Genomic DNA, 57,671 nt, shown 5'->3' with positions numbered 1-57,671 from the left:
CCACGAAATTAGCAATTGACCAATACTTCAGCCTTCAGGTAATGCATCAACATGTCCAATAACTGGGCTAATAGCGACACTACAGCTCATCGTCTTCATCATCGTCAGCAACTTCGAGTTTCTTGAGATCGACTCCCTCGCGACCAACAACCCGTGCGCGTTCGGCAAGTTCATCAAGCGTGGGGTCTCCAAACGCACGCGTCATAACGAGCTCCACCAACATAGGTAGATTTGTTCCGGTGACAACGGTCACGTTATCGAGCTTAGTTGTCATTGGGATAGCCTGATTGAACGGAGTACCGCCAAGCAAATCAACAAACACCAATACGCCATCGCAGGCCTGACGCATCTCGGCAATGCAGGTTCGCAAATCATCACCAAACGTAACCGCCTCCGAACCCGCAAAAGGAACTACCTCAAAGTTAGGCTGTTCGCCGGCAACCATATCCACGGCGCTTTTCAAACCAGTTGCAAACTGACCGTGACCAGTTAGTACAAATCCAATCATTTTATCTACCTTTCTATCGTTCGCTTTCTCTAGCCAAAGAACCCCAAAAGGCTCTTACGACCGCTGTATCATCAGAGTCTAGCGAGTTTTTTGTTTTATCGTGGGGGGTCTGTGAGCATCTCTCAGTTGCTTTTCAAGGTTGCGATATCTACGTGCTTCACCCTTGTTCCCGATGCTCTCGTATTGATATGAGAGCAGTAGGTAGAGCTTCCCGCGTAACCCAAGGTCGTTCGTATCCAGCATCTCCTCCATCTCATCGATCTTGTCATGCCGATGGCGAAAGACTATGTCATAGGTCAATTGACTGTCCGCCAAAATGCCCTTCGATACGACGGAGCGCATCTCTTCCAACATGAACGCCGCCCGCTTCCGGTTGCCCGTCTTGACATAGAAATTAAAGGCGCGAACCGCGAGCTGCCGACGCTGCTTATCACTGCACGACATCTCCAGCAAGTGGTCGAGCATTCGATCTGCATATGCGTCCATATCAGCAGCTTCATAGATCGTGAAACGCAGGTAATACTGCTTGTACGTAGACATTACTATACGCGCAAGTTTGCGATCGAGCAGGTCTATGCAATCTTGGTAGAGGCCCAAGTTAAACAATACCTGCACTTTCGTATCGAAGTATTTTTTCGCTCCTTCGGTCACAGCGAAGTAAGCCACGACGACACATATGAATAGGACGATCCAAATTGGCATTGCAGTATATTCCCTTCAAGGCAGCCATTATGAATGAATCGAACACGATGACTGCACAACCGCCTATGAACAGCGATGCCCGACAAAACAAAAGAGGCGCACACTCCAGGGGATATGGCGATAAAGTCGCCTTGGAGGTGTGCGCCACGTCTCAATTGAGGCTCAAGTGTCGTGACAATATGGAGTACTTAGCCCTTACAAATGATACCGAATGCACCCAAGGCAATGGACAGAACCAGGACGATAAAGATGGCCTTCGTCGAGGTCATGCCTTTCTTACCGAGGAGCCAGTACACGAAGCCGACGAGTGCGGCAGGAACCAGCTTGGGGCAGATCATATTGCAGATGTTCTGCAGATCAACGGTAACGCCACCGATAACAGGCTTCGCTGCAATAACGATGCCGACGTTGGTTGCGACCAGGGCACCGACCATAAAGACACCCATTACGGAGGCCGCGTCAGTCAGCGCGTTCAGACGGTCGCTCATGGTGGTGACGAGCTTCATGCCCTGCTCGTAGGCCATGTGGGTCTGCTTGCAGCGGAACCAGTCAACAAGGATGTTGACGGCGACCCAGATAAAGATACCCAAGGGGTTGCCGTTCATGGCCATATTGGCAGCCAGGGCACCAAAGATGGTCGGGAGCAGCGAGCCGAAGATGGAATCGCCGATGGAAGCCAACGGTCCCATGAGACCGGTCTTGAGACCGGCAACAGCCTCGAGGCCCTCAATGCCCTCCTCTTCCTCGATCGCCAAATCGATACCGGTGATGATCGTGTTGAGGAAGTTGGAGGTGTTGAAGAACGGTGCGCACTGGGCGCGGCAAGCTTCCTTTAGCTCCGGCGTGCCGTCACCGTACAGCTTGCGCAGCGTGGGCAGGATAATCCAGAGATAACCAGAGTGCTGCATGCGCTCGTAGTTCCAACCATCCTGGAAACCAAGTAGGTTACGACGGTTAATCTGCGCAAGGTCGTCCTTGGTAATCTTGTAGCCAGTGGTGCCATTGGCGAGTTTCTCATTAGAGCTCATCGTCGTCGTCTCCCTCCGCAGCGCCAGCAGCAGCGACGGGACGCTGGTTGTTCTTGTAGTACAGCAAAGACAGAGCGAAACCAATAATGGCAATCGCCAGCATCGACATGTTGTTGAACATACCGACCATATCAACGGCACCCTTACCAAGCGCGCCGTTCACAGCGACGATGTTGGTGTTGAGGTTCATGATGCTCGTGAAGGCCGTGCCAAACAGGGCGGCGACGACAAAGCCGAGCAGCAGGTAGGCGACGTGCTTCTTGACCGGCAGGTAGCGGAGCAGGATGGCGAAGCCAACGGCGGGCAGGGCACCGCCGGCAACGGACAGACCGTCGCCCAGCCACTTCCAATCGCCGTTAAGGGCGGTGGTGATGCCCTCGACCAAGCCCTGGCCAAATGCGAGAGCCAGGAAGACCGGAATCATGCGGGACAGCATCCAGGAAACGGCACCGAGCAAGTAGTGCACGTTGTAGGCGCCCCAGTTCATCTTCTCGATATCGGCATCGCACGCATGACCGAAGAACGTGTTGGCAAAACGGCCGGCGATATCGGTGTAGACGAGAATGGCAGCGACAGGCACGCCGATGGCGGCAAGAGCCGTCTCGGGATTCATGCCTGCGCCCACGGCAAAGGCGGTGGCGACCAGAGTGCCGGAGTTGGCATCGATACGAGAGGCGCCGCCAAAGGTACCAACGCCCAAGACGGTGAGCTGCATGCTACCGCCGATAAATAGACCGGTCTGCAGGTCACCCATAATCAAACCGGTAATCATACCGGAGAAGACGGCAGAGCCGGCACAGGTGTACCAGTTCAGCTCATCCATGATCTGATAACCCGCATACAGGGTTAACAGAAGAATCTGCCACCAAGCAATCATGGTAAACTCCTTATTTGAGGTGTAACAGTTTCTACAATACCAATACGCTTATATAAACCGCGCATCCCCCTTCGCGGCTTAGCGTTAATTCGACTAGAGCGCGAGAGCCTCTGGGTTATCCTGCGGCGTCAGCTGAATGACGATTGGAAGATTATCGGCCTTAAGTTTGGCAAACGCGTCAAGGTCCCCCTGGTCGCAACTAATGTTGCGAGACAGCTTCTTGACCGGCTCCATGGTCGTCATATTACCGACAATAAGCTGCTCGAGCTTAACGCCTTTCTCCAAAAGTCGAACGTAGACCTCGGGCTTTTTTGCAACAATAAAGAGACGTTGTGCATCATATTTGCCAGCAGTGATGTTGGCAGCGGCCTTGTCGACAGGAAGCACAGACAACTTCACCGTTGCCGGGCAAGCCATGCGAAGAACCTGCTTTTGGGTAGCGTCTTGCGACACCTCGTCGTCAACTACCATGAAGCGGCTTACCTGACGGGCGTTAGACCAGAGGTTTGCCACCTGTCCGTGAATCAAGCGAAAGTCGATTCGTGCGCCTACAATCATTTCTACTCAACTCCTTCTTGTTCAAGTGTACGAATAACGGGCTCAGAGCGAAGGGAGATTTTCGCATCATACACGCCCTCTGTTTCGAACATAACGAGCTCATTGGTACCGGGGTGCAATAAACCATGCGGAACATAGAGCGTCATGATGGGACCCTTATCCCAAAAACGTCCAACATTCGTTCCGTTAACGAATGCCACACCCTTTCCAAAACCCGTAGTGTCGATAAAGGTATCAGCCGGCTCAGATATATCAAATTTTGCGCGGTAAAAGGAAGGCTGCCCCTCTACCCAGCCGGCGGAATAATCAAGACTATCGATGTTATCGAGTGGCAGACAACGCATCTCCCAACCGGTAACAAAGTGAAGATCAACGCAAACGCCTGTCCTAATGCCCTTATGCTGGGTATCGGCGAGCAATTTGTGACCATAATTGACGCGACCCATATCCTCGGTCAGAACATCCAAGCGGTTTTGCTCACAGGGAAGAACGCAGTGAATATCTTCCCCGATGTGCTCCTGATACTGCGTCGCCACTTTGTCACCGTTCACAAACACCTGCGCACGGTCGCGGGCGTCAATAACCCGAATACGCTCTTCATCTGTACGGTCACGCTCGACGGTCGTGGTATATAACGTATATCCATACGACTGGCCCATCTCTTCCATAGGCATAGGATACTGGGCTTCGATCGGCTCCGAAAGCATATCGAGCACATTAAAGAGGCTTACGCGCTCACTCACCGAGATATCGGGCATAGCAAACGTCTTTTTTGTTAACGGCTTGCTTTGTGCGATATCGGGATACAGATCGTGAATTGTCCTTTGAATTGCGAAGTATTTCTCGGTCGGGTTGCCCTGTTCGTCCAATGGAGCATCGTAGTCATACGATGTTACCTGGTGCAGGTCATGCGTATGGCGTGCAGAGCATCCGTTCATGAATCCAAAGTTGGTGCCTCCATGAAACATGTAGAGGTTTAAAGATCCTCCAAGCTCGAGCACCTCGCGAACGCAAGAGGCAAGATCTTCGGGATCGCGTCTGATGACGTTCTCCCCATAGCGATTGAACCAGCCGTCCCACAACTCCATGCACATAAGAGGCCATTGTTTTCCATGCTCCTTATGAAAAGCAGATAGAGCCTCAAAGTTCTCCTTTGCATGAGAACCAAAGTTGCCGGTGCACAACACATCATCGTCAATGAGCGTACCGGCACGAAGGCACCCACGCCACGGACCATCGGAAGTACAAAGGGGCACGGAAACCCCGCGCTCGACCATAAGGCGACGAATCGCACGAAGATAGTCCTTATCCTCGCAATATGATCCATACTCGTTTTCAACCTGCATCATGATGATGTTTCCGCCCTTGTCAATCTGACGCGAAACGAGTATCGGCATGAGATGGTCGTAGTAACGTGCGACGTGAGCAAGAAACTTGGGGTCGCTGCTGCGCGGTCTCATATCATGTTGGCGCAGCAGCCATGCCGGCATGCCGCCAAATTCCCATTCTGCGCAAATAAACGGAGAGGGACGAACAATTGCATACAGACCGAGTGATGCCGCCTCATCGAGAAATGCCGCCAAATCGATTGAGCCAGAAAAATCGAAGACGCCAGGCTTTGGCTCATGAAGATTCCACGGTACATACGTTTCGACCGTATTAAACCCAAGAGCCTTAAGGTTATAGAGCGAGTGGTGCCAGTCACTCGGATGAACACGCATATAGTGGATCGCTCCCGACAAGATGGTGAACGGCTCATCATCGAGTAGGAATTGATTGGTGATCTTAAACGAATGCATGCTTCTCCCGATCTTCGTGCTCTGGGATGCGGTTGCCGGTTTTTCAACCCTCGGCTGACCCTTTGGCTATTATGGACGTTTTGACGCAATTATGTAGCCAGAATCTGAAGTGGTCCGTAAACGGTAACGAAATGACGATGAACGGTTTTAATTATAAAAATAAAAACAGCTGGTAAATTGCTTTTTAATTATATGTTTCTAACGATTCTATATTTGAAAGATGGTATGTACCAGCTATCCACTATTTCCTACTAGTTACATCATGTTTCAATTGTATTTCTTTAAATGCTTATCTACTTTGGATTCACGTACCTGAGCATTAGAGAGCCGTTGCCCGCCCATTTCCAGGACTGAAAATATCCAGAATCGAACCTGACTTTCTTATGGCTGACTCGCCGCGTTCGATGACTCGTTAATACAGCAGAGCATTAATGGAGTCGGGTTCGTCACTGGGTAGATTGCGAACTTCCATTTTCACGCCAAGCGCTTGCAGCTCTCTGAGAACAGCGACGTCTGCATCGTCTATGGCGACTGCGGGCGTCGCGGAACGCTTGCCCTCCCCTGCCTCCATATGGCCGATGCTGATCCTGGTAATGGGCACACCGCCCTTAACCAGCGCGAGCGCATCGGCGGGTGAGGCCATCATGATCAGAATCCGTTGGCGCGGCGTTGCGGTATGAATGATGTCGATGGTCCTTTGCACCGAGAAGAACCGCGTCCAAACGCCCTCTGGCGCTGCCACCCTCATGGGCGCCCACTTGCGCGAATCCGCCGCAATCTCATCGTTGACGATCAGAACGAGGTTGGAACCCACGGCTTCGTTCCACAGCTCAACGTCTTGCCCGTAAATGAAACGGTCGTCGATGCGTGTGAGAAGGATCTTGGGTTGAGCCATCGCCGCCCCATTCTGTTTGAGACCCGTAAGAGCAAGACATCGCGTCTCCAATATTAGTGCATTAAAGTGAGAAAAGCCGTCAGAACACTTGCGCCGATTTGCGATGTCCCGTATCATAGTCAGCTGTTGACGCCTCAGTTGCGTCACCACATGGCCGCCAGCGTAGCTCAGTTGGTAGAGCACCGCTCTCGTAAAGCGGGGGTCACCGGTTCGAGCCCGGTCGCTGGCTCCATTGCACAAGATAGCCGCCTTCGGGCGGCTTTTTTGTTGCCGATATTAAGTGCGAGCACGCCAATCCAAGTATCGCCACGTCGATCGCTTCCTGCTCAAAAACAGAAAGCCCCGCCAACCGTGATTCCCCTAGGGGAAACACGATTAGCGGGGTCCTGCCGTGATTTCCCTAGGGGAATCACGCCCTCAGACGAACAGCTCAGCCGGGCAGCGCGCTACTCCTCCCAGTAGGCGTCTGCAAGCAGCTTAAAGCAGATCTTCTTGACCGGCTGCGCGCCATCGCCCGGGAACTCGAGCGTGGGCATGTGGGGCTCGCCGGCAACGAACAGCGCGAACTTGTCGTCGGCAAGATCGCCGGCGATCGAGGCGTCGGAATCGACCAGATCGTAGTCGTCCTTCTCGTCAAACTCCCGAACCAGCGTCAGGCTGCCCGTGGCGACCTTAAAGGCCTCGCGACCCTCGACGTCAATCTGCAGGTCGTGATAGCGCTGATGCGTCTCATAGTGGGCCTCGGCCTCGGGACGCGTCGTGGGAGCCATGACGTTCGCAAAGACCTTGTCGCCCAGAATCGGATGGCTGCCGACCTCGAGCTTCGCCGGGTCGTGCTCCTCGAGCCAGTCGATCAGCACGTCGAGGCCCTTGAGCATTCCGCGGTACTCCTCGATATCGCCCAATGCACCGTAAATCATCTAAATCCCCTTTCGGATCGCTTCTTTGGCGGCTACTCGGCAAACGCGTTACCGACGCTGTTGCCACCCACATACGTCTCGACCAGGGTAAGGTCGGGATTGAACACGACAAAGTCGGCGTCGCGGCCAGGCATAATGCTGCCGCACCTGTCCTCGACGTGAGCAGAGCGCGCGGGCACCTCGGTCGCCATGCGAATGGCGATATCGGCGCTCGCAAGGCCCCAGTCGACGATGTTCTTGACGCCCTGTGCGAGCGTGAGCACCGAGCCGGCGATAGCAGAGCCATCGGCAAGCCAGCAAAGGTTGTCCTTCATGATGACGTCCATGCCGCCGCTGGTGTAGCTGCCCTCGGGCATGCCGCCGCAACCCAGGCAGTCGGTGATGAGCACCGTGTGCTGCCAGCCCTTGGCCTGCAGCAGCGCCTTGATGGCGGCAGGGTTCACATGCTTGCCGTCGCAGATGATCTCGGCGTAGGTCCCGGGCGTGGCCATGGCGGCCCCGACGACGCCGGGCTCGCGGTGATGCAGACCGCGCTGGCCGTTGTAGGTGTGCGTGAAGCAGCTGGCACCGGCGTTGATGGCGGCGATGCACTCATCGTAGGTGGCGTCGGAGTGACCGATGCTGGTCACCACACCCTTTGCGCTCAGAGCCGCGGCGTAGGCGGCGGCGCCGTCGCGCTCGGGCGCCATGGCGCTCTTGACGATGCGGCCGCCGGCGGCCTCCTGCCACTGATCGAAGACCTCCTCGGAGGGGTCGATCAGAAAAGCGGGGTTCTGGGCGCCCACATGCTTCATGGTGAAGAAGGGGCCCTCCAGGTAGATGCCCTGGATGCGGGCACCGCAGAACTCGGGGCCACGTTCCTCGTCCGCCTGGGCGATGGCGGCGCAGGCGTCCCTGATCTGCTCCACGCCGTCGGTGAAGGTCGTGGGCAGCCAGCTGGTGGTACCGCGGCGGGCGAGCTCGGTCGAGCTGATGTCGATGCCCTCGGGGTCGTTGTCGGTGGTCGAGTGGTTGTAGAAGCCGTGGATGTGGGTGTCCACCATGCCCGGCGCGATCCATGTGCCCGAGTAGTCCTTGATCTCGCAAGCGGGCTCGTCGGCCCGCCAGGCGCCGAAGACGCCGTCCTCGACCATGAGGTAGCCGCCCAGCTGCGGCCCCGCCGGCAGGAAGAACTTGTCGGCCTTGATAGCATACGTGCTCATCTATGCTCCCGTACCCGCAGTGTGTTTAAGGGCGGGTCAAAAACCACTGCATTGTTCATTTGAGCGATTGTTCATTGCCTTCTACCGCTCGGCACACTTTGCACCCGTCGCAAAACACGCCAAGCCGTTTATACCCAATAACTCTAGACGGCGCGGTTGTGGTAGACCTTGTACTTAAACTGGTCGGCGCGCGCAACCGAACGCGTATACTCGATAATCTCGTTGCTCATGTCATAGGTGGTACGAATCAAATCCAAGACCGGCGCACCTTCGGCAATCTCGAGCAGACGTGCATCGGAATGGCGGGCGATACTCGCATAGAACTCCTCCTCGGCCAGTCGAACTTTCTCGTGATAGTCCTGCTCGATCATGTCGTACAGCGATTTGTTCTCAATCATGGGACGCTTAAGCGCAAAGAATTTGCGGCTTGGCAGATACGTGCACTCAATCATCAGCGGCACGCCGTCGGCAATGCGCAGGCGCTTGATCTTGTACAGACGCTCGCCCAGACGCGCGTTCATCTCTACGGCAATATTCTTGTCAGCTTCGACCTCGGTGAACTCAAGAATCGTCGTCTTGGGCACACGGCCGATCGCCTTCATCTGCTCGGTAAAGCTATAGGTTTGCGTGAGGTTTGCCGTCTGCAGAGAGCGGTCGCACACCATGGTTCCGCGGCCGCGCTGACGGACCACCAAGCCCAAGCGCTCAAGCTCCTGCAGGGCAAGGCGAACCGTCGTACGCGAAAGCCCGTAGCGTTCCGACAGATCGCGCTCGGACGGCAAATAGTCGCCGGGTCGAAGCTCGTGATCGATCTTATCGGTCAGCAAATCGACGAGCTGATCGTACAGAGGTTGTTTGCGCGCTCCCATTGCCATAATGATACCTGCCGGATAAATGACTCGAAATTGGTTGTAACCAGACACCACGTACTATAGCAGTTTTAATAGAATAACAGCAGGTCAACCCATATATTTCAATTATTACGAGTAGATAAGCTTTACACTGTAATACCAATCTCTCCCGCAACGCAAAAAGCCCGTTAGAACGATGTCCGTTCTAACGGGCTTAATCAGATATACCGGCTTCGCACTCGAAAACTCAGGCGATCCTTACGCAAACAGGCCGTAGATGCTGATGTTGGCCTTGGCGTACAGGCCGTTGGCGTACCCGGTCCACTTGGAGCTGGCGCTGGAGGCCTGCGAAGAATACTGCTGATAGGCGGTGTAGTAGGCGGTCATGGCCTGCTTATAGGTTGCGCTATCGGCGGTAAAGGCGTCGTTGGCGAAGGCCTTAGCGTAGGTGCTGTTCTCGTCCTTCCAGGTGCCCTTCTCGCTATCCCACTCGTCACCGGCAAGGTTGATGATGTAGTCGGCATAATCCTTGCTCGCGGTGTCCTCGTTGCCGTCGGAAGGCTCGGTCGGGGCGGTCGGCATGCTCGCACTATCGCCCGCCTTCTTCTTGTAGAGCTTCTGCAGCGTCGCGGACTGGCGGACAATCTGCTTGGCCTGGTCCTTGGACACGCCATACTGCTTGGCCATGGTCTTGTAGTCGGAGGTGCCGATAGAATCCTCGGCGTACTTCTTCATTTCCTTAGAAGAGACAGTGATGCCCTCGTCCTCGGCAGCATCGAGTAGGATCTTGTTGCGCACATAGGACAGGATGACGTCGGCGGACGGAGCGGTGTAATTGCCATCGCTATTCTTGACTTTATCGAGGCTGTACTGGCTCTCGATGGCCTCGCGCGCGGTGATATCGCTCTTCTTGCCGTTGTAGCTATAGCTTGCCACGGTCGAATCGAGCTGGTCCTCGGTGAGGGTAGCCGAGCCGACACCCTTGCCGCCAAAGCCGCCATTGCCAATAAAGAAGCCGACCACCGCAGCAATCACGATGGCGACCACAAAGGCGGCAATCATCGTCTTCTTGTGCTTGGATGCATGGTCGTCCACGTCGCAGTCGTCATCGTCCTGCTCTTCGGGCATGAGGTTCTCGTCGGCGGCGTCCGCGGCGATCTTTGCCTCCAGGCGAGCGTCCTCCTCCTCGGCGGTCGTGCCGGCGGCAATATGTTCGGCAGACGTGCCGGCGACCAGATCGATCTTCTCGTCATCATCACCGTCGGGGCCTTCGCCGCGCTCGATGATCTGGATGCCGTCGATCTCGTCCTTCTCGTCCTTCTTTTGAATCAGACCCATAGTCAGCTACTCCTTATTGGGAACACAATCCCTAACAGAATACGCCCGACGAGGCGCCGGGCATATTGATTCTTAGGTTATACGCAAACACTTAAGTACTATTTAGGCGTTTGCAGCCTGCATGCTTTAGGCCAGGTGCTCAATAACGGCATCGGCGAAGGCCTGCGTACCCACCGCACCCTCGACGGAACCGGTCTGGGCACGACGTACGTCGCCGGTAACCTGCTTACCCTCGTTGAGCGTGGCGGACACGGCGGCGCGGATACGATTGGCAGCATCGTTCTCGCCCAGATGATCGAGCATCATAGCCGCAGACAGAATCTCGGCCGTGGGGTTGGCGATATCCTGACCAGCGATATCGGGCGCGGAACCGTGCGTTGCCTCGAAGATGGCGCAGTCGGCACCGATGTTGGAGCCGGGGGCCATACCCAGGCCACCCACCAGGCCAGCGCACAGATCGCTCACAATGTCACCGTACAGATTGGGCAGCACCAGGACATCGAAGTCGTCGGGGTTTTGGACCAGGCCCATGCAGGTGGCGTCGACGATCTTGTCGTTGAACTCGATATCGGGATAGTTGGCGGCCACCTCGCGCGCCACGCGCAGGAACAGGCCGTCGGTCGCCTTCATGATGTTGGCCTTGTGCACGGCCGTCACCTTTTTGCGACCGCAGCGGCGGGCGTACTCAAAGGCATACTCCACAATACGGCGGCTCTTGGCGACGGAGATCGGCTTGATCGAAATCGCGGAATCGGCGGCGAAGGTCTTTTGGCCCGAACGCTCGACGAGCTGCGAGAGCTCCTCGACCTCGGCAGCACCCTCATCAAACTCGATGCCGGCGTAGAGGTCCTCGGTGTTCTCGCGCACGATGACCAGGTCGACGTCGCGGAAACGCGAGCCGTCGCCCGGCTGCGACAGACAGGGGCGCACGCAGGCGTACAGGTCAAAGTGCTTGCGCAGGGCGACGTTAACGCTGCGGAAGCCCGTGCCGACCGGCGTGGTGATGGGGCCCTTGATGGCAACCTTGGTCACGGCGACCGCATCAAGCACATGCTGGGGCAGCGGCGTGCCAAACTCGTCCATGACGCCGGCGCCGGCCTCCTGGACGTTCCAGTTGATCTGGACACCGGTGGCCTCGACCACGCGGCGCATGGCCTGCGTAATCTCGGGACCGATACCGTCGCCGGGAATCAGGACTACATCGTGCGCCATAATCTGTTACTCCTCGTCTTCGGCGTCATCGGATTTTTTAACGCTAGCACGCTTCTTCTTTTTGGAGAGATCCAGGCCAAAACGTTTAACAAGCATTTCGCAGATCTCGCTCGAACGGGCCTTGAGATAGCTGCCCTTGCCGTTCTCGGCGTCGAACTTAAGGCGCAGCGCGAGCTTCTCGGCAACCTCGGCGTCGATCTCGCCCTGGCCGAACTCGTACAGGCAACCGAGCATGTCGCGATACTCGAGGTCGCCGTGGTAGCACTGGATGGCCTCGTCCAGGATCGGCCAAGCCTCGCGCGACCGCTCGACGCCCGTGGCTCCCCACACGCACAGCAGGCGGAAGGCGGCGTAGCGCAGCGTGGAGGAAATCTCGTCGAACAGCGCGGTCTCGGCGCCCTCGAAGGCATCGCCCAGCTGCTCGGGGCAGGTAGTGGCGAGCGCCGCCAGGGCATCGAGGGCCTCCCAGCGGGTCTGAGCCTCGGGGCGGTCGAGCGCCTCGATCAGCGCGGGCGCGCAGGGCACGACACGCTGGGGATCGCGCTCAGCAAGCAGGTGCAGCACGCGGGCGGCAAACTGGCGGATGCGGCGCGTGGGACAGCCAAGCTCTTGGACCAGGCGGTCGACGGCGTTCTCGTTCTCCTCTGCCAGCTGAAGCTGTGCCAGCTCCTCGTCGGTGAGCTGTTCGTCTTTATTTTCTGCCATAGTTACCTCTTCTATTTATTTCTTGGCGTGCTTGCCAGCACCCTTGCTGTCATCGGTGACTGAGATGAGCTGTCGGTCGGAAGCGCCATTGTGGCGTGCGCGACGGCGGTCCTCGGCGTCGCCCGCATCGGCGGCGGCGCGATGGGCCTTGTTGACATTAAAGACCTCGTCGTGCTTGCGCCACGGGCCGACGGATTCGCCAAAGCTCATCTTAAGGCCGGCGATAAAGCCGCCGAGCCAGCCGATCGGCGCAAACTGCACCAGCGGGAACAGTGAGAACACCCAGGTCAGCAGGACGACTGCCGCCGCTCCCGCAAAGTTGGCAATCCAGTAGTCGCGCTTGGTGATGACGCGCTTTTCGCACGCCCACTGGCCGCACAAAAAGCCAATGTAGATCGCAAAGAGAAAGAGCACCAGCGCAAGTACCACGAACGTCCAGCTCATGGGCGCTACTCCCCGTGATGGTGGCCGCAGCAGCACTCGTGGCCGTCGTCATGACCGTGGCCGCCGCAGCACTCGTGGTCCTCGCCGTGATGGTGGCCGCAACCGCACTCGTGCTCGTCGCCGTGCTCGCCGCAACCGCAGCCTTCCTCGTGAGCACCGTGCTCCTCGGGACGATACTGCGACCAGTCCAGACCGGCGGCGATGGCGTCGGCCTCCTCCTTGTAGAGGACCGTGATGGCCTGGGTGCCCAGCTTGGCACCACCGATGGCGTCGAGCATGTCGTAGAGCGTAAAGGCGACATCGGCGCCGGGCAGCGCGAGCTCGCGGTCATCGGCGTAGGCGAGCGCCAGACGCAGGTCCTTAATGAAATGCTCGACCATAAAGCCGGGCTTGTAGTCGCCGTCGAGCGCCTTGGGAGCCAGGCTCTCCATGGCGCCGGACTTGCCGGTACCGCCCAGGATCATCTGGCGGGTCTTCTCCAGGTCAAGGCCGCTCAGCTCGGCAAATGCCATGGCGTCTGCCATGCCGACCATGCAGGCGCCCAGCGACACCTGGTTGGCGAGTTTGGCAGCCTGGCCCTTGCCGGCGCCGTCGAAGCAGCAGATGTTGGCCGCAAAGGTGGCAAGGATGTCGCGGACCGGCGCGATGTCGTTCTCGGTAGCGCCCACGATAGCCGTGAGCGTACCGGCGATAGCGCCCGACTCGCCGCCGGTGACGGGGCAGTCAAACGCCATGCGACCAGAAACCTGGGCGGCCTCGGCAATGTCACGGGCGAGCTCGGGCGAGCTCGTGGTGAGGTCGATCAAGACCGCACCCGGCTTAGTGCACGCGAGCAGGCCGTCGCCCGCCAGGTAGAGTTCCTCGACCTCGGAGGGATAGCCCACCATGGTGAAGACGACATCGGCATGCGCCACGGCATCGGCCGGCGTATCGGCCCAGACGGCACCGCGCTCGATAAGCGCTGCGGCCTTGGACTTGGTGCGGTTGTTGACCGTGACGGGATAGCCGGCGTCCAGGATGTGGCCGGCGATGGGGGCACCCATGATTCCGGTGCCGATGAATGCGACGGAGAGCTTGTTTACCATGAAACCTTTCCTTTTGGGTTGGGTGATGCTACCAGGTTAAATACTCGGTGCCAGTGCTTGAGCTGCGGGGTGCCTGTGGTTGTAGCGCCTGTCTACTCACCGCGCACACGACGCGCGATACGGTCGGAAAGCGAAGCCTTCTCGGCGCGGTTCTTGCCCCAAAATGCAAGCGCCACCATGCCGGGCCCCACGTGCGAGCCGATGGTAGGGCCGACGGAGCTACGGATAATCGTGGCGTCGGCGCAGCCTTCCTCCTTGCGGATGGCGGCCTCGAGCCAGTCACCGTCCTTCTCGGCATCGGCAGTCATAATAGCGATGGGCATGGTGCGATCGGGCACGTAGTTCTCGCGGAACGACTTGAGGATGGACTTGAGCGCCTTCTTGCGGCCGCGGTTGACGCCGATCAGCGACAGCGAGCCGGCAAGGTCGTAGGAGAGCTCGGGCTTGACATCGAGCTTTGCCGTAAGCTGCGCCGCCGCGGGCGGAATGCGGCCGCCGGCGGCCAGTGCGTCAAAGCTCTCGAGCGTAAAGTAGCCGTGCACGTAGGTCTTGGCCTCGTTTGCCCAATCGACCAGCTGCTTGGCGGTGAGTCCCGCCGAGCGCTGGCGCACGGCCTCGAGCGCCAGGAGCTCGCCGGTCGCGCAGGGTAGGGCGTTGTCGACCACGTAGAGCTCAAAGTTGGGATACTCGGCGCGCACGGCATCTGCCGCCTGGCACGCGGAGTTGTAGCTCGACGACAGCGCCGAGGTAAAGCACAGGTAGACCGTGGGCGTGCCCTCTTTGGCGCACTCGGTAAAAAACTCGATATAGCGACCGAGCGACACAGCCGAGGTGGACACGCGGGCACCGGCGCGCATGCGGTCGTAGAACTCCTTAGGGCTCATGCTCGACCAGATGTCGTCCGTGCGCTCCTCGCCATCGATAATGAAGGGGAAACCCAGGATATCGACATCGAGGTTCACGGCGACCTCGGGGCTAAAGTCGCAGCAGGTATCGACAACGATGCGGCAACGGTCCGAATGACCGGCGGATGCGGCCTTGTCCATCAAAGCGACTCCTTACGTAAAAAAGGCGGCCATCCGCATGGGATGGCCGCCAGCCGTTAACTCATGCAAGTTAACGTATTTTACTCGTCAAGTGTTTCGATACGGGGCTTAATGATGCCATATCCACCATTCTTACGGTGATACACCACATTGATGAGACCGGTCGTCGCGTTCTCGAACACGTAGAAGTCGTGACCGAGCAGATCGGTCTGCACCAGCGCCTGCTCCTCAGTCATCGGGGTGACATCGATAACCTTCTCGCGGACGAGCAGGTCGTCCTCCTCCTCGGGCAGCAGCAGGTCGGCCAGATCCTCGACGCGCTCGACCGGTGCGACATCCGCGGCGCTGGCACCACCCTGGCGGTTGTCCACGACTTTGGTCTTGAACTTGCGCAGCTGGCGGGTAACCTTATCGGCAGAGAGATCGATGGCGGCATACATATCTGCGCCGTGCTCGGCAACGCGAATCACAGAACCGCGGGCACGAACCGTGACCTCGACAATTGCCGGGTTGGGATTCGAGGGATTCTTCTCATAACGAAGCACAACGTCGACCGTCATGGGCTCGATATCGAAAACCTTGAGCGCCTCGCCGATCTTCTCATCCACATGCGCACGCAGAGCATCGGTTACCGTCGTCTTGCGTCCAGAAACCTTGATATCCATACGTGGCTCCAATCTGCCTCGGGAACTTACTGTATTGGCTATGTACCCATTGCCGTGCATTTAATCACGCGGATTCCCAAAGACCCGAATAACGATTGCTTGATACCGCATACCGAAGTCTCGCACTTTTCCGTGGCAAAGTGCGCTATGGGAGCGCGACGGCCGCTTTGGTTTTGCACCTGAAAAATGTCTTTGACCTGCTGGTTTTATGGAAATGAAAAAGCCGGGCTCCCCTGTTGGGAAAGCCCGGCCATGCGTGTTGAAACCGTGAAGAGGTGTCCCTCCCAGCGTATAGGAGACACCGCCCCTAGCAATAACTAGCTATTGAGCTTGTTAATGTCGTCGTCGGTGATAGCGCCCTCCTGGCTGGACGATTTATTCTCGGAGGTTGCACCCTCGCTGTTCGAATCGGAGGATGCGGACTCGCTGGATCCGGTGTCGGTCGACTGCACGTCAGCGCCCGAAACCGTCTTAGTGGTAAGGTCATAGGGCATCGTGCCATACCAGACAGAGTGGACAGCATCGAGCGTGCCGTCGGCCGTAATACCGTCGAGGGCATCGCTCACGGCACGGCACAGCTCGTCGTTGGCGGCAGGACCTGCAACGCCGAGCGTCGAGGGCGTCTCGAGAGCGCCAACGTAGGAGATCTGGCTCATCAGACGTGCGAGGTAACCGCCGGCCGTGGAATCGCAGATCACATAGTCAACCTCGCCGGACTCGAGCGCTTCAAAGCACTCATTAATGTTGGAGAAGGTCTTTTGGTTGGCCGTGACGCTCTGTTTGGCGAGCGCTTCCCGCGATGCCGAGGAAGCCTGAACGCCCAGGGTAGCGGTGTTAAGCTTTTCGGTGGAAACGCTCAGTGACTCGCCGTCGCTCGTCTTTCCGAACACCGCCGCAGCGTCGTACAGGCAGGTACCAAGCGTGCTGATATCACCATCCGTGGAATTGATGTCACCAATGAAGATGTCAGCCTTTTTGTCGCCAAGCGCGGAATTGGCAGATGACGCATCGACGAAGGCAACCTTAAGGCCCATACGGCTTGCAAGGGCGCGGGCAGCGTCGACCGCGTAGCCCGTGAGGTTACCATCGGAACCCTGCATGGCCTGCGGAGCATCGGAGGTATCGAGGGCAACCGTCAGGGTACCGGGAGTGACCAGGGCATCGTCCGACACCGCCGGCGTGACGGTCTCGCGCTCGATCTGGTTAATCGTGGGTGTCGTGAACGTGGACAGTGGATTGAACGCGCATCCGCTCAAGCCCAATACGGCAATGACCGCCGCGGTCCCAGCACCCAACCGAGCCGCGTGCATCAAGCTGCCCCTCACCATGTCCACTACCCTGCCTTCTGTGTCGTATACAATCCGTGCGTTGCGCGGAATAACGGGTTGTTCCCACCAGCTGACCTGGTATTTGACCCCACACTTGCGCACCGGGGTGTTTGCTCGGGAGGCCGTAGCCACCTTCACGACTGGCCCGCTCGCCCGCGAGGCGGTATTGCCCCAAAGAAAGTAGAACGGACGGTGCGGCTTACATCTAGGACGCGCCATGATCGCGCCGCGCGCACGCGGTCGCTTACGTGGATCCCTTTGACCGCGTCTGTCTTGGACTAGGATGGACATTACGTCCGTCCGCAACCACAGCCTGGCAGGAACGTAGCGCATTATAGCTAAGTTCAAGCTAAAGTTTAAGGTTAGGGACGCCATTCGCACCGTGAGCACAGATTTTGCAGGTCGGAGCGGACCATTCGTGCCCTCATGAAGCCCGGAGCTCCCCTACGGGGAGCTCCGGGGCACCCTTCTTAGGGTGCAGTGGCCAAAAAGTTGTAAATATGAGTACTGTTACCAAATTAGTGGCAGGAATTTTTGGCTCTGCAAGCAGTTTTCACGCTCTATAACGTCAGATTGATGCCAGGATATTCCACATTTGTTTAATATTTTTCTAATCTACGCCATCTTCCAGTCCCAAAATCCCTGATTTTGCTGTTACTAAATTTATAGCAGTACTCATATTTGCTATATTTTGGCCAGAACATATATCAAACCCCCTGTTTCAGAGCATTGTTAGGCGGCTTTAAGCCCAAAACACGCCCGCAGCGTGTTAAATAGCGCCTCTTGTTTTCTTCTGCGAGCGTCAACACGGTTGCGATATCGCTTACCCATGCGCTGGTGGATGCGCCATGCGAGCGCTTCCATCGCTTCCATGTCGCAGAGCATTTCCTTGTTGACCGTCGCGACCTCGATTCCCATAGTAATCAAGCCCGTGTTGCGTTTTTCATCATGGATACGTCCCCTCCGGGAGGAATGGCCCAGCTCACCGTTGTATTCCAGGTCAAACCGGGCTGCTTCCTGATACGCATCGCAAACTGCATGCGGCATCCCCGAGATTGCCTGCGCGCGGTCATCGAACTCGATCTTGTAGTCGGTCTTAAAGGGACCGCAGGCAAATCCGCCATAGGAAAACGGAAGCGAAAACAGAGCGAGCATGATGCACTCCATGGGCGAGAGCAGGTTTTCTGACAGGTAGGGACACAGGCGCAGCAGCTGTTTGGCCACATTCCCCTTGCATGCCGCAAGGTAGCCTGCCAGGCGATCGGGCGTCAGCACCGGCTCGACTTCAAAGTAGCCCACATCTGGCGGTTGGTCCTTGTCCTTTGCAAGTCTATTCGCAACAGGCGAGGTGTAGGGAGGCAGATACTTCCCGCGATCGCTCAGTGAAATCTTGGAACACAGTTCCTGGGCCAGGGCAAACGCCCGGATGCAGCCAACCTCGCGGGCGACGGCAACACAAAGGGCCTCGGGAGATAGGCCGTACACCCCCGGTTCCACCTCTAGAATCGAGCCGGCGGGCAACCCGGAGCATACGGACCAGCTCACGCCAAGTATGCGGCGGCGCTGCACCGCAGATCCCACCAGCAAGCACAGATCTTCTTGCACCTCGCCGCTTTTGGCTCCAATCCGCACCAGGTCGGGAAGATAGATGTCCTCGGTCGAGGGCGACGACGCACACAGCACGCGGCGCTCCTCCTCAGGCTCAAGGTCCTTCCAGCTTATGTAGCCCATCTGCCGGCGCTCGGCTCGAATCATGCGCAGCGCCGAGGCGCCTGTTAGGATTACGGAAGCCGCTAGCTGCTCTTTTGTCGGTTTGTTGCACCACCTGATTGTTACCGCCACATGAATCACCCCTACCAAACGCGTGCGATAGCGAGGCCATCAACGGCCGCGGCACCGGCGCGCTTGAGTTCCGCCGAAGCCGCTGCCATCGTCGCGCCCGTGGTGATAACGTCGTCGATAAGCAGCAGGCGGCGGCCCCGCACGTCCTCAACGGTCTCGTACATGCCTCGGGCGCGTTCACGGCGTTCTTCACGACCGAGTTCACGCTGGTCGCCATGGCCGTACTTAACGAGGGCGTCGAGCAGCGGAACACCCGACAGCTCGCAAAATGGGCGCGCGATGGCTTCCATATGATCGAAGCCGCGTCGCCGAAACGCCGCCGCCGTCGCGGGCACAAACACCACTGCATCGGCGCCGGACAACACACCGCCCAAGCGTTCGGGTGCCGCGACCTGGGCATGTAAGGCGGTGTCGTATAGCAGCTCTGCCAGATACGGCGCCAGGCGTCGCTCGCCCGCGTCTTTGTACGCTTTAATAATCCGCGGCAGCGGATGCGTGTAAACGGTACATGCCAGGCACCGGTCGAGCGCTTCGGCCATCGCCGAGGACGTACCCTCGACCGAGCACTCGGTGCACAGCAAGTCTCCAAACGGGGCGCCGCATCGAGTGCAGCTATGCCGCGGGTCGATGAGCGCGAGCGCGGCCAGGCAGTCTTGGCAAATAAGCGCACCGGCGCGCTCGCAGCCGGCGCATCGCGTGGGCGACAACGCCTCAAGCGCCTCGTGCGCCGCCCGCTCGGCAAACGGTAGCAATTCATCCGCAAACGGTAGGATGCCGGTACCTTGCAGGCATCCCAACACATTCAAATGTCTCTTCACGACACAACCCTCCCTACGTTCGGTCGCAGGGAGGGTTGTTGATTCAGCGCTATAGTACCCCGACGCGTTTGGGGTCAGGCAGGTTAAATCCGTTTGCGGGCGCTATTCGCCGGTGGGCGGTTGCGGTGCGGACGAGTTTTGGTTCGAGCCCTCGCCACCATCTTGACGCGGCTTGCGGGAACGGCGACGGCGACGGCGCTTCTGGCCCTGGTCGGCCGAACCCTCGCCACCACGATCTTCGCGCGACTCGCGTTCGTCGCGAGCAGCGCCGCGCGCGGCCTTGGCCGCCGCCCCTCCGCCATCTCCGGGGCGACGGCGTGTGACCTTGACCTCGCCATCCGAGACCTGATCGGCTACGGAGGGCACCGAGGGCTTTTGCTGCGTGCCCGAGGAATGGCGACGACGCGGACGCGGGGCGCGCTCGTCATCGTTGCGCTGCTTGCCACCCTTGTCGGCAGGCGTATCGGAACCCAAACCACCCTTGGGGGCGGCACCGGCTTCGCGAGCGGCTGCGGCGCGGAAGGCGTCCTCACGCTCCTCGCTCGACAAATGGCGGCGGCGACGGCGCGTGGGATTCATGCCACCGCCACGATTCTGCTGCTGAGGCTGCTGAGCCTCGCGCTCGCGAGGGGAATTCTTGCCTGCGGAAGCGGCCTCGCCGGCATTGCCCGAACCCGAGCGATTGCGGCGGCGACGTCCACCGGAAGCCTCCTCAGCCTCGGGTGCCTCGGCCTTTCCGCGACCCTTGCCGCGGCCGCGACTCTCGCCCTGGCTCTGACCGGCACGGGTATCGGCGTCTGCATCGCGACGGCGACGCTTGGGCATCGTCGTCCCCGCCAGACGGTCGGCGCTCGACAGGCCATCGCCCACGTCGACGCCGTTCTCGCGGTCGAGCTCCATAAGCGCCAGGCGCATCTCGGGCGACTCGATACGCTCGAGCACATCGCGCGTCACGCAATCGGGGCGGCAGTTGCAGCCCTGCTCGGCGGCCTTCTTTTTGCAGCCCTCGGAGCAGGTCATGTCGGCCAGGTTGACCTTAAAGACTTTGCCATTCTCCAGGCGCAACACCAGCTGCTCACGCGGCGTGTCATATTCCTGGATGCGCGCCTTGCCAAGCGGCGTATCGATAAGCGTCTTCTTTTTGGGCGCGCGGCTCTTAAAGTCCTTGTACGCCTCAAACTCGTAGCGCAGGCAGCACATCAGGCGGCCACAGACGCCGCTAATCTTGGACGAGTTGAGTGGCAGGTCCTGCTCTTTTGCCATGCGGATCGAAACCGGCTCAAACTGTCCGCCAAAGCGCGTGCAGCAGAGCTCCTGGCCGCACTGGGCGTAGCCGCCCACCAGGCGGGTCTCGTCACGCACGCCGATCTGGCGCATGTCGACGCGGATGTGCAGCGTCGAGGACAGGTCCTTGACGAGCTGACGGAAATCGACGCGCTCCTCGGCAGCAAAGTAGAACACAGCCTTCTCGCCGCCAAACAGGTACTCGACGCCGACCGGCTTCATCTCGAGGTCGAGCTCCTTGACCAGGCGGCGGAAGTCGACCATGGCCTCGTCACCCTGGATAGCCAGGTCGTCGGCAAGCTGCAGGTCGATGTCGCTCGCTACGCGCAACACGGGCTTGAGCGGCTGACCGATCTCGTCGAGCGGCACCTCGAAGGGATCGGCCGTGACCAGGCCGATCTCGGTTCCGCGCTCGGTAGAACAAATGGCATAATCGGCCTCGAGGATATCCAGATCCTGTGGGTCGAACCACAGGTCGCGCGAGGCGTAGGTAAACTTAACGGGTACGACTAACGGCATTTCAGTGCCTTCCTGATATCGAACAGCATGACCTCGATGGCCAGCTGGGGAGTAACGTTTATGGCGATGTTGCGCTCAGCGGTGGCAACCGCCTCGAGCGCCTGGGTGGCACCCGCAACATTCGTCGCCGCGGCAAGCCGCCCGATCGTGTCGCGCACGTCCTCGTTCACCACGTCTGCCGCCTCGTCCTGAAGTGTCAGCAGCACGTCGCGCATGAGCGTCCGCGCGCTCGCCAGCGCTTCCATGATACCCGAACGCTCGCGTGCGTTGAGTTCGCGCTTGTTGCGGTCCTCAAGCTGCTTCAATGCTCCACGCGACAGGTAGTCGGCATTTTGCTCGAGCACCTTCTCCTGCGTTGATTTGACCTCGGCGAGCGGCGCCTTGACGGCGACGATGAGCGACTTGGCGCGACTGAGCACATCGGCCTCGTCAGCGGCGATGAGCGAGTCGATGGCACGGACCATCTGGCGACGGGCGTCCTGGCGCTCGGCGCTCTTGAGGAACTCGATACCACGCGTGGGGCTTCCCGCCACAGCGACGGCCATGCGGCAGCGCGCGGGATCCTGACCGGTGGCGCGACTCACGGCCTGAGCGGCCACAGTGGGCGACACCAGCCGAAACGGTACGCACTGGCAGCGGCTCACGATGGTGGGCAGCATCACGTCGGCCGAGGTGCCCAACAGGATGAACATGACGCCCTCGGGCGGTTCCTCGAGCGTTTTGAGCAGCGCGTTGGCGGTGTTGGCGCGCAGCTGCTCGGCACGGTCGATGATGTAGACCTTTGCCTTGGCGCGGATGGGCGCCAGGGGCACGTCGTCGAGCAGCTCGCGGGTCTGCGCGATGAGGTAGCCCGTAGCGCTTTCGGGGGTGTAATAGTGCACGTCGGGGTGCGTATGGCGCGCGACGCGCACGCAGCTGTCGCACGAGCCACAGCCGTCCTGCTCGCACAGAAATGCCTGGGCAAGCGCCCATGCGGCGTCGAGCTTACCGGCGCCGGGCGCGCCCAAAAACAGGTAGGCGTGCGATGCGCGGCCGCTGGAGACGGCGTTGGTCAAAAAATCGCGCACGCGCTGTTGGGTGCCGAGCTTGGCCAGCAGGCTTGCCTGAGCGGGGGCCATGTTACTCGGCCTCCTTGGCAAGCGCGGCGACGACAGCGTCTTGCGGAATGCCGAGACCGTACGCGCGAACCTGCTCGACCGTCTTCCCGAAGACCTCCTCGATGGGCACGGTGGCGTCGATGAGCTTTACACGGTCTGGCTCCTCGGCAGCAATGGCACAAAATCCCTGGTAGACGCGCTCCTGGAAGGCCATGCCCTTAGCCTCCATGCGATCGGCCGCACCGCGGGCCGCCATGCGCAGCGCCGCCTGCTCGGGCGTGATGTGGTAGACGAGCGTGAGCGCCGGATGCGTACCGGCGACAGCCAGGTTATTGGCATCGCGCACCATCTGACGGTCAAGGCCATCGGCAAACGCCTGATAGCAGGTCGTGGAATCGTAGAAACGGTCGCACAGGACCACCTTGCCGGCAGCGAGGGCGGGAGCTATGACCTCGTGCACCAGCTGGGCACGCGCGGCCTCGTAGAGCAGCAGCTCGCAGGTGTCGCCCATCGCCGTGTTGGTGGGGTCGAGCAGCAGGGCGCGGATCTTTTCGCCGACGGCGGTGCCGCCCGGCTCGCGCAGAGTTACGACCTGATAGCCAGCGAGGTCGAGCGCGCGGGCCAGCAGGCGCGCCTGCGTGGACTTACCGGCGCCGTCGACGCCCTCGAGCGTGATAAAGCTATGTTGAGCGGGCTCAAAAGCCATGGGCGCAGCCCCTTCCTGCAAGGCGCGAAAATGCAAGTTATAGCAACCAATCCATGATACCCCAGCGTCCGGCGCACCCCAAATCGGGCCTAGTCATTGGGGACGTTCTTAAATGACTAGGTGGCAGTTAGGGACGTTCCTAAAGTGCCGGCAGAAAAGGAACGTCCCCAACTGCCGACCCTCTAAGTTGCGGTGAAATAGGGACTGAATACGCCATCTAACAGCAAATACAATCCCTATTTCACCGCAAGTTAGGAGTGGGCGCGAGCATTGATGGCGAAGGAAATATCGCGCTCGAGGGCTAGGGCCTGTTCGCGTTCGAGGTCTTGGGTGAGGATTGCCAGCACGTAAGGGCGCTCGGCGTAGACGATTGCGACATCGTGCTGAGCATCCGCCAGGCTGCCCGTTTTGTGCGCGACCAAAACGCCGCCGGGAACGCCCTCGACAATACCGCACGCGTCTTCCTGAGCCAGCAGATATCCGCGCGCTCGCTCGCACAGCGCGGGCGTCGCGATTGTCCCCGCCGCCAGCCGCTGCAACACGGCCGCAGCATCACGGGCGCTCGTATAGTTCTCGCGACCCTGCGCCTGGGCATCGGTGTCCATCATCAAACGAGCGAGCACGGTCTTTGTGACGCATGCGACAGGGCTTGCGCGGCATGACTATCCTCATATAACCAGTTGGGTCGGCGCGGCCCAACCGTACCTGAACCACCTTATAATCTAGCCAACACATCGAATGGAAGGAACCATCATGCCCCGGTTTTGCACCCACTGCGGCAAGCTTCTGACAGACGACGAGCGCTTCTGTACCAACTGCGGAACGCCGGCAACCGATGATGGCCAGGCCTCTCAGTCGCAAGAGGATGCGCAGGCAGCCGAGCATGCCGCCGCGTCCGATGCAGCCTTCGACACCGCCGCTACCACGGTTCAGCCTGCGCAGCAGCCCACGGCGACTCAGCCCCAGCAGGCGGACGTGACCGTGCAGTCCGCCCATCAGCCCGCGCCCGCCCCCCAGCCGGAAGCTGGCGCGACGCAGCAATGGGCGACGCCAGCCGGCTCCGCGCCGCAGCAGCCCATACCGACCGCCACTCCGCAGGCCGGCACCCCCGCTGCTCCCAAGAACAACAACGCGCTGCTCATCGGCATTATCGCCGTACTCGTTGTCGTGATTATCGCGCTGGTCGCATTCTTTATGATCAAGCCTTTCGACAAGGGCGCCGATGATACCAAGGGCACGACGATCGAAAAGGTCAAAATCGACCATGATGACGATGATGCCTCCGTTAAGGGTGACCCCAACAAGCTTGACGATGATGACGAGGACGCCGACGATGACGACGCCATCGGCGAGCAGAACATCTACGACCTGCTGAGCTCCTACTACAACAGGCTCTCCGATCTTGACCAACAGGTCCGCGACTGCGCCACCACATTCAACACGTATTACCTTAAGGATGACCGCAGCTCGCGTCAGTCGGCCAGCGACACCGCCGAGGCGCTCGAGGATCAGGTCGGCGCCCTCAAGGACGAGGTCGAGGACCTGGATGTTCCCGTCGACTCGCAGAACTACAGCTCGTGGAAAGACATCATCGCGCTCTACGACGACCTGGAGAATCGCATCGACATCATTTGCGACGCTTGGGAGATCAGCCTTGAGTACTCCAGCCCCGCCAACCACAAGGACGAGATCGTGGCGCCGCTGGCGCGCGACAACGTTGCAGGCACCAACGACAACAAATACCGCCTGGACTTTGAGGACCGCTACCCCGGCGCAAAGCCCGTCGAAGTGAACTAGTCGCATGCGAAACTAGTCATTGGGGACGTTCTTAAACGACTAGTCATTAAAGAACGTCCCCAATGACTACCAAAAAAACGAGCGAGGATCTTGAGGTCCTCGCTCGTTTTTGTTTTAGGTGACGTTTCGACCGTGCGGCTACTTGTCGGCAGCGGTCTTTTTGGTAGTCGACTTCTTGGCGGTCGTCTTCTTGGCGACAGTGGCTTTCTTAGTCGTCGTCTTCTTGGCCGCAGTCGTCTTCTTCGCCGTGCTCGCCTTGGTCGTCGTCTTGCGGCCGCGGGCGGGCTTCTTCTCCTTGGTCGGGCAATCCATGTTGACGCAGATACGCCACGGGCCGCGCGCCGTATTGACCTCCACGATGGGGGCGCCGCACTCGGGACAGGTCTCGCCCGTCGCCTCGAGCTTGCCACGCGCCGGCAGCGGATAGCTCACGCCGCAATCGTCATAGTTGGTGCAGCGGATAAAGCGCTTGCCGCTCTTCTCGCTCTTGTGCGCAATCAGATCGCCATGGCGTCCGGCCTCGGCGCACACCTTGCACTCGCCCACCTTAAGGTCGGGCTCGTAGTTGGTGGGGCACGTCGGGTTCACGCAGATCTCGAAAGCCTTCTGGCGGAACGGCTGGCACTTAATGCGCGGCGCACCGCACTCGGGACACACAGCGGCCTCGCCCTCAAGCGGGCTCACCTTGACGCCGCTCGGCACCGGATAGGTCACATCGCAGTCGGGCCAGCCCATGCAGCCGATAAAGCTGCCGCGGGTCTTGGCGCTCGTCTTCATGACCAGGTCCTTGCCGCACTTGGGGCAGGCGCCCACGCGCGCATCGGCCGTGACGGCGTCGCTGATGGCGTCGCCGAGCTCCTGCGTGTGCTTGAGCAGCTCGTCGAGCACGCCGGCCAGCAGCGCGCGCGAGTGCGTCACGACATGCTCTTCGGTGTCCTCGCCGCGCTCCACGCGGGTCATGTCGCCGTCGAGCTCGCTGGTCATATCGGGGCTCGTAATGCGCGGGGCAAACTGCGTCAGCGCGTCGATGATAGCGATGCCCAGCTGGCTCGGCTCAACGGGATCGTTTTTGAGATAGCGCACGGCGTACAGGCGCTCGATGATGCTCGCGCGTGTGGACTTGGTACCCAGGCCGCGCTTCTCCATCTCCTGCACGAGCTTGCCCTGGCTGTAGCGCGCGGGCGGCTCGGTCTGCTTGGCCTCGAGCTTAATGTCGAACACGTCGACCGTATCGCCCTGCTCCAGCGGCGGCATCTGCTCGTCGCGTTTAAGGCCGTACGGATAGGCCTCGCGGAAGCCCGGGGTCACGAGCACATCGCCCGAGGCCGCAAACGGCTCACCGTTCACATCAAGCTCGAGCTTGGTGTTCTCGATGGTCGCGGGCCCCATGAGCGTTGCCAGGAAGCGACGGGCGATGAGGTCGTAGAGCTTGCGCTGGCCGCCGTCGAGCGTGGACGGATCACCCTCGCCCGTGGGATAGATAGGCGGGTGGTCGGTGGTCTCGACCTTGCCGCGCGTGGGCTTCATGGGACCGGCGAGCACCTTTTTGCACACGGGCGCCAACGCCGGGTTGATCTTTGCCAGGTCGCTCACCACAGCGCCCAGATCGAGCGTCGCAGGGTACACGGTGTTGTCGACACGCGGGTAGCTGATAAGACCCGCCATGTAGAGGGACTCGGCGATGCGCATGGTGCGTGCGGGCGAGATGCCCTCGGCCGCGGCGGCAGCCTGCAGCGAGGTCGTCGCAAACGGCGTGGGCGGCTGCTGCTTACGCGAGCGCTTGGTCACCGCGGCAACGGTCGCCGTCGTGGCGCCATCGACATGGCCGTACGCCGTCTCGGCAGCATCCTTGTCGGTAAAGCGCGCTGTCTTGTGCGCGATCTTAAAGCGATCGTCCTCGGCAGCGCCCTGCGCGGCACCCATGCCGCGAATCTGCCAATAGTCCTCGGGCACAAATGCCATGCGCTCGCGCTCGCGCTCGACCACCAGGGCAAGCGTCGGCGTCTGCACGCGGCCGGCAGAGCGCACGTTGCCAAAGCCGCCAAACTTGGCGAGCGTCAGATAGCGCGTGAGCACCGCGCCCCAAATGAGGTCGATATGCTGGCGGCTCTCGCCAGCATCGGCCAGGTTCTGGTCGAGCGAGACGAGATTATCGAAGGCGTGCGTGATCTCGGCCTTGGTAAACGAAGAGTATTGGGCGCGGGCAACCGGCAAGTCCGGCGCAACCTCGCGCACCTTGTTGAGAGCGTCCGAGCCGATCAGCTCGCCCTCGCGGTCGAAGTCCGTGGCGATGATGACGCTGTCGGACTTTTTAGCGAGGTTCTTGAGCGAGCGAATGAGCTCTTTCTCGGCCGGCAGTTTAATGACGGGCGCCCAGGTGAGGTAAGGCAGGCTCTCGAGCTTCCAGCCCTTGATGGAGATACCATCGGTAAGGAACGGCTTGCGCTTGGTGTCGTACGGCGGGCGGGCCAGGCCATCGGGCATATCGGCCGGCAGCATCTCACCGTCCTCGGTCACCGAATACCAACCCAGCTTTTTATCGAACAGCACGCTGTCGCAAAAATCGGGCGCCAGGATGTGACCGGCAAGGCCGATGGTCACGCACTCCTCGCCCTTCCACTCAAAACGGTAGATGGCGGTGTTGTACACCTTGTCCTTTTTGGGCTTGCCCGTGGACAGCCGCTCGGCGATCTGACGCGCGGCGTCGTTTTTCTCGGCGATGATGAGCTTCAAAAGAGGCTCCTATCTCGTATCTCTGCGGCTACGCCCGCGCTCATGGCGGCCGACTTACGCCCTTGCTTGCTCAATCTGCCCGATGAGCCAATCGCACCAGGCATCCATGCCCTCGCCCTTGCGCGCGCTCACGGCAAACCGCGGCGCCTGCGGATTGAGGTCATCGAGTGTCTTAGTATACCTATCCATGTCAAAATCGAAAGCCGGGGCCACATCGACCTTGTTGAGCAGCTGTGCGCCGGCGTGTTGGAAGATGCCCGGGTACTTGATGGGCTTGTCGTCGCCCTCGGGCACCGAGAGGATCATGATGGACAGGTTCTCGCCCAAGTCAAAGTCGACCGGGCAGACCAGGTTGCCCACGTTTTCGATAAAGATGACGTCGATATTCTGAAGGCCCACAGCCTGGTCGAAGGCGTCGACGGCCTCCATGATCATGTTGCCCTCGAGGTGGCACAGGCCACCCGTGTTGATCTGGATGGCGGGCATGCCGGCTTCCTTCATGGTGACGGCGTCGACATCCGAGGCGATATCGCCCTCGATGACGGCGCAACGCAGGCCGGCCTTGTCGCGCAGGCGCTCGTTGGTGCCCAGAATCGTAGTGGTCTTGCCCGAGCCAGGGCTCGACAGCACATTGATCACATAGGTGCCCGCCTCATTAAATCTCTGACGCAGCTGATCTGCCAGGCGCTCGTTGCGCGACAGAATCGGCGATGCGATATCAATCGTTTTCTCGGCCATATTCGGCACTCCTTAACTTCTAACATTTTTACCCCGTTCCCAGGTAGCTGGTGGGCTAATCGTCGGGGGTTTCGATTTCGATTCTGGCGATGTCGAGCTCGCGGCCGTGCAGCAGGCGCACGTTGGCGCCGCCACAGTGGGGGCAGCGGCAATGGAAACGGTCGTGCTCAAAGACCTCTCCGCAGTCCAGACACTCGCTTTGTGGATGGACCTCCCCCACGGCAAGCTCGCAGCCGCGCGTGAGCGGGTCCTCGTCGCGAAACGTCTCCCACGCAAAGTCGAGCGCCTCGCGCACGACCTCGGTCATATCCCCGATACGCAGCGTTACCAAAACGGCGCGCGAGGCCCCCGCCCCACGCGCCGCGCGAATCACTGTATCGAGTATGCCGTTGACAATGCCAACCTCGTGCATACCGTTTTACTCCTCGTCGTCCTCGTCGTCCGAGAACAGGTCCAGACGGCTCACGAACAGGCCCTCCTTGCCCTCGCGCGCGGTGATGACCACGCGGGCGATGGCGAGCGAGATCTCGTAGAGCGAAAGCAGGGCACCGTACATAAGGCCCAGCGTGACGGGCGAGCCATCGGGCGTGATCACAGCCGAGCCAACGAGCAGGCCCACGTACACGCAGCGCCAGGCGCTGCGGAAGGCCGCGTAGGACACGATGTGAAAGACGGACAGGTAGAAGATGATGAGCGGCAGCTCAAACGCCACACCAAAGCCGATCATAAAGAGCAGCTCCATGTTGACGTAGTTCTCCAGATCGGGCAGCGCCGTGGCGACGGCAGAGGTCTCGCCGATGAGCCACTCAAAGCCTGCCGGGATAATGATGAAGTAGCAAAAGATGGCACCCAGGAAGAACAGCACCGTCGAGGCGAGCACCGTGGGCACGACCCACTTGCGCTCGTTGGGGCGCAGCGCCGGCAGGAAAAATGCCAGGATCTGCCAGATGATCATGGGCGTGCACATGACCACGGCCATCTTGATGGCCAGCGAGAAGCGCAAGCCAAAACCGCCGAGCGTGGTGGTGATGTAGAACTTACCGTCCGGCACAAAGGAGCGGATGGGGTCTTCCAGGATGTCGAGCACCACGGGCGTGGCGAAATACAGCACGATAGCGGCGGCAAACACCGACACGACCACGATGGTCAGGCGGCGACGAAGCTCTCCCAGATGATCGAAGAGCGGCATGCGCGCAGGTCCGATAGGCATTACTCATCGCCTCCCTTCGAGACGTCGGCGGCAGTGGCGTCGTCCTCGGCCTCGAGCTCGCGAGCGAGCTGGTCGACGACGGCCTTGCGCTTGCGGGGACGACGGGCATAGAGGTCGGCCGTCGTGGGCTCTGCCGACTCGGGATCGGGCTCCGACTCTGCAGCGGAAGCGGACTCGGCGGCGGCAGGCTCGGGCTCGGCGCCCTCGGTCGCAGGCTCCTCGGCAGCGTTCTCGCCCTCAGCAGCACCCTCGCTTGCGGCCTTCTCGGCAGCAAGACGGGCGCGACGCTCGGCAAAGGTCTCCTTCTTGGTGGGCGCTGCCGTCTCGGCAGCATCCTCGTCCGCATCGGAATCGTCATCGACGGCAGCCTTCTTGGGCTTGACCGGGGCCGACGCGGCCTCGCTTACCGGATCGATGATCTCGGACTGAACAACAGCCGTCATCTTTTCCTGCGTCTCGCGGAACTGACGGATGGCACGGCCGATCGTGCGGCCCATCTGCGGGAGCTTATCCGGGCCAAACAGCAAAAAGCCGAAGACCACGATGATCGCGAGCTCACCCTCTCCAATACCAAACACACATACCTCCAAGGCTCGATGTGAGTCGAGCCCGCACCGCGCCATTCGGCCGGAACTCGTCTATTCATTCGGTCAAGTATAGCGCCCGGACGCCAAAACGTCCGAGCGCATCACAAACATATGCCAAACGGCACGCCCTTTTGGGGCCAAGATTATGCAGCGGTGATCGAAATCTCCTGGTCGACACCCAACAGCTGAACCACGCGCATCACCGGGGGCTGCACATTGGTGCAGCTAAAGCGCTTGCCGTGGTCGACCGCGTGGTGCGCGGCGCCCACGAGCACGCCAATGCCCGTCGAATCGATGTAGCTCACCTGGGCAAAATCGAGCTCAACGGCCTCAGTGGGCTGCTCGAGCGCCAGGTCGATGGCATTGCGCAGGCTATCGGCGTTAGAGATATCGATCTCACCGGTTACCTTAATGGTGTAGAGCTCTGGCGTGGGGTTGGTGGAAATGCCCAAATCCATGTATACGCTCCTTTACGTATCGAAAGTGCGGATAGTACGGGAAGCCGCGCGTTAGGCGCGCTCGGCACGCGCAAGCTCGGCAGCGACCAGCTTAACGGCCAGCACCAGCACATCGAGCGCGGCCTCCAGGTCCTCGACCGTGGGATAGCTCGGCGCGATGCGGATGTTGGTGTCGCGCGGGTCCTTGCCATAGGGCCAGGTAGCACCGGCCGGCGTAAGCTTGACGCCCAGGTCGGCGCAGAGCGCGGCGACCTTCTGGGCCGAGCCCTCGGGACCATCGAAGCTTACAAAGTAGCCGCCGCGGGGGTGCGTCCAGGTGGCACAGCCCGTGTCGCCCAAGCCCTCGGTGAGTTTGCGCTCGACGGCCTCAAAGCGCGGGCGCAAGAACTCGGCATGCTTTTTCATGTGCTCCTTGACCGCCTCGATGGTGGGGAGGAAGCGCGCGTGACGCAGCTGGTTGAGCTTGTCGGCGCTGATGAGGCCGGCCTTCAGGCGCTTGGAGAACTCGGCGATGACCGCGGGGCTCGCACCGATAAAGCCAATGCCGGCGCCCGGGAAGGTGATCTTGGACGTCGAGGCAAAGGCCACCACGCGGTCCTCGGTGCCCGCCGCCCGAGCGAGGTCAAAGATGTTTGCGAGCTCGTCGGTCTCGTCGTACAGGTCGTGCACGCAGTAGGCGTTGTCCCAAAAGATACGGAAATCGGGCGCGGCCGTGGGCATCTCGACCAGGCGGCGCACAGTGTCCTCGCTAAAGGTGATACCCGTGGGATTGGAATACTTGGGCACGCACCAGATACCCTTGATGGAATCGTCGGCGGCAACGAGGCGCTCGATCTCGTCCATGTCGGGGCCGCTGTCGGTCATCGCGACGGGGACGTTCTCGATGCCCAAGTCGGCGGTGATGCCAAAGTGGCGATCGTAGCCGGGAACGGGGCACAGGAACTTGACCTTCTTGCCGTCGTGTGCGGCCTCGTAGGCGTCCCAGGGCTCGCTACCGCACGAACCGCAACGCCAGAACATGCCGGCGATGTCATGCTCGACCAAAAGGCTCGACGAACCCAGCACGAGCGTCTGCTCGGCGGGGCAGCCCAGGAACTCCCCTGCCAACTTGCGTGCCGAGGGAATGCCCTCGAAGCAGCCGTAGTTGGAGCAGTCGACGTTGCCGTCGTGCAGATCGGCGTCGGCGTTGAGGATATCGAGCATGGGGCGCGAGATGTCCACCTGGGCGGGCGACGGCTTGCCGCGGGCCATATCGAGCGCCAGGCCCTTGGCCTTGACCTCGGCGACCTCGGCTTTGAGCGTCTCGATGGCGGCATCGAGTTCGGTGGTCTCCATCTTCTGGTAGATCGTCTGCATGGGTGCGACCTTTCGCGAAGCGGTACATTGCAGTTCTTCTAAGTATAGACCGCCACCGTCGAAACGTTATGAAGCCGTGATAGATTAAGTCCATCGCAATGAATTACGAATCGCCGCGCATGCCGGCGTGGGGCGACCAAGGAGGCACTATGGAGTACGGATCGTTCCAGGCCGAGGAATTCGGTGACCTGCAACGCCTGGTCGACGGGCTGTTTTACGACCGCCACGCCATCGATCGCCTGGATCTGATCGTACAGGCCGAAATCTTGGACCTGGCACCCGATCTCATGGAAATCGTCAACCTGCTACCGCCCGGCTATTATGACCGCCAGCCACTTTGCGACCAGCTCAACTCCGCCTTGGCCGCCCACGGCTGGGGCGCCGTCTACGGAACGGTGGAATAAGCCTCAAGGCCGACGATTTGGCCCGTTTCCCGACCCTGGCGAGGCTTGTTTTAGGGCTTGCGGCCAAAAAAGGGCAAATATGAGTACTGTTACCTTTTTAGTGGCAGCGATTCTTGGCCGTAATCGGCAAAACTGGACTTGAAATTCCCTAATCACCGTCAGCTAGCGCCAAATTGGAAGTCGATGGTCACTCATTAACGTACAGTTCTTATAACTTTGTTCATTATTTTCCACACCTAAAATGAAACGCCGTTTGTGACAGTACTCACAAACGGCGTTTTTTGACCACGGGGGCATCTGGCAGGAGGCCAGTAGCGCCCGGATCCGAGTTTCGAACGCATCCAAACCGGTTCTGGTGTCTTTTTTCGAGCTTTTACTCGTCCTTGGGCGCGGGGTGTTTGCAGACCACGCTCATGTAGATCATGCCGAGCACGGCAGCGGTGACCGAACCGGCAAGGATGGCGGCCTTGGCAGCCAGAACCTCAAACTGAGCCGTCGGGAAGGCAAGGCCGCTGATGAGAATCGACATGGTAAAGCCGATGCCGCCCAGAATACCCACACCGGCAATCATGTGCCAGTTGACATTGTGCGGCAGCTCGCAGGCCCTAAGCTTAACCAGGGCAAACGTCATGCCAAAGATACCGATCGGCTTGCCCAGCAGCATGCCAAAGTACACGCCGAGCGTCACTGGGTCGGAGAGCAGCGTGCTCATGTCCACGCCCACCAGGCGAACCTGTGCGTTCACGAACGCAAAGATCGGCAGAATCACAAAGTTGACCGGCGTGGAGATCAGACGCTCCATGCGGATGAGCGGCGGGGTCACGCGGTGCATGACGCGCTCGACCTTGGTGGTCGAGACGGTAAAGTCATGCTGGCCCAGGATGTGTGCCTCATCGTCGTAGCGGTCATCGAGCAGCGGCAGGCACTCGCCCAACCAATCGGTGAGGTTATCGAGCTTGACGCCACACTTGGCCGGGATGGTAAAGGCCAAGATGACGCCGGCAAGCGTGGCATGCACGCCGCTCTTGAACATGCAGAACCACAACAGCAGACCCAGTACCGAATACGGGGCAAGGCGGTAATGCTGCGTCTTGTTGAGCCACACGAGTGCGCAGGTCACAAGCGCGGCGGCGCCCAACCAAAACGGATTGGGGCTCTGACCGTAGAAGATGGCGATGGCGGCGATGGAGATGAGGTCGTCGGCGATGGCGAGCGTCGAGAAGAACACACGCACGCCGTTGGGCACGCGATTGCCCAAAAGCGACAGCACGCCCAGCGCAAAGGCAATATCGGTTGCCATGGGGATGGCCCAACCGTTGCGGGCGCCGGCATGGTTAAAGATCAGGTAGATGCAGGCGGGAACGACGACGCCGCCCACGGCCGCCAGCATGGGAAGCATAGCCTGACGCGGATTCTTGAGCTCGCCGACCGTCATCTCGTACTTGAGCTCAATGCCCACCAACAAAAAGAAGATCGCCATGAGGAAGTCGTTGACGAAAAGCTCAACGGTAAGGCCAGCCGTAAGGTTGCCCAGACCCACATACAGCGGGGTCTCCAAAAAGTGATGGATGGCCTCGTAGGCATCGGTGTTGGCGCAGATGACGGCGGCGATGGCGGCGCAGACCATGACGGCGGCGGAAATCGTGCCGTTCTCGGCAATGCGCTCCCAAATGTCGTGACGCTCAAAACGCTTGCGCTCACGGACGTTGAACAGCTGCTCGGGTGCTGCCATGGGCGGCTCCTTTCACGGGAAGGCTCCCGTCTTAAAAAAGCACGGCCCGCCCAAGTGGCGGCGCCGCGCTCTAACGTATTACGCTTGCATCTAGCCTACCCTGCACGACAAGCACGCAGGCGTGGCCGAAAAGCGGAACCACAGGTTGAACATTATTTGCCCAACGGCACGGGCACGCCTGTCCAAGAGACAACGCGGTGCCATGCACAAAAAACGACCGGAGCGCGGGGCGTCCGCGATCCGGTCGTGGCGTTTAGTGAACTAAACCTAGCAGGCGGCCATGATGGGGGCAGCGACCTGCTTCTTACGGGAGAGGACGCCCGGCATCCAGACGCCGTCGTGCTCGTCGGCAATGCCCAGGCCCTTCTGAGCAGCCTCGGTCTCGCCCTCGAGCAGGACCTGCGAGCCCTCCTCCATAATGTCGGTGATGCACAGGACAATGCCGTCAGCACCCTTCTCGGCGGCGTAGGCGCGCATGGCCTCGCGAATCTCGTCGATCATGCCGAGCGCGCGGCTCTTGTCGACGGTCTCGTACTGGCCGATGAGCAGCTTCTTGCCGGCGGGCTCGAACATCTTGATGTCGTTGCCGACCATCTCGGCTGCGGTGAAGGAGCCGGACGGACGGGTGAGGAAGACCTCCATGCCAAACTTGACCGGGTCGACGCCCACCTGCTCGCCGAGCTTGGCGGCGACGGCGCGGTCGACATCGGTGGTAGTGGGGCTCTTGAGCATGAGCGTGTCGGTCATCATGGCCGAGAGCAGCAGCTTGGCCTGGACGTCGGAAAGCTCAACGCCGAGCACGCCGGCGAGCTTGGTGACGATGGTGCAGCTGGAGCCCCAGGGCAGGCAGATGTAGTGCAGCGGGCCGGCGGTCTCGAAGTCGCCAATGCGGTGATGGTCGACGACGCCAAAGACCGTGGCGTCCTTAAGGCCGGTGACGGACTGGGCGGACTCGTTGTGGTCGGTGAGGACGACGAGCTGACCGGCCTCGACGGAATCGATCATGCGGGGCTCGGCGATGCCGGCGTCGGCGAGCAGCTTGGCGGACTCTGCCGGAAGCTGACCAAGGGCGCAGACCTCGTAGGTGTTTCCGGCATACTCAACCTGGTTGAGCAGCTGGGACAGGACGACGGCGCTCATGATGGCGTCGTTATCGGGATTCTGGTGACCAAAGACAAGAACGTTTGCCATGGATATCCTCCACTTGATATGTGTACTTGGACGTAGCTATGGTAGCACGCTGGCGCCGAACCTTATGAGACGCAAGGGCCGCGGCACAATTTGGGGCGAGTCTGGGGGGGCGACGTCTGTCCCCCTTGCACCACTCGCCATCCTGCATCGACTATTTACCGGCGGCGCGCAGGGCTACGTAGGCGGCACCGATGATGCCGGCGTCGTTGCCGAGCGAAGCGACCTTAATGGGCGTCTCGCGCGAGGCGGAAAGCGCGTAGCGCTGGAAGTGCTCACGAACGACGTCGAGGTAGACATCGGCCGAAGCGGACGCACCGCCACCGATCAGGAACACCTCGGGGTCAACCACGTTGGCAATAAGCGCCAGAGCACGACCGAGATAGTCGGCCATGGTATCGGCTGCGGCAAGCGCAAGCTTATCGCCCTCGCGGCAGGCTTGGAACACGTGCTTAGAATCGGAGGGACCGGTGAGCTCGATGGGCTCGACGCCCGCCTTCTTGCACTCGGCAAGGTAGTTGCTCACCACGCCGGTGGCGCTGGAATACTGCTCCAGGTGGCCATGGCCGCCGCAGCCGCAGGTGCGCTCCTCAGCCGGGTTCAGGCACATGTGGCCAATCTCACCGCCGGCGCCCACAACGCCCGATACCACGTCGCCGTTAACGATAACGCCGCCGCCCACGCCGGTACCGATGGTGACCATCACCACGTTCTGCACGCCCTTGGCAGAGCCAAGCCAGGCCTCGCCCATGGCAGCGGCGTTGGCATCGTTCTCGTACTTAACGACCGCGTCGGGGCAGTGCTCCTGAATGGCGATCCTCAGCTCGGGCAGGTTAATGGCAATGTTGGCCTTGACCTTGGCATCGCCCGACGCCGGGATGGGGCACGGAACGGCCAGGCCAATGCCCGCCACAAAGGCGCGCGGAATCTGGGCCTTGGCGACCACTTGGTCGATGGCCTCGGTCACCGCGGCAAAGCCCGCGGCGTCAACGATGGGAGGCGTGGGCACGCTGGCCTTGGCCAGCAGGTTTCCGTCCTCGTCGAACAGGCCCTCCTTAACCGAGGTGCCGCCGACGTCGATGCCGATGTAATACTGCTTGGGTTCCATAGGGGCCCACCTTTCTCGTTTAATCATTGCCTGTATGGTACCGCTCCCAAGACAAAAACCTACCAAAAAGGGACAGGTTTGTTTTGGTAGGTTTTATCTGGGAAAGCGCGAATGGTCGCTCAATAGGTCGTGCAAGACCCTCTCCAAATATAAAGGCGCCGGGAGGCGGAGGCTCCCGGCGCCCGTCAAAGGGACTATGTTGTCTATTGGACCGCACGGTCCGCCGCGGCGATAACGCCGGCTAGGCCTTGAGTGCCTGCAGCTGCTTGTGTATCTCGATAAGCTCCGTGGCCATGACGCGCATGGTCTCGGTGCCGGCCATCTGGTCCTCGGCATGTAGCAGGATCAGTGGGGCCTCGCCGTTACGCTCGCCGTTGGCCTCCTTCTTCAAAAGCGCCATGTGAACATCGTGGCCACCGTTGTAGGCCTCGTCGCCTTGCTTAATGAGCTCCTCGGCGGCGTCAAAATCGCCCTCCTTGGCCTTTTGCACGGCATTGATGTACATGCTCTTGGCGGTACCGACGTAGCTGATGATCTCGAAGCAGGTCATCTGCAGTTCGTTCATATCCTCCATGCGGAGCACCTAGCCCATCACGCTGACGCAGTGGTCGATGATGCCGGCGGCGTTCATGCGGCCGTAGTCGACCATGTTGATGACCTCGACCGGGAAACGGCCGGCGGCCTCCTTCTCAAAATCGCCCTTGGTGTAGCCGATCTGCGGACCAAGCAGCAGCATGTCGCACTCGTCCAGGTGATCGTGGGCCTCGTTCATGGGACGAGCCTCGATCTCGATATCCAGACCGCGGTTTGCAACCTCGGCCTGCATCTTCTGGACCAGTAGGCTCGTGGACATGCCAGCATTGCAGCAGAGCATGATCTTCTTCATGGTTTCCTCCTTGTAACTGCGCGGTGCGCAGACGACGACTGGTTGTATTCCTTGCGGTTATTGTGCCCTCTTTCTGCGCCCTTACGCAAAAGAGAGGTGCGGGCACCGGCACCGCGTACCGGCGCCCGCAAAGGTGAAAGGGGCGAACGTTAGGCGTTCTACTCGGCGAGAGCCTCCTGCTTGGCGATTGCCTTCTCGGAAATCTTCATAAAGGGCAGGTAAACGGCCATGCCAATGACAATCTCGAGAGCCTGCCACACGCCGGCGCGCCAGTCAAAGCCCGTAGCGAGCAGGGCATTGATGACGGGAGGCATGGTCCAGGGCACCTGGGCGATGCAGGGGCTGATGATGCCTGCGCAGGTAAGGCCATAGGTGATGCCGATGAACAGGTCGGGAAGAAGGACAAACGGGATCATGAGCGGCAGGTTGTACACGATGGGGTAACCGTAGATAACCGGCTCGTTGATGTTGAACAGACCAGGCAGGATAGCCATCTTGGAAACGGTCTCGGAAGCCTTGTTCTTGGAGAACAGGAGCGTGTCGAGCAGAAGCATGAGGGTGCAGCCCGAGCCGCCGATGAGGGCAAAGCTGTTAACGATCTGCATGTTCATGTAGTGATCGGGCTGGATGGTGCCACCGGCGGCAAAGGTAGCCATGTTGTCGACGATGAGCATGGTCAGGATCGGCTCGACGGTAGCGCCAGAGATGGTGGACTGGTGAATACCGACGCAGAACAGCAGGTTAGCAAGGGTGTAGATGAGGATAACAGCCCACGGACCGGCGTTCATGATGCTCTTGAGCGGGTTGGAGATGCACGTGGAGATGATGGCGCACAGATCGGTGCCGGCGCACACGGCGAGCAGGGCTGCGGCAAGAGCGAAAATCGCGAGGTTGAGCAGCATCGGGATCATGACGTTGAAGGAGTTGGAGACCGCGGGAGGCACGCCCTCGCCCAGCTTAACCTTGAGCTTCTCGACGCCAGAAATCTTGATGAAGAGCGAGACGGAGAGCAGGGCGATGATAATGGCCGAGAACAGACCATTAGTGCCAGTGTTGGCAGTCGAAAGGGCGCCCGTGACCTCAGCGGAGGTGATCTTGTCGGTGAGCAGCGGGCTCGTGGCGGCAAGCGTGGCGGTGATCTGCTGCGGCATCATGATGACGAAAGCAGAGATAGCGACGACCACGCAAGCGAGCGGGTTATCGAAACGCTTGTTCTTAGCGAGGCTGTAGCCAATCAATCCGGCCAAGATAATTGCAGAGACGTTGAGGGTACCCAGCGTAATCGCCGAACCCCACGTCTGAAGGTTGGCAAGGCCCGCCGCATCGAGCGGGAACAGGGGGAACACGACGTTGTTAATAAGAACCGCGATACCCGCAAGGATATAGAGCGGCGTGATGGTCGCGAAGGCATCGCGCAGGGAACGCAGGTGAACCTGGTTTCCCACCTTCGCAGAGACCTCGGCAAACTTGTCGAGGAAGCTCTTTCCGTTGTCACTGGCCATGATTGCTCCTAACTTTCAAATCCGGCCTTTTCCTATGCGCACGGTGGCCTGTCGCCCTCTGCCACCAGATGTGCCATGTGTTTCGCGCGGCGGCGCGCGGTCTGGGCGTTCGCCCGGTCGCTAATCAACCACGTGGGTCGTGGCGACCTGTTTGAGCCAGGCCGCTGACTTCTTAAGGCGGCGCTTGTAGCCGTCCATAAGGTCGACCTCGACAAAACCGTAACGGTTCTTAAAGGCATTAGCCCAAGACCAGTTATCGATGACGGCCCAATAATGGTATCCGCGGCACTTGGCGCCCTCGTCGATGGCCTTGGCCACCCACTCCAGGTGCTGACGTACAAAGTCGACGCGGTAGTCATCCTGGATGGTTCCTTCGGCGTCACGGTTCTTGTATTCGTCCATGATGCCGATGCCGTTCTCGGAAACGAACCACTCAAGATCGGGGTAGTTCTTAGCGCAGTCCATGCCAAAGTCGTAGAGGCCCTGCGGGTAGATCTCCCAGCCGCGGCTCTCGTTCATAACGGCGTCGGGCCATACGTACTCGTCGGCGAAGTGCGGCAGGCCGTACTGGTCGACCTTGCTCGCCGGCGCCTGAACGCGCGTGGGGTGGTAGTAGTTGCAGCCGAGCCAGTCGACAACACCCTGCTTGAGAATCTCTTGGTCGCCGGCACGGAACGGGAGCTTAACGCCGCCCTCGGCCAGGCTGTCGAGCACGTCGGCAGGAAGCTCGCCCTTGGTAATAAGGTCGAGCCACCAGCGATTGTTGATGCCGCTGGTCATACGCACGGCCTCGAGGTCTGCCTCGCTGGGATTCTCCTTGGTATAGACCGGGGTAAAGCAGTTGATCATGCCAATCTTGGCATCGGCGCGAATAGCGCCCTCGTCATAGGCCTTACGGTAGTTGGCCACGGCCAGCGCATGTGCCAGCGAGATGTGATACTGCACGGTGCGGGCGCGGCTAAAGTCGTGGAGCTGCGGGAACCACACGCCCTCCTGATAGCGCTGTTCGGGCTCGACGATGGGCTCGTTAAAGGTGAACCAGTACTTAATCTCCTGGCCAAACTCGTGGAAGGCGACGTCGGCGTAATGCGCGTAAGCCTCGACGACCTCGCGGCTCTCCCAGCCGCCACGGTTAAAGAGGTAGGTGGGCATGTCAAAGTGGTACAAGTTGACAAACGGCTCCAGGCCGGCCTCGCGAGAGGCGCGGAACAGCTCGTGATACCACGCAGCGCCCTCCTCATTAAGGTTGCCGTCGGCATCGAGCAGACGGCTCCACTGGATGGAAGTGCGATAGGTATTCAGGCCCAAGTCCTTCAAAATGCGAAAGTCTTCCTGGTACTTGGTCATAAAGTTATTGCCGGCATAAGAGCCAACGCAGTTGTAGAACGAACCCAGATCCTGGATGGACCAGGTGTCCCACAGGTTCTCGAGCTTGCCGCCCTGGTTCCACTGACCCTCAGTCTGCGGGCCGGACATAGCAGCGCCAAAGAAGAAGTCGTTGGGCAGCTGATACTGTGCCATCAAAGTCCTCGCTTTCGTGTTCTAGAGCTTCCGGTTGGAGATGGATTTGCTTTGGCAGGTTATCCGGCGCGGGCGCGCACCGGTCATACCGATATCCAACCCGCCAAAACAAAACCGTCCCCAAACGGTCGATCCTGTTCTGCGGTAGGATTCCGTTCGTTGCTTAAACTATAGCGTTCTAATTTTAAAAGTAAAGCGTCTTTTTATTTTTTCTTTCTCGAACTTCTTATATAAAAGTAATATGGGTGCCCTGTTGGGGGTTATACTTACTTTTGTATTCAGATATGTCGGAAAGGAGGTTCCATGATTCCCAAATACGAGGCGATAGCTGCAGATATTCGTCGAAGTATCGAGGATGGCGCTCTTAAACCGGGCGACAAGCTTCCCACCGTCGTTGAGTTCTGCGAGCTCTATAGCGTTTCCAAAATCACCGTCAAACGTGCTATCGAGCAAATCACCGAGGAAGGTCTTATTACCAGCCGGCGCGGATCGGGTACCTACGTTAAGGACACGGCGGGACTTCCCGGCCAGGCGTTTTTCCAGGGCAAAAACGACCGTGCCCAGGGCTTTTCATATGAGCACCGCGGGGAGAAGGTGACCTCGGTGGTCTACGATTTCTCGATTGTTAATCCACCAGCGGACATCGCAGCCCAGCTGGGAATTGCCGAGGATGACTTTGCCTATCACGTCGTGCGCGTGCGTCAGGCCAACGAGAAGCCCATCGTTATCGAGTACACCTACATGCCGCTCGAGCTGATTCCGGGCCTTAAAAAGAAGGACCTGTACGGATCGGTCTACCGCTTCATCCGCGAGCAATGTGGGCTGAAGATTTCGAGTTTTCACCGTACCATTCGCGCCGTGGCAGCAACCGAGGAAGAAGCTGAGCGTCTGGGCACCAAACTTGGCTCTCCCCTGCTCGAGCTCACCCAGATTGGCTTTTTGGACAGCGGTGCCGCCTTTGAGTATTCGGTCTCGCGCAACGTTGGCGACCGCTTTGAGCTGCACAACGTAACGTTGGCATAGGTTTTTGTAGTCATGCGAGCGCTCGCTTTGAGCTGTTTTGCACAGCGCCCGCGCAACACAATGGGGTATGAACATGTCCGATTTGATTAAACTGACGCCGATCTTCCACGAGAAGATCTGGGGCGGTCGCCAGCTCGAAACCGTATTTGGTTACGACATTCCCGAGGGTCCCATCGGTGAGTGCTGGGCCATCTCGGCCCATCCCAATGGTGACTGCCAGATTGCGGAGGGCCCGTATGCAGGCCACACGCTTTCGTGGCTGTGGGCCGAGCACCGCGAGCTCTTTGGCAACTGCGAGGGCAAGGAGTTCCCGCTGCTCATTAAGATTCTGGACGCCAAGGATGACCTTTCGATCCAGATTCATCCCAACGACGAGTACGCCGCCAAGCACGAAAACGGCAGCCTGGGCAAAACCGAGTGCTGGTATGTGCTGGACTGCGAGCCCGACGCCACGATCATCGTCGGCCAGCGCGCGCATGACCGCGCCGAGGCCGCACAGATGATCGAGGGGGGCCGTTGGGACGACATGCTCAACGTGCTGCCGATCCACAAGGGCGACTTTTTCCAGATTGATTCCGGTACCGTGCACGCAATCAAGACCGGCACGCTCATTTTGGAGACGCAGCAGTCAAGCGACGTGACATATCGCCTGTACGACTACGACCGTCCCGGCACCGACGGCAAACTGCGTCCGCTGCACATTGAGCAGAGCCTCGACTGCATCGACTTTGATGCTCAGGCTCCGACCGACGGCACGGTGGTCGCGCCCGAGATGAACGGCGTAACCGAGCTCGAGTCTAACTCCTGCTACACCGTCGATCGCGTACGCGTCGACGGCAGTAAGACCTTGGAGCAGCGCTGGCCCTTCATGTGCCTGTCGGTCATCGACGGCGAAGGCACCGTCTGCGGCGACCCCGTCCACAAGGGAAGTCACCTGCTGGCACCCAGCACCGTCAGCTCCATTGACCTCGAAGGCAAGATGGAACTGATCATCAGCCACCTCTAGGTCACCGGTCCCCAAGCGCCCGCCGGGACGGGGCGCGGGGTTTGGTCACCTGCTCGGACAGTCCTGCTCGCACGGAGAGCACATTAAGTGCTCTCCGGCTCGTGCGGAACTCGCGATCGATCAAAGCCCGCGCCCCGTTCCGGCGGGCCTCCGACTAGCAACAACAATCAAAACGCAACAGGGGGCTCTTCCGCTCATCAACGGAAGAGCCCCTTGCTATACATAACGAATCAAGGTGCCTATAGGTAGACCTTTTCGAGAAACGATAACGTGTCCTGAAGCCGCGCCCTTTCCTTACGGTTGGTCTGCCGATTTACATACGAAGCAAAGTCCGTAAAAAAACCTCCGCATCAACCCTCATTTGCCCCGTTAGCTCCAAACGCGCCGAAGGCGACAACAAGTCAGCAAGTCGAGCAACATCCGAACGGTGCTTCCGCCGATCAATGTTGTTGCAACGACGTCCCTCTTCATAACTTCTGTTGATATCAATGTGCGCACGCATCTTAAGGGGAATGATATGGAGTGCATCGAGCAACGTAATGCCCTCTACGTTCGTTGCGTTATCGCGAATAAATTCGTAGTAGCCATCGTCGAGAATAATTGCCGAGAGACTTGATACGGCCCCGTCAAAGGAAAGAGGAGCTACCTCGCTCGTTTCATCTTCGAGCACAAAATCAGGATGTTGGGCAAATAGCTCAATTTGGCCGGGATAGTCTAGGACTTGCCTTGATCCTTCGGACAAATAGAACCGATAGTAAGTGCACTTTCCATCGCCGACCTTTCCAGTCTCATATCCGGCAGCTTTGATAAATGCCCACAATGCAGTGGCAAATTCAACGCCTTCCCCATCAACAATTACGACGACATCCAAGTCTTCAGTAGCTCTAAACGAATCGCCCTCATTGTCAAACAGAACGCTGCAGGCTCCCCCGCCAATAAGGACGTAACCGCCTTAACAGCCGCTCATGGCATCGGCAAATCGCTCTATTCCCCTCACTTTTGACATATCGTCCTCCTGAGCTGTTCGACCGCATCGAGCAGACGGTCATCTTTGTAATCCGCTTTTGCGCAGGCAACGTATAAGGAGAACGGGTCGACACATTGCAAACCCGTCACGTCAAAACTAACATCGGACGGCTCGTCCACGGGATACGACCAGACCTCAATCTCGATAGCAGCCGGTTCGTACCACTGGGCCTCCAACCATCTGTCGCCCATGTGCTCTTTTAAGACCTCTAGCTGATACTTTTCGAGAGCAATGGTTGGAGCAGAGTCTTCATGAGCAAGGTCGGACATATAGCTAAGGGCAGACACACCGGAAAGCAGCGCATCAACGCCACGTAGCTCTGTTCTCTCGATAACCTTCTTGAGCCGGATTCGCTCTAAAACTGGCGTGCGAAGATAATCCTCAAACCCATCCAGCAACGACTCAGTCGACAACCCGGCGTCGCACAATATACGCTTTTTGCCGTCCCGCATAATCAACCCAGGAGCTATAGCGGCGATTTCCGAAAGATAGCCGCTGACGCTTGCCGCGCTTTTGCCACACAGACGCGCTAGGTCGCCGGCGGAGCAGTCAACCCATCGTCCCGCGATGAGATTTAGGACGATTCGTTGAGATTGGGGCGAAAGCGGAGCAGCGGGAGAAGCACCCAGCACCTCACCGGAAATAACGGCTCCGATAAACGGCAGAAACGCATTTCGCTCATCTCGGATATATGCGATCCCCTCCGAAGAAAGCGCGCGCATAAAGCCTAAATCCATAGCGTCCCAGCAAATTGCCACCGGGCGAGCATCTATCTTGCGCACTGCATTGGCGAGATTTCGCGCCGAAATGACACTGGGCGGTTCTTTTGGTTCCGCAACAATGAAACGGCCTTGCTCAGACATGCCGAGCCGTGCTAAGCGAAGCGAATAGCGCTCGAGATACATGCGAGGAATCTGTATCTCAACTGGCTCCGGGTCGATGGCGAGCTCTAAAGAGAAGAGCCTTTTTGGGAGACAATTTAGCAGCATATCCAATCACCATTTTCATTTCAGTTATATTTTAGTATCTATCTAAAATTATACTGAATCGTATAAAACGCTCAATCCCCAAAGTCATAAGAAACAATCCGAAACGTAATAAGGGGCTCTCCCGACCATGTACGGAAGAGCCCCTACTCGTATCTATCTATCAGCCCACCCGGCTCTCCAGATCAAAAAGCGAACGAGCAGAGCAACGTTCGCAAGCTACAAGCTAAAACGCCACAAGGAAGAGGGCGCGCCGGGGGCGTTGGTCGATCGCGAGTTCCGCACGAGCCGGAGAGCACTTAATGTGCTCTCCGTGCGAGCAGGACTGTCCGAGCAGGCGGCCAAAGCCCCCGGCGCGCCCGTCTAGCCAGATGTACGGGTTTTCCAGGTGCGGCAGATCGGCCTGAAAGAGGAGGGCATAGACCTTGAGGTCATGCCCGACGATTGAAGGCCGAGGTGCCGTGCCTGGGAAAGCCGCCTAGGTCAGTTTCACTATAGGTGCAAAACCTTTCATAAGCTTTTTGGTCTGGCCGGTCTTTTCGAATTGGACCTCGATCATGTCTCCGGCGACCGAGATCACAGTGCCCGTGCCAAAGGTCTTGTGGCTCACGGTATCGCCCGCGGCAAAGTCCTGCGATGCGCTGGCGCGATTGACCTTGCGCTCCACCGTCGGCGACACCTTAGACGACGGCTTTTTGGCTCGCGGCGCGCCCGAGCCAAAGGTCGAGGCAACACGGCCGGCATCAGGCGAGACCCCACGATGGCGCTCGGTCCCGTAACTGCCGCCGCCAAAGAAATCGTCAAAGCTCGATCCGCCACGCGAACCGGAACCGCCGGTCGAGCGCGTATACGAACCGAACACCTTGCCGCCGTACATATCCGAGCCCATGCCCGATCCAAAGGTGCCGTGTCGGTCGCCGCGCTTCTCCCAGCCCGTGCCCTCAAAACCGGCAGAACCGATACCGCTAAACTCGATATCCTCAAACGGTATCTCGTTGAGGAAGCGCGAGCGCGGGTTGGCAGAGGTCGAGCCGTAGGTGCGACGCGTTGCCGCATAGGTCAAGAACAGTCGCTTACGGGCGCGCGTGATGGCGACGTAGGCCAGGCGACGCTCCTCCTCGAGCTTACCCGGATCATCGCTGCCGCCAAAGTCGTGCACGTGCGGGAAGATGCCCTCCTCCATGCCGGCCACGAACACCGCCGGGAACTCCAGGCCCTTGGCGGAGTGGATGGTCATCATGGTGATGGCATGCGTCTCGCCGGCCAGGGAATCCAAGTCGGAGCGCAGAGCCAGCCACTCCATGAGTGCCGGCAGCGCCTTGCAGGTGAGCGGACCGTAGGTGCGCTCGATCTCTTCGGCATGCACGGCACCCGCCGGCAGCTCTGTCGGCGCAGCATAGGCGTTGCCCGCAATGGCGGCGGCCAGGGCATCCTGCGGAGACAACGCTGGAGCGGCCAAGCTATCGAGCGGATTGGAGCCCGCGGCGTCACGGGCGCCGACGAGCGCCTCAAACGAGGATGCCGGGGCGGACGGCCCCGGTTCGGGCGCAGGCGCGCTCACCGCGACGGGCTCGGGCTCGACGCCGGCAGGCACGTCGGCGACGCCGGCTGCGCGCAGCTCTTCCAAACTCTCGAGCGTGCCCTCGATATCCTCGTGCGTCTCCTCAAATTCGGCGGCGACGCCCAGGAATTCCTGAATGTTCTCGGCGCGGCTCTCGGACTCCATGGTGCCTTCGGCGCGGAACGCCTGCAGCAGGCCCGTCTTATCGACGATCATCTCGACAACATCCTTGAGTTCGCCGTCCATGCGGCGACCCTCGCGCACCAGCGACACAAAGCTCGACAGGCCATTGCGCACCTTGGCGCTAAACATGCCCGTCTCGGCGCACGCGATCTCGCAGGCCTGGAAGAACGAGCAGCGGTTGTCGCGCGCCAGCTGCTCAATCTTTTGGATCGAGGTGGAGCCGATGCCGCGGCGCGGCGTGTTGATGACGCGCTTGACGCTCATCTCGTCGGCCGGGTTCACGATCATCTTGAGGTAAGCCATGACGTCGCGGATCTCGGCACGGTCGAAGAATCGCGTGCCGCCCACGATCTTGTAGGGCACGCCCGCGCGCAGGAACATATCTTCGAGGATACGCGACTGGGCGTTGGTGCGGTAGAACACGGCAATGTCGTCGTAGCTCGTGCCCTTGGCGTGCAGCTTTTCGATCTCGCCGGCGATCCAGCGACCCTCGTCGCGCTCGTCACTCGCCTGGAAGGCCTGAATCTTCTCGCCATCGCCCTCGGCCGTAAACAGGCGCTTGTCCTTGCGCTGCGAGTTGTGGCGCACCACGGCGTTGGCGGCGCTCAGGATATGGCCCGTGGAGCGGTAGTTCTGCTCCAGCTTAACGGTCTTGCAGTTTTTAAAGTCCTGCTCAAAGTCCAGGATGTTGGTGATGTCGGCGCCACGCCAGCTATAAATGGACTGGTCATCGTCGCCCACGACCATGAGGTTTTGGTACTTGGCGGCCAGCAGGTTGGCGATTTCGTACTGAACGTGGTTGGTGTCCTGATACTCGTCGACGCTAATGTAGCGGAAGCGCTCTTGGTACTTGTCGAGCACCTCGGGGCGGGTGCGCAGCAGCTCGAGCGTGCGTACGAGCAGGTCGTCGAAGTCCATCGCATTGGCGGCGCGCAGGCGGCGCTCCAGCTCCAAGTAGACCTGCGCGGCCTTTTTGTCGTTGGGGCTATCGGCGGATTTGAGCATGTCCTCGGGGCCGATCATAGCGTTTTTGGCCGAGCTGATCTTGCTGCGGATCATATTGATGGGGAACTGCTTTTGCTCGATGCCGAGCGCCTGCATAATATCACGCACCATGCGCTTTGAGTCATCGTCATCGTAGATGGTGAACTGACCGGTGTAGCCCAGCAGGTCGGCGTCCTCGCGCAGCATGCGCACGCACATGGCATGGAAGGTACACACCCACATGCCGCGGGTGCCGCTGGGGATGAGTGCTGCCAGACGCTCGCGCATCTCGGCCGCGGCCTTGTTGGTAAACGTGATGGCAAGAACCTGCCAAGGCTTAACACCCAGGTCGCCGAGCATATGTGCGATGCGGAAGGTCAAGACGCGGGTCTTGCCCGAGCCGGCACCGGCGAGCACCAGCAACGGGCCCTCGGTGGTCAGAACTGCCTCGCGCTGGGCGGGATTAAGGCTGTCAATGTCGACGAACGGCTTGGCGGGCTTGAGTGCCGGCGCGGGAGCGTCGTAGATGTCGAGCGGAACGAGCTCGGGCTCCGGCGCTGCAGGGGCGGTGTATGCATCGAGCGGCACGGGTTCCGGCGCGGGCGGCACGGGTACCGCGGCATTCTTTTCCCAGGGCAAGGGCTGGGTCATGGGCGACTCCTCATCTGACGGACGGCGCGCCTGCGGGCGGCGCCATAGTTTGAGCCGTACCAGTATACCGAGCCGCGCGGACACCGACGTAAATCACACCGCGACTCCGTCCGCCGCCGCCACCCAAGCATCACCAAATAAGTTGCGGTGAAATAGTTCCTGAAACCAGCCTTCTGGCCCCCAAACAGGAACTATTCCACCGCAACTTCGATTGGCTCAGAGGTATAGAATATCTACCATTTCCACCCCGTCCCCAAATGGCAGGAGGGTTGCTGTGAAACATAGGGTGCTCTATTACATGGTCGACGGTTCGACCGAGGCGGGCCAGGCGGCGCTCGACACAATCGAAGGTGGCAATCAGATTAAGCTGGTGGGCTGCGCGCATGAACCCAATGTCTGCCCCACCGCCGAGCAGCTGGCTGGCTGCGAGGGCTTTGTCGGCGAGTTTGGCCCCGTCGATGATGCGTGTGCCGACGCCATGGCCGCCACGGGGATGCGTATCGTTTCGAACATGTCCATCGGCCTGAACCACGTTGCTGTCGACCGCCTTGCCTCACACGGCATCACCGTCACCAACTGCCCCGGGTATTGCTCGGACGACGTCGCTCAGCACGCCATCGCTTTAATGCTTGACCTGATGCGCCAAGTTACGTTCCTCAACCGCGACGTGCGCGACGGCATCTGGAATCCGATGGGTGGCTACATCATGCACCGCACGCAGGGCCGTACACTGGGGCTTGTCTTTTTTGGCAGCATCGCGCGCGCCGTGGCACCCATCGCACAGGCGCTCGGCATGAAGGTGCTGGTGTGGGCACCGACCAAGAGCGCAGAAGAGCTTGCCGCCGCCGGCTGCGTCAAAACGCAGACGCTCGACGAGCTGCTCGGTGCCTCCGATATCGTCAGTCTGCACTGCCCGCTGATTCCCGAGACCGAGAGTCTCATTGGCGAGCGTGAGCTTGCACTTATGAAACCCACGGCGTTTTTGATCAACACGGCCCGCGGACCCATTGTGAATGAGAATGCCTTGGTCGCCGCACTAGACGAGGGCATCGCCAGCGGTGGCACGCGCGGTATCTGCGGCGCCGCACTTGACGTGCTTGCCGACGAAACCGAACCCAACCAGGCCTTGATCGCCCACCCACGCTGCATCGTCACACCCCATTGCGCCTACAGCACGCAGGAGGCCTACGACACCGTCCGTCGCATGTCGTTGCAAGCCGTGGTCGACAAACTCGTCTTTAACCGCAAGCCCCAGCACACCGTTGCCTGAATGCGGTAAAGGGACAGTCCCTTTACCGCATTCGGCATTGCCCTCAAACCGCCACCAACATTTTTCGAGTTGTTCGGCCTTTTCCACTGGCGCCACGCAAGGGTTACTGAAATAACTTGAGCGTTCTTGTCCTATTTTGGGAATATTCTCGCTATTTTACGCATATAGTTCACAGAAGCAAACACTACTGAGAATGTCAATGGTGCCGAGATGGCGTTTTTGGTCAGCGAGAGACCTCCAAGAGACCGCACAACTCAATTTTTGCTGGTGGCCAGGAAGAACAGCCAGCTCATTCGCCCAGATCACCATCTCCCCCTGGGATTGGTGAAAAGGGGTCAAGCTAATCTGCGCCAAGTTGGTGCAAAATTACCTGACCCCTTTTCACCAATCCTTTGACAAAGAGGGCGGCATAGACCTTTTGTCCATGCCGCCCTCTTTGAATGACAGGTTGTCGCTCTGGCCGCCGCGCGGCGTCAACCAAGTTACAGGCCGAGCATAGGCTCCAAAACGAAGAAGTACGCAAGCACCACGATGCCCAGGATGATGCGGTAGACGCCGAAGCACTTGAAGTCGTGACGGCGCACGAAGCCCATAAGCCATTTGATGGCGATAAGCGAAACCACAAAGGCGACGACGCAGCCCACGCCCAGGATGGCGATCTCGTTGGTGCCGAAGGTACCGCCCTTAATAAAGTACTTGACCAGCTTGAGCGCACTTGCGCCAAACATAACGGGAATAGCCAGGAAGAACGTGAACTTAGACGCCACCGAGCGTGTGCAGCCCAGCAGCAGGCCGCCGATGATAGTGGAACCGGAGCGCGATGTGCCCGGAATCAGCGAAAGCACCTGGAAGCAACCGATACCCAGCGCGGTCTTCCAGCTCAGATCCTCGAGCGTAGCGATGGAGCCAAAGTCCAGGCTATCGTCATCGTCTGCAGCGGCAGCCGCAGTGGGCGCGGCAAAATGCGCACCAGCGGGGCGTCCGCCCGCCACCACCGCACGCGAACCAAACGAACCGGCAAGAGCGGCCTGGTCGCGCTTGTTCGCGCGCCAGTTCTCGATCACGATAAACAGCACGCCGTACACAATGAGCGCCAGCGCCACGACGGGAGCATTGTAGAAATGCTCCTCCATCCAGTCGTTGAGCGGCAGACCGATCGCTGCGGCGGGAATGCAGCCGAGCACAATCTTGCCCCACAGCACCCAGGTGTCGCGACGGCCCTCCTTGCCCTTGCTGGGAGAAAACGGGTTAAGGTCATGGAAGAACAGCACACAGACGGCCAGAATGGCGCCGAGCTGAATCACGACCAGGAACATATTCCAGAACGTCTCGCTCACGTTCATCTTGACGAACTCGTCCACCAAGATCATGTGACCGGTCGACGAAACAGGCAGCCATTCGGTGATGCCCTCGACCAGGCCCATGAAGGCAGATTTTAGAAGCTCGATAATATCCAAAGGGACCCCCTCGTTAGACACCCGCCGATATTGTTCTGCGGACGGTGCGGGCGTTGTCCCATTATCAACCGTTCGGGCGCGTCTACGCCTACCCTTACCAAAAAACTCGCCCGTTCACAGAATTGCGAGCGGTCAAACCCAAATCCTTGGGTATAACTGCAACAAGATAAAGTGTCCGGCGGCCAACGCGCCCGCGCCCGCCCGATGCACGAGCCCCGCGCCCGTGCGATAGACCAAGGAGGAAACCATGAACGAGGGCTACACCAAGGTATTTGTTTCACTCGACGGTACTGAGCAGCAGGATTTTGTGCTCGCACGCGCCATCAAGGTCGCCGCGAACAACGGCGCCAAGCTAATCATCGGCCACGTTATCGATTCCACGGCGCTCGAGAGCGCCGGTTCCTATCCGGTCGATCTGGTCAACGGCCTAGAGGAGGCATTTAAGAACTCCATCGCCAAGCAGCTCGAAGAGGCCAAGGCCAATCCCGATATTCCCGAGGTCGAGGTCATGATTCGCGCCGGCCGTATTCGCGAGACGCTCAAGGACGAGATGCTCGACGTGGTTAAGCCCGACCTGGTGCTCTGCGGCGCCCGCGGCCTGTCCTCGATCAAGTATGCGCTGCTGGGTTCGATTTCGACGTTCCTGCTGCGCAACACGGACTGCGACATCTTGGTCGTGAAGTAGCGCTGCTCCCACCGGCCGCGGGGCCTGCGGGGTTTCCACGGGCACGTCCTCGCCGCGTTGCGGCTGCGGGATGTCGGCTTAGATAACCCCTCCCGGCCTTGCACCTTCGTCACCGTACTTCAGCGAGTTGGCTGATAAGAAAGATGGCGTGCCACCCCGATTGGGGCGGCACGTTTTTGTTTGGGGGATCCTTTCGCGCCTCATAGCTATGTTCATGTTCGGGAACATTGCGCCAGTTGCTTCAGCTATATTCCCGAACGTGAACATAGCCCAGAGAAAAACAGCAAGAGCGCGCCTACTCAAAGTACTGGAACTTGTTGGTCGAGAAGGCAAACGTGACGACAAAGCCTTCGCCGGAGTCGGATGCCGCGGTGACGTCGATGCCCATCTTGGAGCACAGACGCGCCACCAGGTAGAGGCCAATGCCCGTTGCGCGCTTGGTGGTGCGACCGTTGTCGCCGGTAAAGCCCTTCTCGAACACGCGGGGCAGATCTGCCGCGCTCACGCCACAGCCGTTGTCGGCAACGATAAGCTCGATGTGCTCGCTTGCCAGGCCCTCGTCCAGCAACGCACCCGAAAACACGATCCTTGCGCCGTCCTCACGCGCATACTTTATGCTGTTCTGAATGAGCTGGCCCAGAATAAACTCGAGCCACTTCTCGTCGGTAAAGACCTCAAAGTCGAGGTTCTCGCACACCGGGGCCACGTGCGCCGCGATGAGCTCACGCGCGTTGGCTTTTATCGCACCCGTCACCAAGGTCTTGAGATCCCAGCGGCGAATCAGGTAGTCGCGCTCCACGACTTCCGAGCGCGCGTAGTACAGCGCCTGGTCGATATAGCGCTCCATACGAGCCAGCTCACGGCCCAGGTCGTCCACGCGCGACAGGTCGTCTTCGCTGCCGTCCAGGTTTTCCAAAATCAGGTGAGCCGCCGCCAGGGGCAGCTTGGCCTCGTGGACCCAGCTCTCGATATAGTCGCGATAGTCATCGGTCTGACGCCGGCCTTCGGCAACCTCGTCGCAGGCAGCTTTGCCCACCCGTCGTAAAACCTCGTACTCGAGCTCGCCCTCGGCATAGGTTGGGCATTGCATCATCTCTTGCACCCACGCGGGGCTCTCCAGCTCCTCGGCCGCGCGCTCCAGCTGACGTAGAAAACGGCGGCGACGCGCGTACTCGATCACAATACCCAGCATGCCAAAGATCAAGGACACGCCGACCGCCACGACCACGATAGAAACGGGTGCGCCGCCGACCGTCAGCACAAAGCAGCTCAGCAGTACGCCGCACGTCCACACGGCGACGGGAAGCAGCGCGTCTTTAAAGAAATTGGCAAACGACATGACCGTCACCTAGACTGAATAGCCCTGGCCGCGGTGCGTGGTCAGATACCCCTTGATACCGATTTTTTCGAGTGTAGTGCGCAGGCGGTTGATGTTGACGGTGAGCGTATTGTCGTCCACGAAGGCATCGGAGTCCCACAGGTCCTGCATGATAGCCGAGCGCGAAACGATCTTGCCCGCGCGGCTCAGAAGCAGCGAGAGGATACGCAGTTCGTTTTTGGTGAGCTCGGTACTGTCGCCGGATGCCGTATTGCTGGCTATGGAGCGGGCGAGATCGAGCTCCAGTCCCTTGTGGACAAGCGTGCTGCGCTCGCCCGCCGTCGCGGTGCGACGCAGCAAGGCATTGATGCGTGCCACGAGCACGCGCGCGCTATAGGGCTTGGAAACGAAATCGTCCGCGCCGAGCGTCATAGCCATGACCTCGTCGATCTCGGTCGTGCGCGACGTGAGGACGATGATGGGGACCTCGGATTCGTGACGGACTTCGTGGCAGATATGCTGGCCGTCCTTGACGGGAAGCGTGAGGTCGAGCAGCACCAGGTCGGGCGCGGCGGCGAGAATATCGCGCGAGACGTGCTCAAACGATTCGCATGCCTCAACCTCAAAACCGGCACGGGCAAGGATATCGGCAAGCTCGCGACGAATGGGCTCGTCGTCCTCAACGATATAGATCAGCGCCATGGATTCCGCTCCCCTCTTGGTTGTCTTGCCACCATTATGGCTGCGAAACCGCAGGTGTGCACCGCGCTCGGTGCCAAGGTGACAGAACTGTTCGCGAGCGCGGGCGTTTTGTCCGCCTCGCACTTGCAGCGGTGGCGGGGACCAAAATGATTCTTTAATCCCCGTCCCAAAAAAATCATTTAGCGGCGGGCGCGGAGCTTTTCGTAGCCTTCGGCGAAGAAGGCGACCGTGGCGGCGTCGGACTCGGCGGCGTCTGTCTCGGCAGCGGGGACCACGCCGTGCTCATCGCTCACTAGGAACAGCGCACCCTTGAGCTGCGCGGGAATGTCTACGCGCGTGACCGGGATGCCCTTGGTCTGGGCCAGCTGCTCGATGAGCGTCGCCGTGCCGCACAGGCACTCGTCAGCCGGCGCCACAAAGGCCAGCTCACCGTTGTTGACGGCGGCGAGCAGCTCGGGCGCCACGCCGGTCTCGTCGGCCTCGGAGCGGGCCTCGGCGGAGCGGGCACGCAGCGCCTTGGCCGACGTGTCGGCCAGCGGCTCGTACTCCCCCACCGTCATGGCGGCATTGCCGTTGATGTCGATCACCAGCATGAGCACGCCGTCGCGGGCGGTGTAGTCGCCCTCGGCTAGCGACCACTCAACGTGCTGCTTGGCCCAGCTGAGCATGTTATGGGTAAGCGGCTCGCCCTGCACAAGACGCTCAGACAGCGCACGAATGTGACGATTGAGCATGGGTACTTTTTTGTTGGACATGCGCCAACGGCAGATGAGCGCGGGCTTGTCGAGCGTGAACTTCTCGACCGCCTCCTGATTGGCGCAAAAATCCTCGTACGCACGCTGATCCTCGGCATTGCCAAACAGCTCGGCATCATCAATCTGGGGCATGGTTGTACCTTTCGTGTTAGTCATTCCGTCCTCTTATACCAAAAAGACGGTCCTCCAAACGGAGCGACCGTCTTTTGCAGAGATTATTTTGACGATATGGTCAGGCGACCGATTAGCTTAATGGGATAGAACAACATCCCATTAAGGGTTTTCCAAGTGCCCGAGATTGCCCCGAAAGAGGAGCGCCGCGTACTAAATGTACGCAAGCGACGGTTTGAGGGCAAGGTCGGGTGCTTGGGAAAGCCTCTAGTGCCTAAAATGCCTGGCCCCCGTGAAGACCATCGCAATGCCGTGCTCATTGCAGGCCTGGATGCTCTCGTCGTCGCGCTTGGAGCCGCCGGGCTGGATGATGCAGGTCACACCATGCTCGGCAAGCACGTCGACGTTGTCGCGGAACGGGAAGAACGCGTCGCTTGCGCAGGCAAAGCCGCCCTTCTCCACGCCCTCGCGTTCGCAGAAGTCCTCGGCGCGCTCGCAGGCAAGCAGTGCAGAGTCAACGCGGTTGGGCTGACCCGGGCCCATGCCAATGCCGGCCTTACCCTTGGAGACCAGGATGGCGTTGGACTTGACGCCCTTGCAGACCTTCCAGGCAAACTCAAGCTCAGCCATCTCGGCGTCGGTGGGCTTGCGGTCGGTGGGGAACGTAAAGGTCGCGGGATCCTCGGTTACGTGGTCGACTTCCTGCACCAGCATGCCGCCGTCGACGGAGCGCAGCTCCACCTGAGCGCCGTGGTCCACGCCGCCGGTAGCCAGCACGCGCAGGTTGGGGCGCTTAGCCATGCGCTCGAGCGCCTCGGCGGTGTAGCTCGGGGCGATAATGACCTCGACGAACTGCTTGTTCTGATCGGCGAAGTGCTCAACCAGCTCATAGGGAACCTCGCGGTTGCAGGCGATGATGCCGCCGAAGGCGCTCTTGGGATCGCAGGCGAAAGCGCGGTCGTAGGCGGCCGTGATACCCTCGGCAACGGCAGAACCGCAGGGGTTCTGGTGCTTGAGGATCACGCAGGCCGGCTCGTCGAACTCGCGGACCAGGTTCCAGGCGGCGTCGGCATCCAGATAGTTGTTGTAGCTGAGCGGCTTGCCCTGGATCTGCTCGGAGCCCACAAGCGGGAACTGCGAGCTCGCGGTGTTCTCGCAGCCCTCGGCAAAGCGATAGACCGTGGCCTTCTGCTGCGGGTTCTCGCCATAGCGCAGGTCGTCGACCTTCTCCAGCGAAACTTCGAGCTTGGCAGAGGTGTCCGCCACGTCGCTTGCCTGGGCGGCAAGCCAACGGGAGATAGCCGTGTCGTAGGCGGCGGTGGTCTGGTAGACCTTCACCTGCAGGCGGCGACGGGTGGAAAGAGTGGTGCAACCGCCGGTCTCGCGCATCTCGGCCAGGACGGCGTCGTAGTCGGCCGGGTCGGAGATGACGGTAACGCTCGCGGCGTTCTTAGCAGCGGAGCGCAGCATGGAGGGGCCACCGATATCGATGTGCTCGATGGCGTCCGCGAAGGTGACCTCGGGGTTAGCGACAGTCTTCTCGAACTCGTACAGGTTGACGACGACCAGGTCGATCAGCTTAATGCCGTGCTGAGCGGCCTCCTGCATGTGCTGCTCGGAATCGCGACGGGCCAGCAGCGCGCCGTGGACCTTGGGGTGCAGGGTCTTAACGCGGCCGTCCATCATCTCGGGATAGCCCGTGAACTCCTCGATGGGGGTTACGGGAACGCCCGCGTCCTCGATGGCACGAGCCGTGCCGCCCGTAGAGATGATCTCGACGCCAAAGTCGTCAACCAGCGTCCGTGCGAAATCGACGACGCCCGTCTTATCGGTAACCGAGATCAACGCGCGTGCGATCTTCACATCAGATCCCATGCAGTCCTCCTGTCTGGTACGCCGCCGTGCTCTGTGAGTCGGTGATACGTCGATCTGCAGCGCTCGCGCAGCGGCATTGAAAATACTGATTCAATGTAGCGCATCGAGCGCATCGATGCACCCCGCAACGGGCGCATGTGCAGAAAAAGCTCGCGAGCGGGGGTTGCAGGTGTGCCACTGGGCACGGTGAGTTGATGGAACACAGGGGCACCATAATTAGATGCCAACGGCGTGGTAGAACTGTGCTCGATATGCATCCGCAAAAGAAAGAGGCACCATGGTCTCGCGGGTTCTCTACCGACCGTTTGATACCGAAGACTTCGACGCCATCGCGCTGATCTTGCAGCAGCTTTGGCACAACAACTCGGATAACGATGAGTACAACCGCCTCGAAGCCGCGTGCGATCTTGCCTACTGCCTTTCGTCCTCGACGTTTTCGCAGGTTGCGGTGATTGACGGCGAGGCGCTCGGCATTGCGCTTGCGCGTGCAGGACAGAGCTCCGGCGTCACTATCAACGAGCATTGGATGGATACCGAACGCGCGTTGCTGTCGCAGATGCGCGAGCTAGAACCCGAGTCGTGCGCCGAGTATCTCTCGTTTGTGCGCACAACCATCCGAACCAACAACCGCCTGCTCGAGAAAAGCCCACTGCCGCATGACAACGAGGTCACGCTGCTTGCCGTGGATCGCGACGTCCATGGCCTGGGCGTAGGCTCGGTGTTGCTCGATGCCGCGGTCTCGTACCTTTCCTCGCGCGGGGCGACAAGGGCACACCTGTACACCGACTCCAACTGCTCGTGGAAGTTCTACGAGCTGCACGGCTTTAAGCGCACCGCCACGCACCGCGCCAACCGCGAGGAACGCCGCCACGCCATGCCGCGCGAAAGCTTCCTCTATGAGCTCGACCTAACGGCCTAGCCTCAGCAGCCATACCTAGTCGTTGGGGACGTTCTTAAATGACTAGTCGCTGGGGACAGTCTTGGGCAAAACAGTCCTGGACACCCTCGCTGGCGTCGCCCTATAGGGGGTCCGCAAATAGCTGTGGGCAAAAAACACCAAATATGAGTACTGTCACCTTTTTAGTAGCAGCGATTAGGGGCATTTTTGATGCTTGTAGGCATGACGGCCAGCTGCACGAGCTAACGTAGCTCCCCAAATGTTCAATAAAATGGGCTCCTAACGAGAGGTATTCTCATTAGGAGCCCATTATTATGTGCAAATATATGTGACCAACACAGCAACAGTACTCATATTTGCCATTTTTTGGCCACTGCCCCTTGCGCGAAGGTCCGCAGCAGAAAGCTTGCCCCGTTTCGATGCATAAAAATGGGATGGATCTTCTCAGGCAACCCTTGATTATCAACTTTATCCGAACACCTCCCACATTCATCCGCACATGTGCGGATGAATGTGGGAACCCGATACCT

53 protein-coding genes and 1 tRNA gene are annotated in these 57,671 nt (G+C 59.8%); 8 read left to right on the top strand and 46 right to left on the bottom strand.

Annotated features, from left to right (window positions below; all coding sequences use genetic code 11):
• Nucleotides 1–79: 79 nt before the first annotated feature.
• From GT495_RS05195 to GT495_RS05165, 7 genes are all read right to left on the bottom strand, one after another.
• The gene (locus GT495_RS05195; RefSeq protein ID WP_161161778.1) at nt 80–508 is read right to left on the bottom strand and encodes a PTS sugar transporter subunit IIA; all 429 of its coding nucleotides are present in this window, start codon (nt 506–508) and stop codon (nt 80–82) included.
• 78 nt (nt 509–586) lie between these two features.
• Complete coding sequence (locus tag GT495_RS05190; protein ID WP_161162680.1) at nt 587–1,174, bottom strand: hypothetical protein; 588 nt, start codon at nt 1,172–1,174, stop codon at nt 587–589.
• Between the two features lie 224 nt (nt 1,175–1,398).
• Complete coding sequence (locus GT495_RS05185) at nt 1,399–2,238, bottom strand: PTS system mannose/fructose/sorbose family transporter subunit IID (protein ID WP_006236265.1); 840 nt, start codon at nt 2,236–2,238, stop codon at nt 1,399–1,401.
• On the bottom strand, nt 2,228–3,115 hold the full coding sequence (locus GT495_RS05180) for a PTS sugar transporter subunit IIC (protein ID WP_156598192.1): 888 nt from the start codon (nt 3,113–3,115) through the stop codon (nt 2,228–2,230). The genes GT495_RS05185 and GT495_RS05180 overlap by 11 nt, the downstream gene beginning before the upstream one ends.
• Before the next feature lie 93 nt (nt 3,116–3,208).
• Nucleotides 3,209–3,673, bottom strand: a complete 465-nt coding sequence (locus GT495_RS05175; protein WP_161161780.1) for a PTS sugar transporter subunit IIB — start codon at nt 3,671–3,673, stop codon at nt 3,209–3,211.
• Nucleotides 3,674–3,675: 2 nt separating this feature from the next.
• Nucleotides 3,676–5,472 carry a beta-galactosidase gene (locus GT495_RS05170; protein ID WP_156063252.1) on the bottom strand — a complete coding sequence of 599 codons (1,797 nt, stop codon included), beginning with the start codon at nt 5,470–5,472 and terminating at the stop codon, nt 3,676–3,678.
• A 412-nt stretch (nt 5,473–5,884) separates the two neighbouring features.
• Complete coding sequence (locus GT495_RS05165) at nt 5,885–6,367, bottom strand: PTS sugar transporter subunit IIB (protein ID WP_161161781.1); 483 nt, start codon at nt 6,365–6,367, stop codon at nt 5,885–5,887.
• A 156-nt stretch (nt 6,368–6,523) separates the two neighbouring features.
• Here GT495_RS05165 and GT495_RS05160 point away from each other — a divergent pair.
• Nucleotides 6,524–6,599: transfer RNA gene (locus tag GT495_RS05160), tRNA-Thr, on the top strand.
• A gap of 214 nt (nt 6,600–6,813) precedes the next feature.
• Here GT495_RS05160 and GT495_RS05155 read toward each other — a convergent pair.
• The 17 genes from GT495_RS05155 to GT495_RS05075 all read right to left on the bottom strand — a co-directional run bounded on the left by GT495_RS05155 (nt 6,814) and on the right by GT495_RS05075 (nt 24,052).
• Entirely contained in the window at nt 6,814–7,287 is a 474-nt protein-coding gene (locus GT495_RS05155) for a YhcH/YjgK/YiaL family protein (RefSeq protein ID WP_161161782.1), read from the bottom strand.
• Nucleotides 7,288–7,319: 32 nt separating this feature from the next.
• Nucleotides 7,320–8,489, bottom strand: coding sequence for an N-acetylglucosamine-6-phosphate deacetylase (gene nagA / locus GT495_RS05150; protein WP_161161783.1), 1,170 nt, complete (start codon nt 8,487–8,489; stop codon nt 7,320–7,322).
• A 143-nt stretch (nt 8,490–8,632) separates the two neighbouring features.
• Entirely contained in the window at nt 8,633–9,364 is a 732-nt protein-coding gene (locus GT495_RS05145) for a GntR family transcriptional regulator (RefSeq protein WP_152077277.1), read from the bottom strand.
• 234 nt (nt 9,365–9,598) lie between these two features.
• Nucleotides 9,599–10,678: a hypothetical protein gene (locus tag GT495_RS05140; RefSeq protein ID WP_161161784.1), complete on the bottom strand. Its 1,080-nt coding sequence runs from the start codon at nt 10,676–10,678 to the stop codon at nt 9,599–9,601.
• Nucleotides 10,679–10,804: 126 nt separating this feature from the next.
• Nucleotides 10,805–11,890, bottom strand: coding sequence for an isocitrate/isopropylmalate dehydrogenase family protein (locus GT495_RS05135; protein ID WP_161161785.1), 1,086 nt, complete (start codon nt 11,888–11,890; stop codon nt 10,805–10,807).
• Between the two features lie 6 nt (nt 11,891–11,896).
• On the bottom strand, nt 11,897–12,595 hold the full coding sequence (locus GT495_RS05130; RefSeq protein ID WP_152077280.1) for a hypothetical protein: 699 nt from the start codon (nt 12,593–12,595) through the stop codon (nt 11,897–11,899).
• A 15-nt stretch (nt 12,596–12,610) separates the two neighbouring features.
• On the bottom strand, nt 12,611–13,039 hold the full coding sequence (locus GT495_RS05125; protein ID WP_152074964.1) for a hypothetical protein: 429 nt from the start codon (nt 13,037–13,039) through the stop codon (nt 12,611–12,613).
• Nucleotides 13,040–13,044: 5 nt separating this feature from the next.
• Nucleotides 13,045–14,124 (bottom strand): NAD(P)-dependent oxidoreductase, encoded by a 1,080-nt coding sequence (locus tag GT495_RS05120; protein WP_161161786.1) that lies wholly within the window; start codon nt 14,122–14,124, stop codon nt 13,045–13,047.
• A 92-nt stretch (nt 14,125–14,216) separates the two neighbouring features.
• On the bottom strand, nt 14,217–15,170 hold the full coding sequence (locus GT495_RS05115) for a DegV family protein (RefSeq protein ID WP_152077283.1): 954 nt from the start codon (nt 15,168–15,170) through the stop codon (nt 14,217–14,219).
• 80 nt (nt 15,171–15,250) lie between these two features.
• The gene (gene hpf / locus GT495_RS05110) at nt 15,251–15,835 is read right to left on the bottom strand and encodes a ribosome hibernation-promoting factor, HPF/YfiA family (protein ID WP_035137685.1); all 585 of its coding nucleotides are present in this window, start codon (nt 15,833–15,835) and stop codon (nt 15,251–15,253) included.
• Nucleotides 15,836–16,152: 317 nt separating this feature from the next.
• Nucleotides 16,153–17,163 carry an ABC transporter substrate-binding protein gene (locus tag GT495_RS05105; protein ID WP_240128109.1) on the bottom strand — a complete coding sequence of 337 codons (1,011 nt, stop codon included), beginning with the start codon at nt 17,161–17,163 and terminating at the stop codon, nt 16,153–16,155.
• A gap of 732 nt (nt 17,164–17,895) precedes the next feature.
• The gene (locus GT495_RS05100; RefSeq protein WP_161162679.1) at nt 17,896–19,005 is read right to left on the bottom strand and encodes a hypothetical protein; all 1,110 of its coding nucleotides are present in this window, start codon (nt 19,003–19,005) and stop codon (nt 17,896–17,898) included.
• 11 nt (nt 19,006–19,016) lie between these two features.
• The gene (locus tag GT495_RS05095) at nt 19,017–19,823 is read right to left on the bottom strand and encodes a ComF family protein (RefSeq protein ID WP_370457595.1); all 807 of its coding nucleotides are present in this window, start codon (nt 19,821–19,823) and stop codon (nt 19,017–19,019) included.
• A gap of 102 nt (nt 19,824–19,925) precedes the next feature.
• The gene (gene ricT / locus GT495_RS05090) at nt 19,926–21,626 is read right to left on the bottom strand and encodes a regulatory iron-sulfur-containing complex subunit RicT (RefSeq protein WP_161161789.1); all 1,701 of its coding nucleotides are present in this window, start codon (nt 21,624–21,626) and stop codon (nt 19,926–19,928) included.
• Entirely contained in the window at nt 21,617–22,744 is a 1,128-nt protein-coding gene (locus tag GT495_RS05085) for an ATP-binding protein (RefSeq protein ID WP_161161790.1), read from the bottom strand. The genes ricT and GT495_RS05085 overlap by 10 nt, the downstream gene beginning before the upstream one ends.
• Nucleotide 22,745: 1 nt before the next feature.
• Entirely contained in the window at nt 22,746–23,429 is a 684-nt protein-coding gene (tmk, locus tag GT495_RS05080) for a dTMP kinase (protein ID WP_161161791.1), read from the bottom strand.
• A 251-nt stretch (nt 23,430–23,680) separates the two neighbouring features.
• Entirely contained in the window at nt 23,681–24,052 is a 372-nt protein-coding gene (locus GT495_RS05075; protein WP_161161792.1) for a serine hydrolase, read from the bottom strand.
• A 130-nt stretch (nt 24,053–24,182) separates the two neighbouring features.
• Here GT495_RS05075 and GT495_RS05070 point away from each other — a divergent pair, with 130 nt between their 5' ends.
• Nucleotides 24,183–25,226, top strand: coding sequence for a zinc ribbon domain-containing protein (locus GT495_RS05070; protein WP_161161793.1), 1,044 nt, complete (start codon nt 24,183–24,185; stop codon nt 25,224–25,226).
• A gap of 138 nt (nt 25,227–25,364) precedes the next feature.
• Here the strand turns inward: GT495_RS05070 and GT495_RS05065 are convergent, their stop codons facing one another.
• From GT495_RS05065 to GT495_RS05035, 7 genes are all read right to left on the bottom strand, one after another.
• A complete protein-coding gene (locus tag GT495_RS05065; RefSeq protein ID WP_161161794.1) occupies nt 25,365–27,959 on the bottom strand; it encodes a DNA topoisomerase I in 2,595 nt (864 codons plus the stop codon).
• Between the two features lie 54 nt (nt 27,960–28,013).
• Entirely contained in the window at nt 28,014–28,697 is a 684-nt protein-coding gene (gene hypB, locus GT495_RS05060) for a hydrogenase nickel incorporation protein HypB (RefSeq protein WP_161161795.1), read from the bottom strand.
• A gap of 55 nt (nt 28,698–28,752) precedes the next feature.
• Entirely contained in the window at nt 28,753–29,109 is a 357-nt protein-coding gene (locus GT495_RS05055) for a hydrogenase maturation nickel metallochaperone HypA (protein WP_161161796.1), read from the bottom strand.
• Between the two features lie 6 nt (nt 29,110–29,115).
• Nucleotides 29,116–29,907 carry a twin-arginine translocase subunit TatC gene (gene tatC, locus GT495_RS05050; protein ID WP_192924137.1) on the bottom strand — a complete coding sequence of 264 codons (792 nt, stop codon included), beginning with the start codon at nt 29,905–29,907 and terminating at the stop codon, nt 29,116–29,118.
• A complete protein-coding gene (locus GT495_RS05045; protein ID WP_161161797.1) occupies nt 29,907–30,485 on the bottom strand; it encodes a twin-arginine translocase TatA/TatE family subunit in 579 nt (192 codons plus the stop codon). Before GT495_RS05045 ends, tatC begins: the two co-directional genes overlap by 1 nt.
• A gap of 152 nt (nt 30,486–30,637) precedes the next feature.
• Complete coding sequence (locus GT495_RS05040; RefSeq protein ID WP_035137695.1) at nt 30,638–30,952, bottom strand: STAS domain-containing protein; 315 nt, start codon at nt 30,950–30,952, stop codon at nt 30,638–30,640.
• Nucleotides 30,953–31,003: 51 nt separating this feature from the next.
• Complete coding sequence (locus GT495_RS05035) at nt 31,004–32,308, bottom strand: aminotransferase class I/II-fold pyridoxal phosphate-dependent enzyme (RefSeq protein WP_161161798.1); 1,305 nt, start codon at nt 32,306–32,308, stop codon at nt 31,004–31,006.
• Between the two features lie 149 nt (nt 32,309–32,457).
• Here GT495_RS05035 and GT495_RS05030 point away from each other — a divergent pair, with 149 nt between their 5' ends.
• Complete coding sequence (locus GT495_RS05030) at nt 32,458–32,712, top strand: hypothetical protein (RefSeq protein WP_161161818.1); 255 nt, start codon at nt 32,458–32,460, stop codon at nt 32,710–32,712.
• A gap of 373 nt (nt 32,713–33,085) precedes the next feature.
• On the opposite strand, the gene nhaA is transcribed toward GT495_RS05030, so the two are convergent.
• From nhaA to GT495_RS04995, 7 genes are all read right to left on the bottom strand, one after another.
• The gene (gene nhaA, locus GT495_RS05025) at nt 33,086–34,444 is read right to left on the bottom strand and encodes a Na+/H+ antiporter NhaA (RefSeq protein ID WP_161161799.1); all 1,359 of its coding nucleotides are present in this window, start codon (nt 34,442–34,444) and stop codon (nt 33,086–33,088) included.
• 267 nt (nt 34,445–34,711) lie between these two features.
• A complete protein-coding gene (locus GT495_RS05020; RefSeq protein ID WP_161161800.1) occupies nt 34,712–35,635 on the bottom strand; it encodes a manganese-dependent inorganic pyrophosphatase in 924 nt (307 codons plus the stop codon).
• A 151-nt stretch (nt 35,636–35,786) separates the two neighbouring features.
• Nucleotides 35,787–36,740: an ROK family protein gene (locus GT495_RS05015; protein ID WP_240128107.1), complete on the bottom strand. Its 954-nt coding sequence runs from the start codon at nt 36,738–36,740 to the stop codon at nt 35,787–35,789.
• A gap of 241 nt (nt 36,741–36,981) precedes the next feature.
• Nucleotides 36,982–37,314 (bottom strand): PTS lactose/cellobiose transporter subunit IIA, encoded by a 333-nt coding sequence (locus GT495_RS05010; RefSeq protein WP_204986885.1) that lies wholly within the window; start codon nt 37,312–37,314, stop codon nt 36,982–36,984.
• Between the two features lie 9 nt (nt 37,315–37,323).
• Nucleotides 37,324–37,626: a PTS sugar transporter subunit IIB gene (locus GT495_RS05005; protein WP_055285538.1), complete on the bottom strand. Its 303-nt coding sequence runs from the start codon at nt 37,624–37,626 to the stop codon at nt 37,324–37,326.
• 158 nt (nt 37,627–37,784) lie between these two features.
• Nucleotides 37,785–39,128 (bottom strand): PTS sugar transporter subunit IIC, encoded by a 1,344-nt coding sequence (locus GT495_RS05000; protein ID WP_099432237.1) that lies wholly within the window; start codon nt 39,126–39,128, stop codon nt 37,785–37,787.
• Between the two features lie 120 nt (nt 39,129–39,248).
• A complete protein-coding gene (locus GT495_RS04995) occupies nt 39,249–40,649 on the bottom strand; it encodes a glycoside hydrolase family 1 protein (protein WP_161161802.1) in 1,401 nt (466 codons plus the stop codon).
• Nucleotides 40,650–40,952: 303 nt separating this feature from the next.
• Between GT495_RS04995 and GT495_RS04990 the strand changes: the two genes are divergently transcribed.
• Both GT495_RS04990 and GT495_RS04985 read left to right on the top strand, forming a co-directional pair.
• The gene (locus GT495_RS04990) at nt 40,953–41,672 is read left to right on the top strand and encodes a GntR family transcriptional regulator (protein WP_161161803.1); all 720 of its coding nucleotides are present in this window, start codon (nt 40,953–40,955) and stop codon (nt 41,670–41,672) included.
• Between the two features lie 73 nt (nt 41,673–41,745).
• Entirely contained in the window at nt 41,746–42,678 is a 933-nt protein-coding gene (locus tag GT495_RS04985) for a type I phosphomannose isomerase catalytic subunit (protein ID WP_370457594.1), read from the top strand.
• Nucleotides 42,679–42,991: 313 nt separating this feature from the next.
• Here the strand turns inward: GT495_RS04985 and GT495_RS04980 are convergent, their stop codons facing one another.
• The 3 genes from GT495_RS04980 to GT495_RS04970 all read right to left on the bottom strand — a co-directional run bounded on the left by GT495_RS04980 (nt 42,992) and on the right by GT495_RS04970 (nt 48,070).
• Complete coding sequence (locus GT495_RS04980; RefSeq protein WP_161161805.1) at nt 42,992–43,549, bottom strand: hypothetical protein; 558 nt, start codon at nt 43,547–43,549, stop codon at nt 42,992–42,994.
• Between the two features lie 122 nt (nt 43,550–43,671).
• A complete protein-coding gene (locus tag GT495_RS04975) occupies nt 43,672–44,700 on the bottom strand; it encodes a hypothetical protein (RefSeq protein WP_161162678.1) in 1,029 nt (342 codons plus the stop codon).
• Nucleotides 44,701–45,169: 469 nt separating this feature from the next.
• The gene (locus GT495_RS04970; RefSeq protein ID WP_161161807.1) at nt 45,170–48,070 is read right to left on the bottom strand and encodes an ATP-dependent helicase; all 2,901 of its coding nucleotides are present in this window, start codon (nt 48,068–48,070) and stop codon (nt 45,170–45,172) included.
• 274 nt (nt 48,071–48,344) lie between these two features.
• Here GT495_RS04970 and GT495_RS04965 point away from each other — a divergent pair, with 274 nt between their 5' ends.
• Nucleotides 48,345–49,340, top strand: coding sequence for a C-terminal binding protein (locus GT495_RS04965; protein ID WP_161161808.1), 996 nt, complete (start codon nt 48,345–48,347; stop codon nt 49,338–49,340).
• A 482-nt stretch (nt 49,341–49,822) separates the two neighbouring features.
• Here GT495_RS04965 and GT495_RS04960 read toward each other — a convergent pair whose 3' ends face one another.
• Entirely contained in the window at nt 49,823–50,797 is a 975-nt protein-coding gene (locus tag GT495_RS04960; protein ID WP_161161809.1) for an undecaprenyl-diphosphate phosphatase, read from the bottom strand.
• A gap of 247 nt (nt 50,798–51,044) precedes the next feature.
• Here GT495_RS04960 and GT495_RS04955 point away from each other — a divergent pair, with 247 nt between their 5' ends.
• Entirely contained in the window at nt 51,045–51,482 is a 438-nt protein-coding gene (locus GT495_RS04955) for a universal stress protein (protein ID WP_006235921.1), read from the top strand.
• Between the two features lie 295 nt (nt 51,483–51,777).
• Here GT495_RS04955 and GT495_RS04950 read toward each other — a convergent pair whose 3' ends face one another.
• From GT495_RS04950 to purH, 4 genes are all read right to left on the bottom strand, one after another.
• Nucleotides 51,778–52,821 (bottom strand): sensor histidine kinase, encoded by a 1,044-nt coding sequence (locus GT495_RS04950; protein ID WP_161161810.1) that lies wholly within the window; start codon nt 52,819–52,821, stop codon nt 51,778–51,780.
• 9 nt (nt 52,822–52,830) lie between these two features.
• Entirely contained in the window at nt 52,831–53,502 is a 672-nt protein-coding gene (locus tag GT495_RS04945; protein ID WP_152077307.1) for a response regulator transcription factor, read from the bottom strand.
• 179 nt (nt 53,503–53,681) lie between these two features.
• On the bottom strand, nt 53,682–54,389 hold the full coding sequence (locus tag GT495_RS04940; RefSeq protein ID WP_240128108.1) for a hypothetical protein: 708 nt from the start codon (nt 54,387–54,389) through the stop codon (nt 53,682–53,684).
• Nucleotides 54,390–54,635: 246 nt separating this feature from the next.
• Nucleotides 54,636–56,243 carry a bifunctional phosphoribosylaminoimidazolecarboxamide formyltransferase/IMP cyclohydrolase gene (gene purH, locus GT495_RS04935; RefSeq protein ID WP_161161812.1) on the bottom strand — a complete coding sequence of 536 codons (1,608 nt, stop codon included), beginning with the start codon at nt 56,241–56,243 and terminating at the stop codon, nt 54,636–54,638.
• A gap of 277 nt (nt 56,244–56,520) precedes the next feature.
• Here purH and GT495_RS04930 point away from each other — a divergent pair, with 277 nt between their 5' ends.
• A complete protein-coding gene (locus GT495_RS04930) occupies nt 56,521–57,162 on the top strand; it encodes a GNAT family N-acetyltransferase (protein ID WP_161161813.1) in 642 nt (213 codons plus the stop codon).
• Nucleotides 57,163–57,671 lie beyond the last annotated feature (509 nt).

Source organism: Collinsella sp. BIOML-A6, assembly GCF_009875845.1.
In the GTDB taxonomy this organism is placed as follows: domain Bacteria; phylum Actinomycetota; class Coriobacteriia; order Coriobacteriales; family Coriobacteriaceae; genus Collinsella; species Collinsella aerofaciens_H.
Note: the sequence above shows the minus strand (reverse complement) of the source record. Positions and strands in the feature narration are given on the sequence as shown.

What these genes read in the sequence shown, in the direction of transcription:
- purH (WP_161161812.1), bottom strand. Translation starts at nt 56,243, where the DNA reads ATGGGATCTGATGTGAAGATCGCACGCGCGTTGATCTCGGTTACCGAT.
- GT495_RS05145 (WP_152077277.1), bottom strand. Translation starts at nt 9,364, where the DNA reads ATGGCAATGGGAGCGCGCAAACAACCTCTGTACGATCAGCTCGTCGAT.
- GT495_RS05195 (WP_161161778.1), bottom strand. Translation starts at nt 508, where the DNA reads ATGATTGGATTTGTACTAACTGGTCACGGTCAGTTTGCAACTGGTTTG.
- GT495_RS05175 (WP_161161780.1), bottom strand. Translation starts at nt 3,673, where the DNA reads ATGATTGTAGGCGCACGAATCGACTTTCGCTTGATTCACGGACAGGTG.
- ricT (WP_161161789.1), bottom strand. Translation starts at nt 21,626, where the DNA reads ATGCCGTTAGTCGTACCCGTTAAGTTTACCTACGCCTCGCGCGACCTG.
- GT495_RS04985 (WP_370457594.1), top strand. Translation starts at nt 41,746, where the DNA reads ATGTCCGATTTGATTAAACTGACGCCGATCTTCCACGAGAAGATCTGG.
- GT495_RS05035 (WP_161161798.1), bottom strand. Translation starts at nt 32,308, where the DNA reads ATGCAGACGATCTACCAGAAGATGGAGACCACCGAACTCGATGCCGCC.
- GT495_RS05120 (WP_161161786.1), bottom strand. Translation starts at nt 14,124, where the DNA reads ATGGTAAACAAGCTCTCCGTCGCATTCATCGGCACCGGAATCATGGGT.
- GT495_RS04945 (WP_152077307.1), bottom strand. Translation starts at nt 53,502, where the DNA reads ATGGCGCTGATCTATATCGTTGAGGACGACGAGCCCATTCGTCGCGAG.
- GT495_RS05140 (WP_161161784.1), bottom strand. Translation starts at nt 10,678, where the DNA reads ATGGGTCTGATTCAAAAGAAGGACGAGAAGGACGAGATCGACGGCATC.
- GT495_RS05070 (WP_161161793.1), top strand. Translation starts at nt 24,183, where the DNA reads ATGCCCCGGTTTTGCACCCACTGCGGCAAGCTTCTGACAGACGACGAG.
- GT495_RS05115 (WP_152077283.1), bottom strand. Translation starts at nt 15,170, where the DNA reads ATGGACAAGGCCGCATCCGCCGGTCATTCGGACCGTTGCCGCATCGTT.
- GT495_RS05005 (WP_055285538.1), bottom strand. Translation starts at nt 37,626, where the DNA reads ATGAAGAAGATCATGCTCTGCTGCAATGCTGGCATGTCCACGAGCCTA.
- nagA (WP_161161783.1), bottom strand. Translation starts at nt 8,489, where the DNA reads ATGAGCACGTATGCTATCAAGGCCGACAAGTTCTTCCTGCCGGCGGGG.
- GT495_RS05085 (WP_161161790.1), bottom strand. Translation starts at nt 22,744, where the DNA reads ATGGCCCCCGCTCAGGCAAGCCTGCTGGCCAAGCTCGGCACCCAACAG.
- GT495_RS05180 (WP_156598192.1), bottom strand. Translation starts at nt 3,115, where the DNA reads ATGATTGCTTGGTGGCAGATTCTTCTGTTAACCCTGTATGCGGGTTAT.
- GT495_RS04995 (WP_161161802.1), bottom strand. Translation starts at nt 40,649, where the DNA reads ATGGCACAGTATCAGCTGCCCAACGACTTCTTCTTTGGCGCTGCTATG.
- GT495_RS05040 (WP_035137695.1), bottom strand. Translation starts at nt 30,952, where the DNA reads ATGGATTTGGGCATTTCCACCAACCCCACGCCAGAGCTCTACACCATT.
- GT495_RS05130 (WP_152077280.1), bottom strand. Translation starts at nt 12,595, where the DNA reads ATGGCAGAAAATAAAGACGAACAGCTCACCGACGAGGAGCTGGCACAG.
- GT495_RS04990 (WP_161161803.1), top strand. Translation starts at nt 40,953, where the DNA reads ATGATTCCCAAATACGAGGCGATAGCTGCAGATATTCGTCGAAGTATC.
- GT495_RS05185 (WP_006236265.1), bottom strand. Translation starts at nt 2,238, where the DNA reads ATGAGCTCTAATGAGAAACTCGCCAATGGCACCACTGGCTACAAGATT.
- GT495_RS04955 (WP_006235921.1), top strand. Translation starts at nt 51,045, where the DNA reads ATGAACGAGGGCTACACCAAGGTATTTGTTTCACTCGACGGTACTGAG.
- GT495_RS05125 (WP_152074964.1), bottom strand. Translation starts at nt 13,039, where the DNA reads ATGAGCTGGACGTTCGTGGTACTTGCGCTGGTGCTCTTTCTCTTTGCG.
- GT495_RS04930 (WP_161161813.1), top strand. Translation starts at nt 56,521, where the DNA reads ATGGTCTCGCGGGTTCTCTACCGACCGTTTGATACCGAAGACTTCGAC.
- hpf (WP_035137685.1), bottom strand. Translation starts at nt 15,835, where the DNA reads ATGGATATCAAGGTTTCTGGACGCAAGACGACGGTAACCGATGCTCTG.
- GT495_RS05105 (WP_240128109.1), bottom strand. Translation starts at nt 17,163, where the DNA reads ATGGTGAGGGGCAGCTTGATGCACGCGGCTCGGTTGGGTGCTGGGACC.
- GT495_RS05165 (WP_161161781.1), bottom strand. Translation starts at nt 6,367, where the DNA reads ATGGCTCAACCCAAGATCCTTCTCACACGCATCGACGACCGTTTCATT.
- GT495_RS04950 (WP_161161810.1), bottom strand. Translation starts at nt 52,821, where the DNA reads ATGTCGTTTGCCAATTTCTTTAAAGACGCGCTGCTTCCCGTCGCCGTG.
- tmk (WP_161161791.1), bottom strand. Translation starts at nt 23,429, where the DNA reads ATGGCTTTTGAGCCCGCTCAACATAGCTTTATCACGCTCGAGGGCGTC.
- nhaA (WP_161161799.1), bottom strand. Translation starts at nt 34,444, where the DNA reads ATGGCAGCACCCGAGCAGCTGTTCAACGTCCGTGAGCGCAAGCGTTTT.
- GT495_RS05000 (WP_099432237.1), bottom strand. Translation starts at nt 39,128, where the DNA reads ATGGCCAGTGACAACGGAAAGAGCTTCCTCGACAAGTTTGCCGAGGTC.
- GT495_RS05155 (WP_161161782.1), bottom strand. Translation starts at nt 7,287, where the DNA reads ATGATTTACGGTGCATTGGGCGATATCGAGGAGTACCGCGGAATGCTC.
- GT495_RS05135 (WP_161161785.1), bottom strand. Translation starts at nt 11,890, where the DNA reads ATGGCGCACGATGTAGTCCTGATTCCCGGCGACGGTATCGGTCCCGAG.
- GT495_RS04970 (WP_161161807.1), bottom strand. Translation starts at nt 48,070, where the DNA reads ATGACCCAGCCCTTGCCCTGGGAAAAGAATGCCGCGGTACCCGTGCCG.
- GT495_RS05020 (WP_161161800.1), bottom strand. Translation starts at nt 35,635, where the DNA reads ATGGCAAACGTTCTTGTCTTTGGTCACCAGAATCCCGATAACGACGCC.
- hypB (WP_161161795.1), bottom strand. Translation starts at nt 28,697, where the DNA reads ATGGCCGAGAAAACGATTGATATCGCATCGCCGATTCTGTCGCGCAAC.
- GT495_RS04940 (WP_240128108.1), bottom strand. Translation starts at nt 54,389, where the DNA reads ATGCCCCAGATTGATGATGCCGAGCTGTTTGGCAATGCCGAGGATCAG.
- GT495_RS05010 (WP_204986885.1), bottom strand. Translation starts at nt 37,314, where the DNA reads ATGGAGGATATGAACGAACTGCAGATGACCTGCTTCGAGATCATCAGC.
- GT495_RS05015 (WP_240128107.1), bottom strand. Translation starts at nt 36,740, where the DNA reads ATGGAACCCAAGCAGTATTACATCGGCATCGACGTCGGCGGCACCTCG.
- GT495_RS05055 (WP_161161796.1), bottom strand. Translation starts at nt 29,109, where the DNA reads ATGCACGAGGTTGGCATTGTCAACGGCATACTCGATACAGTGATTCGC.
- GT495_RS05030 (WP_161161818.1), top strand. Translation starts at nt 32,458, where the DNA reads ATGGAGTACGGATCGTTCCAGGCCGAGGAATTCGGTGACCTGCAACGC.
- GT495_RS05170 (WP_156063252.1), bottom strand. Translation starts at nt 5,472, where the DNA reads ATGCATTCGTTTAAGATCACCAATCAATTCCTACTCGATGATGAGCCG.
- tatC (WP_192924137.1), bottom strand. Translation starts at nt 29,907, where the DNA reads ATGCCTATCGGACCTGCGCGCATGCCGCTCTTCGATCATCTGGGAGAG.